The following is a 57,671-nucleotide window of genomic DNA, read 5'->3' on the forward strand; positions in this document are numbered from 1 at the left end:
TTCAGATTGATAAACATTGTAGCAACGAAAACAAGTGCTGCTAAAATGGCTGTAATGACTAAATCAAATGTTTTTGTACGTGATTTTGTATAGGATGTTGGCCTTTGTATATTTTGCATTTGTCTCTTCCTCACTATGATGAATATTTTGATGATTTTTACTTTAACAAAGGACTGACTATTGTAAAAGTGTCAATTTCATAAAAAAGTTAATGGTCAGATTAAGGTTATTTTCGCAACTTTCTAATTGTGATACGATGAGGAGAGTAAAAGCAGGATGAGTTAGGTGGAATGTATGATGAAAAAAGTTGCAGTAATTCAAGATATGTCGTCCTTTGGAAAGTGCTCGTTAACGGCGGCGATGCCTGTACTCTCTGTGATGGGTGTGCAAGCAGTCCCACTACCAACAGCTATTTTAACGGCTCAAACAGGATATTCAAGCTTTTATTGTGAAGATTTAACATCAAAGATGGACTCTTTCATAGATGAGTGGAGTAAGCTTGGAGCTACCTTTGATGGTATTCACACAGGCTTTGTTACAGGTAAGGAGCAAATCGATAATATATTTCGCTTTTTAGACGTGTTTCACTCAAATAAGACGACGTTGCTTGTCGATCCAGTAATGGGTGATCATGGTGAGGTCTATAAAATGTTTACTGGTGAATTGCTTGATCGTATGAAAGCGTTAGTAAAGTGTGCTGATATTATTACGCCAAATGTTACGGAATGTTGCTTGCTTACAGGTTTATCATATGAAAGGCTACTGAGCTATCAAAATGATACAGATTATATTCATGCCCTTAAGGAGGCAGGTCAGCAGCTACAGCAAGCAACTGGAGCAAACGTCATTATTACTGGTTTGAATCCCCCAGCAGGTGATACGGCCAAGCGTTTTGTAGGGAATATGTTTGTCGATTCTGAGCGGTCTTTTCATAGTATCCGCAACTATAATGGTGAGAGCTATTCAGGAACAGGCGACCTCTTCGCATCCATCATAATGGGCGGCATGATGCGCGGACAAGATTTAATGGAATCAATGACACTGGCAGAAACATTTTTAGCCGCTGCAATTGAAGCTACTTCGAAGGAGCAAGTACCTCGTGAGGCAGGCGTGCATTTTGAAAAGTTTTTACGTATGCTGCTTTAGAAACTATAGAGTGACCTAAAATGTTAGCATCATTTTAGGTCACTTTTCTTTTAACAGCAATCTTATAGTGATGTCTCTCATGAATAGCCAACAATTGAATAGCTTGAATGAGATTAGGATAATGCGCAATGGGATCAGGAAAAACAATGTGTCCTGCAACATCCTCGTCTATATTTTGTACTAACTTTTGCAAAGCAAGTGTCTCGTTGATAAGTAAATGCTCGATATCATAACTGTTTAATACAAAGCGTATTTTCTTAGGTGGAACTAAAATACCTGGTGCTCGCATTCCTTGTCCTTTTTTGGATTGATATTCTTCATAAATATCATGTATTTCAGTAGAGAATGGCTTGTTTCTTCGCATTTTAGCGATAGGCGTGAGGAATAAAAAATATTTGGTTGCTGTGTGGAGCATTTTGAGAATCAAATAAAGGTGATAAAAGTGTTCACCAATGGACCATTTTCCCTCACGTGTTACTCGCCATAGTTCTTCCTGTGAAAGGGAATGAATAGCTGGTAGATAGTGTGCTCGTTGTGCCTGTAACGTACGAAAATGTTTTGACATATTAGTAGATTCCATAGATTTTCAGCTCCTTCACTTCCATTTTAAGGATTACTGTTGGAAAAGTACATCAAATGCCAATTGTTATGACCGATAAATAGGAAAAGTATGATAGGAGGAAAAGGCATGGAAATTAGACAATTAACAGCAGCAGATGCTGAGGTATATAGAGATTTAAGATTAGAGGGATTGCAAACAAATCCAGAAGCTTTTGGCGCTAGCTTCGAGGAAGAAAAGGATTTGTCACTTGAGTCGTTTGCAAATAGGCTCGAGGGACAGGGAACATTTACATTTGGGGCATTTGACCAGGAGGATTTACTCGGTGTGGCGACATTGGTGCAAGCAAATAAAATGAAGCTAAAGCATAAAGCGAGTATTTTTGCCGTTTATGTTTCTTCAAAAAAGCGGGGATTGGGCATAGGAAAACAACTAATGGTAGAGATCATCAATCAAGCGAAGTCACTAGTAGACGTCAAGCAAATTAATTTAACAGTTGTTTCTTCCAATGAATCAGCAAAAGGATTATACACATCGTTAGGTTTTCACGTTTTTGGAACAGAACGAAACGCCTTAAAAATAGGACAGCAATATTTTGATGAGGATTATATGGTGCTGTATTTCTAAAAATGCTAAAAAGCCTTTGAAGTATTCATCTTCAAAGGCTTCAATTTATTATGGTGAGTAGCAATGGAACAATGAAAAGAAAGCAAGGAATAAAAGAATCACCGTGATAAAAAGAATAAGTAAAGCACTAACAATGCCCGCTTTCTTTATAAGAAACCATATACTTAGCATGATAATAATGACCGAAAATGTGGATGCGAGCCAAAATCCAAGAATCCCCAAGTATTCAATCATAATGGGGAATGAATCGTGAAAGTAATTATACGGAATATCTAGCCTAAGAAAAGTGGTCAACAGAAGATCCATAATATCCCCCCATCTACATATTTGTTCTTACATATATGGTATGCAGAAGCATCTTTAAGTCACACGGCAGTACTCCTTAAAACTGCCGTCATTTCAAATCAAAGCTCCTTACAATAATTACCTCAGTGCCTGTTGTCATCGTGCATTCTGTGAGTATGGAGAAATGAAAAGATGCCTTTGAAGGAATTACCCTTCAAAGGCATTCTCTATAGGTCCTTTTTCAAGCTACGCTCAATAAAAATATATACATATAAACAGATAGATAAGAGTAACATACCTAAGCTTATAACAAATAAGCCTATTCCTGACCAACTACCAATGATCAACGACAGAAGAACAATGACCCCGAAGAAAATAAGGGTTAGCTTAGATGCTTTTCTATTATCTTTTATAAGAAGTATACTTATTCCAAATACTAACATATTAGCGAAAAAACCTATCCCAATTGGAATTAGAATACCCATCTCCTTATTCAAATCCTTTCAATACAATATGTTTTTGCTAAATACCAAAGATATAAAATATCAACAACTCTAACTATTTATCACTCCCAAAATAGTAATTAGAAGCATAATGAACTAAAAACAAGAAAAATACTCCCCTTAAAAGGCAGATGTTGATGTTTATCTTTTAAGGGGAATGAATAAATTGCCATTGTTACCACAAATTATTTCAACTGAATAAAACCATTTCCTACCTGATTAATGGAGAAACGGTCCAATGAAAGAGCATGAGTTAATAAGTAGTCATATACATACATTGGAATCAAATGGGGTTCACAATGTTTGATTTTTTTTGTAATAAGTGCAGCTGCACCGGCAACAAATGGAGCTGCCATAGAGGTTCCTGTCAATTCTACATAATCACTGTTTAAATGCGTAGATAATATATTTTCACCAGGCCCTACAAAATCTAAATTAACATTCGTATTAGAAAATTTTGAAGGCGTGTCTGTTTCAGAGATAGAGCCGACTTGAATTACTTCCTTGTAAAAACCAGGGTATGATATTTCGATAGTTGCGCTTTCTCCATCGCCTTGATTACCAGCAGCGGCTACTAATACGATACCTTTTGAACGGGCATATTTTATGGCTTTATGCAATTCTTCATTTGGTTCTGGGCTGCCGAGTGACATATTAATAATGTTTACTTTTTCTCCATTAGGTCCAGTCCAAGTAACGGCATACATAATTGCCTTAATCAAACTCTCAAAGCTTCCTCTTCCTTTACGATTTATTACTTTTAATATAAGAAGTTTACTTTTTGGCGCAATACCTGTGATTCCCTTGCCATTATCAACAGCAGCTAGAATTCCAGATACATGTGTACCATGTCCAAGATAATCTTTAAATATTGAAGGATTACCTTCATCATCATCTGTGAAATTATAGCCATCAATAATATTGTCCTTTAAACTCGGGTGGTCAACCTGAACACCACTATCTAATACAGCAATAACAGATCCTGAACCTTGATCTGTTTCTTGCCACAATTCCCTTGCTCGAATCTTATCTAAATTATCAGGAACTGCATTTAAAACTTTAAACAACTTGACCACTTTTACCCGCTCTAAAATGATTTCATATTTCATTTTGTCATCTCCTTTTAAATAATAAAGTGTTAGAAGGAAGATGATAATAAATAAAAAGGAGAAATTCGCTCAATATTAAACAAAAATCTACCCCTGAAATGTTAGTAAAAGTCTAACATTTTCGGAGGTAGATTAAATTTAATATTTCTCTTATAAAATTGAGTATTCTGTTACTATTATTAAGCAATATTAAAGAATAAATCTTTAGCTTTTTGGACCAATTTTCCCACCTTTTACTAACCAATTCCAATACCTTTCGAAAAACTTCGACTTTGTTTGAAATGCATAAGGTAGTCCAATAAACAACCAAAAAAGAGAAGCATACACCAATAAAAATATAAGTAATCCTATCCATATACCTTTTATCTGAAAACTAATAAAAATGCTAGAAAACATAATAAGTAAATGTATTATAATTATTCTCTTATAGGCTAACAAGAATCTCCCCTCCTATTTTAATTATAACATTATTGGTGGGGAGATATTAACTTTATAACTTGTTATTTCTATTTAGCAAAACCCTAATGATTTACAACCTGGTCCACATGTGATCTTATTTTCGCTAAGGCACACTAATCCAAAAACAGCTGCACAAATAAATGGACACGCTACAGTACCGATTGGAGCACAAGCTACCATACAAGCTGCTGTACCAGCTAAGGTACATCCTAAACCTTGGATAGTGTCACAAACAGTAGTACAGATAGTACAATTTGACCACATTAGATTAAGTTCATTATTTTGTGTAGAAGAACGTAATTCATTGACATCATATAATGGGTTTGTGTGCCATTCATAATCGAAATACTCTCCATTAATCTTAATAGTTACAATTGGGAATAAATTTACTCCAACAGATTGTGTAACTTCGATAACACTTGAATGACCATGGAAATGCGAAACAGCTTTAAATTCTGCGTTTTCGACAGTAAAAGTAATTACTGTCTGAAGTTCTTCCATAACTAAAGTAAGAACTTGTACAGGGTAGTTCCTTTAGTAAATTCTCCGCCTAATGATTGTGTTATTAAAGCTCGAAGATCAGTATACTTAGCTTTAATAGCAGGGTAATGATTTAGTGAGTTGTTGATAAGCGTCTGCACACTTTCATTTGCCAATGCTTTTTCAACTAAATTGTTAACCTCATTTTTCGATAACTCTTTAATTCCTGATTTAGTTTGTTTTTCAGTCATTGTTTTCTCTCCCTTTTAAAGTATTTGAAGCAACATTTAGTATGATGTGCTTCATTACTATGTAAAGTGAAATACAACTGGAGATTTAAACTGCATTTTTAAATTTTTTTCAGGAAATATAAATTAAACCTATAAAACGAACTTATATGCTTTTTAGTATAGCTATTCTTTGTAGACTATCATAAAATTCCTATCATTCTGACTTTTAAAGATAAACTTTGCTTCTTTTAAGGTTTATTAAATCCATAAAAAGCCATTAGATAAATCCCGATAAACACTACTAATATAAACGAATTAAGGACAACTAAAATCATACGAGTGGGTCCCTTTATCCCTAAAATAGCAAATATTAGTCCTGAAATTCCTAAAATAAATGGAATTGTTATGCCAATTCCCAGAATATATTGAGGAGCCAATCCAATAAGAAATGTTAAAAACAAGAAAATTATTGATAAATACGTAAAAATTTTTCTTTGCAAATAGCACCGCCCCTTTGTATGTAAATGAAGGTTTGACTTTATTACAATTATACCACACGTGTTATTTACAGTTTTCATCACATCGAATAAACCATTCCTTGCCTGAAATCAACTTTGCCTTTTTTTATTTATAATAGTCAGTACTTAAAGATTATGAAAAAACCTTATTATCGACATTACATAATAATATAAAAGTTGCTCCATAAATGTTGATTTCTTGTTATTCGACTGTATAAAAAGTGGTATGGTATGAGATGCGGTAGTAGAATTACATTTAATTATCCTCAATTCCATTTTGCTAATAATATTTCTAATAGCATTTTTAATAGGGACATTTGGATTTAAAGAAGCTTAAATCACTTATTAATAATTAAAACTCATCAATGGACTTATCTCTGCCAAGTAGACAGCATTAAAAAAGACTAAGCAGCCATCTGGTGTCGATATTGTATCGGTGCCAGATGGTTTGAGTCGTTTTTGGAAACGTTGGTAGTTATAAAAGTAAATATATTCTTCAACTGCTTGTATAATTGCCTCATCTGAATCCGCATGTAAGAGAGATACAAACACTCGCTTTTGAAGTGTGAGAAAAACGATTCAATGCAGGCATTATCATGGCAGTTTCCTTTGCGGGAGTGGCTACCAATCATGCATGTTGCTTAATATGCTACTGGTATTTAGTTGATGTGTACTGGAATCTCTGATCCGAATGAAGGATGCTTCTATACAAGTTTCTTTTGCTCGTTAACTCATCCAACGTATCTAATACAAGCTGTAAATTATTTCGTTTACTGATTTTCCAAGCAACGATTTCGTTGTTGTATAAATCTTGTATGGCGGATTAGTAGAGTTATCCATTTTTCGATGGTAAAAACGTGATATCTGTGACAAATACTTCGTTCGCTACACGATCCGAAAACTGACGGTCCACGACATTATCAAATACATGAGAAACGCGATTTTCATACACGGCGCTTCTTTCGAATAATGGAATGGACGCCTAAAACAACTTGTAATTTAAATTCATTCGAATACGTACGATTTTTTCTTTGCATATAAAAATCCCTTTTAAGTAAAATGTTATCTACAGCGTACTGTAGTTTTTTTTACATTGTCTACTTAAAGGGGATAAAATCACAAATAAAATTAGTAGTTCTTAACCCAAAACTATTTGTTGGATTTATTTTGTTAATAGATCATGTTTCATTAGCATGAATCTGACAATATTCCCACAATAAATTAGAAGAAATACTGGCATTTTGAATAAGATTTATTAGTAAATCGCGTTCTTTTGGGGACAGACGATCACCCGCTAAACAATTTGTATAAAATGATTGAACTTCTCTTGCTTTACAGTAACAGGCCATTAATTTTTCAATTTCCATGTGGATTACCCTCCTTTCTTGTAATTAAGAGATTTTATAACTTCAGATAACTCCATGATGACAGCCTCTAATTTATCTATTTTCCTTTCAAAGCGAATGAACAGGTAGACTGTTATGGCAATAGGGAATCCAAAATTTCCTATTAGGCTAATCCAAATTGGAACATTTTCTGGTGTCATAATGTAAATTACCTCCCTCTTACTCCAAATTAGTAATATAAGGTGATACTCGGATTCGAACCGAGGATCCAGGTTTTGCAGACCCTTGCCTTACCGCTTGGCTATATCACCAAAATTGTAACTGTACTATGTAAAGAGGATTCTTCTGTAATAAAAACAACCTTCCTGTAAAAAATATTATTTTGTCATGGTTTCATTTCTTATGTTTAAATCCTCTTTATAGAAAAAAGGAGGTCTATAAGGTGAAGTATGATATAACGGTATATTCAAGTAATGGTTGTCAATATTGCGTTAGGTTAAAGGAGTGGTTAGAAGAAAATAATATTACTTATATTAATAAGGATATTAATGAAGAGCACGTATTAATGGAGTTTAAGCAATTTAATAGTAGCGCTATCCCATTTACTTTATTAGTCAGTGATAATAAAGTAGAGAGAATTACTGGTTATCAGCCAGAAAAAATAAAAGCTATATTAGATATTTAAATAAGTTGGATTAAATCACCTTTTTTGTATAAAAGGTGATTTTTTTCACCCTTTTTAAGAACGTTTGTTCTTATTTTGGTTTATAATATAGATACAACATTCACTTTATAAAGAAAGAAGGCGGATAATAGGAGGGATTATTAAATGAAGAATGATAAACAAAAAATAGAGGAATTTTTCTATAGAAATAATGAACAGGTTAACAATCCGATTGTTAAAAGCTTTTTGTCAGATCCCCAAAATCTTTATTAAGTGCAAAAAGCGATCTTATATCCAACTGATTTGAATAAGAAGCTCGTTGATGAATCTTTTCAATCTCACTATATAAATGTTAGGAAGATCAAATATGTTAGTAATTTAATTTATTTCTTTAGTTTAGATTTTGATAAAAAAAGAAGAAGACTGCAAAAGCGATCTTTATTAATTTTAGATAAGGGATTATCAGAGGAAGGGGAGACGACCCTAAAAGAGCTAATAGAAGATACACGCAATGAAAATGGTCTAGATCATTTAATTGGTGGAGGTTTATTGGACAATATAGAAGATGTACAGCTCTTAAAGTCCTTGCAAAAACTAACGGTAAAACAGCTTCAAATTTTAGAGATGATTTATGTAAAAGAGCTTTCTATAAAAGAGATAGCTCAAATATTAAAAACAACTCCCCAGAATATATCTAATCATCATAGAAAGGCTTTAAATAAACTCAATCATTCACTCAGAAAAAAGGAGGAATAAATTATGGGAAATTTAGAAAATAAAAATAACGAAGAGACTCTAACAATAATTGAGAATTTCATCCCAAAAATTAAACATTGTTTACACAATACGGACTATCATGAAAGGGAAGACCTAGAACAAGAAATTAAATTAAAAATTTTAGAAAAGCTTGCAACAGTAAAATTTCAAGACGCCCCTAGTTTTTGGGACTTCTTCCTGTGAAAGCTACCAGTCGATTTTTCTATTCTGGTGTTCGAGTCGGAAATCTGATGAACTTCTTTTGTAAAACTGAGCATTTCGAGTAGGCGCCAGATTACATATTGTTAACAGAGCTCGTTCCTACATGCGTGATAGAATAAATTACGAGTCTTATCTAAAGTTCGGATTGTCACTACGAACATTGGGAAAGAAAAAAAGATGCACATAGTAAAAGGTACTATGTACATCTTTTTATATTGATTAGCCTTTTAGGAAGTCTGGTTTTGCGAAGCTTGGGTTTGGATATGTGTAAAAGCCTTCCCCTGTTGCACGGCCAAGTTTACCTTTTTCGATGTACTCTGTTTTTAAGAGGTTAGCTAATTTTTTCATGTTTTCATCGCCAGTGGCAGTTGCTTTCGCTTCCACAATATTATAGGCAGTGTTAATGCCAACGATGTCTAGAATAGCAAATGGTCCAAGTGGAGCGCCTGTACCAATCATCCATGTTTTATCGATTGTTTCTGGATCAGCCACTTCTTTTACAAGTAAAGATTCAGCTGCATCTAAAAACGGAACTAGTAATGAGTTTAAAATATAGCCAGGTTGCTCTTTATGCAATGGTAGTGGTACCATGCCGATAGCGCGCGCAAATTCAACAACTTCATCAAACACTTTCATATCTGTACCAGGGTGTTTCATAATTTCCGCAGTATTGTTTTTCCAGATCGTATTAGCAAAGTGAAGAGCTAAAAATTTCTCAGGACGGCCAGTTGCTTCAGCAAATTGGCTTGGTAGTAAAGTAGACGAGTTTGTTGCAAAAATTGTTTTTGCTGGTGCTACTTTTCCAAGATTCGTGTAAAATTCTGTTTTAATACTCACAACTTCAGGGATTGCTTCTATAACAAGATCAGCATTGGCAACGGCTTGAGCCAGGTCACTGTTAAATGAAAGACGTGCATAGGCTGCATCCACTTCTTCTTGTGTCGCACCTAAATCTTGTTGATACAATGGTTTTAATTTTGTAATACGATCCTGTGCATTTTTTAACGCCTCGTCGTTTATGTCATACACTGTTACATTAAAACCTTTGAAAGCAGATTGATAAGCAATTTGACTCCCTAATACACCACTACCTGCAACTGTAATGTTTTGATAATTCATCGAAATTCCTCCTTTGAAATTGTTACATTAATATAATAGTGTGGATATGTAGATAATCCTTCGTTACAATCCCATACTACTTCTACCTACGAATAAAAATCAAATGAAAGCCTCTGATATTATATAAATATAAAGTTATCTGAAAGAAGTTTCTTTTCAAGTATGTACCCACCCTTACAGAAATATAACAAAGAACAGCCTTTAAGCTGCCCTTATTTTAGAGATAGTTTTCCATGGTAAACATGTCCCCAACATCAGGGGCCTCGTTAGACAATGTTTGACTTTATATCTAATTACATATGTAATTGTGGTAGATGACATTGAGGAATTTGTTCTTCTGTTAAACTAGTTTCAAAATCAAAAGTAAAATAGGAAAATTATAATGTGTTAAAAATAGGTCTTTTATATAATTATTGTATAATTCCCATATTTTTATAGATTTATAAACTGTTGTTTTAGTACACTGAATCTATGAATCGAAGGGGGAAAAACAGTGAAGAAAATAATGTTAGCTGGTGCACTGAGTATTACATGTTTTACAGGAGGGTTTGGTGGACAGGCATATGCACAGGATGTAGTAAATGTGGCAAATATAATTCATCCAAAGCAGAATGTTGCAGCCACTAGTCAGTTACAAGCCATGCCCTATCAAGATATTTATAAATTGCTTTTGTTATCTAAAATAGGCTTTGAAAATAACGAAGTGTCGATTGTTACAACAAAAAATAGTATTACAGTAAAAATTTCATTAGAGGCGATCCTTCAATCATACAAAGATGGTACAAACCTCTATCCAGAGGGAGAAAAAGAGTTTAAGGAAAACTATGAAGAACTGAAGAAGTTATTTGGGCATGCGATTCAAATAAAAATTACACAAACTAGTAATGGCTACAAGAGTGAGGTATATACAGCTGGCAAATGGGAAGCAGTTAGTGCAGAAGATTTAAATGATATGGTACAGGTATTTGCTCGTGCCGACGTTGAGTTAAAAGCAGGTGGATATTTCAAGGATGCTATTGGTCATTGGGCTGAAAGCTATATTCAGTTTTTATATCAAACAGCTATCATTAATGGAACAACGGCTACTACGTTTAATCCAAATGGACAAGTGACGCGAGGAGAACTAGCGGCTATTATTTTCCGTGCATCTGGTTTAAATGTCAATGAAGATTATGAGGGTCCTGCTTCTTATACTGATCTTAATGGTTTCTGGGGGGCTAAGGAAGTAGCGATTCTTGAAGAGTATGGCTTAATCGATATTTTCAATGGTGAAAAATTTGAGCCGAAAAAGCCCGTTACACGAGAGGAAATGGCCTATATCACTGCTAGGTATTTAGAAGGTATGGAAGTGAATGTTGCGCGAGTGAGCAAAAACAATTCATTCACTGATAAAAATCAAATGCGTCAAGAAACAGTAGAGGCAATTGGTCTATTACAACATCTAGGTATTTTAAATGGTACGAATGGTAAGTTTAACCCAAAAGGCAATCTTACTCGGGCAGAGGTTTCAAAAATTTTAACCCTTACCTTAATGCTAGTAAGTGAAGAAGAATAAAAGAGGAAAGGGATGTCTCATGTGCAGAGACATCCCTTTATTATTCAACAAGTATATGGAAAATATAGCTTAGGAAATAACCTAGAAAGAGATACATAAAAAATGCTTTAAATGAGACTTTCTGTAGCTGATGCAAAATGAATTCAGAAATACTAGCTGTAGCAATCAATCCTATCGAAATGCCCATTAAAATCCCTTGTGCTTTATCTGGTAAAGCCCAATACTGACCAAACCAGATGAAAATACTAAAGAAAATGGAGAAGATGAAGAAATAAATGAAAAGTCTCCAAAGCCTTTCACCTTGAGAGATGAGTGCAGTAGATAAAGCAAATCCCTCTGGAACATGGTGAAGAATAATGGAGGCGGTGAGAGAAATACTTAATGCAGCATTTCCAAGTAAATTTCCAACAGTGAGACTAATAGGTATTGTATGGATAATCATAGCTAGTGTTAATAGAGAGACCGAGGGATTTTGTGCATGAGAAGCATGAAATAAGGTATCTAGTAGTTGAAAGATGAAATAACCAACAAAAATACCTAATATAACTCCGAAAGATTGATAGATTTGAAAGGAAGAAGGGATGATATCTAGCACAAGTAAGCCTACTAAAAAACCTCCGCACAATAATGATAATCCCTGTGTCGTATGCTGAAATAGCTTAGAGAAGATCCAGGCAATTGCGCCCCCAATGCTCACACTGAAAAATAGAAAACCGCCAAGTATCATTGCACTCACCTGTAAAATTCCTCCGCCCTATCATCAACTTAATGTCTTTTTCAAACTATATGCTAAGTAGAAATGAATATGCTTGACATTGATTTGCCTGCATAAAAACGATAATGACAAAGATGTGCATACTGCAGGTTAGAGAAGGAAAGAATAGAGTCGAAAATCTATGCTTTTTGTGATGATACTATGCAATGGGAGTGTTGTCGTTGTCGTGAAGGCTGTAACATATCAGGGAATTAAAGATATCCAAGTTAAAATGTAGAGGGTCCAACTATTAAAGAGAAGGACGATATTATTGTGCAAATCACTTCTACTGCTATTTGGAGATCTGATTTGCATATTTACCAAGGCGCTATTCCTTCACAGAAGGATTATGTAATAGGTAAGAACTGATGTGAGGGTGACCGTGTCATCTTGCCTTTTAAAGTATCGTACCATTACACATCAATTGCCATTAGAAGAAGCAAGTAAAGCCTATAAAATATTTAGTGGACGGGAAGATAACTGTATAAAGGTGATTCTAAAACCTTAAACGGAGCATCTAGGCTCCTTTTTTTGTGGAAAAATAGGGAATGGTTTAAATTGACTGAATATTGGTTTAAATCCATACTTTTTAATAGAAAGGCCAGATTCATCGATTTAGCTCATATAGGGAGGAATGGTTGAATGAAATGGGATGCTAGTTATGATGTAGTAGTAGTAGGCTCTGGTGCAGCGGGATTGACAGCAGGTTTAACAGCAAAGTTACAAGGAATGAAATCATTAGTGATTGAAAAAACAGATCGCTATGGTGGTGCTTCTGCTATTTCAGGCGGTGCCTTATGGATTCCTAATAATCATATCATTAAAGGTGCAGGTGTCCCAGATACACATGAACTTGCACGCCAATATCTAGATTCTACAATCGGTGATCGTGTGCCAGAAGGGCTAAAGGAAGCTTATATTACGAGAGGACCTGAAATGTTGCGCTTTTTATACAATAAAACAAAGCATATGCGCTTCCAATATGCAAAAGGCTACTCGGATTATTATCCAGAAAAACCTGGTGGCTTATCACAGGGACGCGCCATTGAACCACTTATTTTCGATTTAACAAAAATGGGCTCTTTGGCAAATTCGATGCGTCGTGCAACTCTATCAACAAAAGGCTTCACGATGAATAGCTACGAGTTTCATAAGGTGAATATGATTACACGGACGCTAAAAGGTAAAACTACAGCACTGAAATTAGGAGCGCGCTTAGTCAAGTCAAAGGTGACTAAGAGCGATCCGGTAGCATTAGGAGAAGCTTTAATCGCACGTTTACGCCTTTCCCTAGCAGAAGCAAATGGTGAGCTTTGGCTATCAACTGCATTTAAAGATTTCATTATGGACAAGGGAAGAGTAATTGGAATAATTGTGGAACGAGATGGGCAAGAGCTTAAAATTGAGGCAAAGAAAGGTGTTGTACTGTCATCAGGTGGCTTCTCACATAATCAAACGCTTCGTGAAAAGTATTTACCAAGCCCTACGAATGCCGCATGGACTTCTTCTCCAGAAGGACAAACAGGTGACATCATTGAACCTGGCTTAAAAATTGGTGCTACGTTGGATTTAATGGATAAAGTGTGGGGAGCACCTTCTGTTATTGATCCAAAAGGACATCCATTCTTCCTTGTGGCAGATCGAGGCGTGCCCAATATGATTGTAGTGGATAGCACAGGGCAACGTTTTGTCAATGAAGCGGCTCCCTATCATGAATTCGTGGATACGATGTATAAGCATCAAGAGACCACAAAGCAGGCGGTTCCTTCCTGGATATTGATTGATGCTTCAGCTAAAAGCCGTTATATTTTTACGGGATTGTTCCCAGGACAGGCCTTCCCGAAAAGTTGGTTTGAGCAGGGAGTCGCAAAAAGTGCGAAAACGATTGAAGAGCTTGCTAGACAAATGGATGTGCCAACGGAGAGCCTAGTCGCGACGGTGAATCGTTTTAATGACTTTGCGCGGAACGGACATGATGATGATTTTTATCGAGGAGATAGTGCCTATGATAATTACTACGGGGATCCGACACTGCCAAATCCAAATTTAGCAGAAATCAAGAAAGCGCCATTCTACGCATTACGTCTTTATCCTGGAGACATCGGCACGAAAGGTGGCCTCGTAGTAGACGAATATGCTCGGGTAATAAAGGAGAATGGTGAACCCATTGAGGGATTGTATGCTTCTGGCAATTGTTCAGCGTCTATCATGGGGGAAACATATCCAGGCCCTGGCGCAACCATTGGACCTGGTATGACATTAAGCTATGTGGCGACAGCACATATGGCCAATGCAGTGACAAAAGATGAGGTATCTCTTGTAAACGTATAAATGAAACATAGCTCTTCCTTTCTAATAAGGAGGGGTTTTTACGTTGTTGTAATGTTCTAATACTTTCTTGCTAGGAATATAGTGGCTACTAAATGTATGGCGATGATCACGGGAAAAGGAGCGATTTAGTTCATTGCTAGCTTATAAACTCATTACGACTATCAAAGAGTTAGAGCCCTATCGGAGCACTTGGTCAGAGATACTTGAAAAAGCGTATAATAATAACCCTTTTATTGAGTACGAATGGATTTCAACTTGGTGGACAACGCTTGGGGTTCATGACAATGTCGAGATTTACATAGTGGAGCATCAAGGTGTAGCAGTGGCTTTTTTTCCGTTAGTGCATTCTGTACGATTTAGTACAATCCATTATTTTAGCTTTTTAGGACAAGGTTTTGCGACCTATATGGAAGTGATCGCTGACAAGGAGTGGCTAGAACCTTCTATCACATTTCTCTTGAAGGAGTTTTCACGAAAATATAAGCGTTATTTAATCGTGTTACATGGATTATTAGAAAGTAAAAATACCTCTCAAGAATTAGAAAAGTATGCGATTGAATATCAGATGCCTCATTCAATTTTTCGAACTGTCACATCCTATATCGATTTTCAAACCATTCCAATGGATACATTTCTACAAAAGCATCGCAAGAAATTCAAAAGCCTTAAACGACGTGAAAACAAATTAAAGTCACTTGGTCATGTCGTCTTTCAGGAAGTAAATCACAATCATCTCCAAGACATGTTTATGTTATTCAAGAGAAGATGGCAAAAGAAAATTGATAAAAGTGGCTTTACAGAAAAGCAAACACGCCTATTTTATGAGCGGCTAGCAAAAACAAACAGCAAGGTGCTTCGGGTAGAAGTCGATAGTTTACAATTTGAAGGTCAATGGATTGCATTTACAATTGACCTATGCTGTAGAGAGCGTAATTTTTGTCAGGCAATGGGCCATGAACCAGATTTTAATCTATTTGGTCCAGGACGCCTCATTGAGAAAGAAAATATGCTAAAAGCACATCAAGCTGGCTATCGTTATTATGACTTAGGAAGTGGCTATGAGCCATATAAGTTTGAATGGTATACACATATTGATTTCACTAGGAAATTTGTGATGAGTACAAAAGGAGTTACAGAGCGTATTATTCGTTTATGGATGGTCTTACGTGACCGACTAAAAGGGCTATTAACGAATAATCATCAGCTAGTAAAATTAAAGCGAGACCGATTAGGAGAACTGCGTTATTTTCTGAAGCATGCAAGCACGAAGGAGTGGCTAAGAGCTGTTACAAAAATATTCCAACGAATGCTAGCAATTCATAGTTTAGACGTTTATATTGCAGAGCAACAACAGGATAACGGAAATGTGAGATTTCAAGAATTATCAATGAAGGACCTCATGACGGTGAAGGAGCAAGCGACAAATGTTGCAGACTTCTATAAGGGCTATCGGCTATTTGCAGAGAGCGATCATGTCATCTATAAGCGACACGATCAAACGGCAGTGGAAGAAACGGTTAACTATTCCTATGAGCTGTCAGACAATATGTCGTTTATAAAAGAATATGACAGCCAGCGACTAGTTGAGATCGTTGCAGATGTGCAACGGGAAGGGAGAACAGTCTGTACAATAGCCCCCTGGTATAAGAGATACAGACGGAGAAAGCTCATGCAGGCTGGCTTTCATAAAGCAGCTAAAATCAATATAATAAAGATTTTCAAATGGCAAAAAATATATCATATCTAAACAACAACACCCTCAGCTTATTTGCTGAGGGTGTTTCATTAAAAATGGATACCGGGTTTATCAATTAGCTTACAGCCTGTACCATACTTGGCTTTTAAGGCCCCTTTGAAAAGAGTGTGCTCCAGCTCTGGGAATGTCTGTTTCCAAAGTTCAAAGACATTATGGCTAGATGCCTTCCCATCCTTTGTTAGTCGCGCAATATGGAACCCATACTCATCATTACAACGAGCCAATGGGCGGTTTTCTCTTACCGTGATAATTCGACCACTTGTCGTCATTTCGTACAATCCTTCATAGCCAGCGATCGCACGGCTTTCTTCTTGACCTTCAACTAAAGGCTTTTCCTCAATTGGTTCGACTTTCTCTTCTATTACTGCTTCCTGTTCAGTAGATTGAGATTCTTCAGCACTGTTTCCAGCTGGTAGTTGTTCAACAATCACAAAATCCTTTTTAGAAGCTTTATCGCTCATTGTCGCCATTACGTTCATAATAGAGCCTACATAGCGTAATGGTTTTTCTCTTCCTTCTTCAAAAACAAAAATATTATACTCGGTTTTATTAATCTTTTTCATAATAATATTGCCTGTTGTAATAGTAAAACCGATGAACTTGTTCTTTTTAAGTGCTTGTATTGCTTCTTGCTTTGTTAAAATCATTTTGAAAATCTCCTAAAGAATTATTTATTCTATTCTACCATAAAAATTATCACATTGTTTTTCGTAAAATAATGGTTGATTTTGTACAATGCAGGGAAATATCCCTATTTTCTCAAATTTATTAATGGTACGATTAAGAATGTTTGAGGAATAAAACTCCTATAAAAAAGGAGTCTTTCATAATATAGATACAATTTTAGCGGGGAGTGTTGATAGGTTGATCAATGTGCTAGGGGGCATCGGTTTATTCTTACTTGGAATGACGATGCTAACGAACGGTTTAAAGGAATTGGCAGGAGATGCCTTGAAAAAATGGCTCAATCGTTTTACAGGTGGGACCATTAGCTCGGTATTATCTGGTACATTTATGACAATGCTTGTACAATCCTCCACGGCCACAACCTTGATTACGATTGGTTTTGTCAGTGCTGGTCTCCTCACATTTGTCCAATCGATAGGAGTCATTATTGGCGCGAATATCGGGAGTACAAGTACTGGCTGGATTATTTCCTTAATTGGCTTCAAGATAAATATGCAGACAATGTCACTGCCTTTTATTGCACTTGGTGTATTTGTCCAATTGCTCGCACCACGTGATTACAAAGCAATTGGAGGACTAGTGACTGGTTTTGGCTTATTATTTTTAGGGATTGATGTTCTTCAGGGAGGAATGGCTGCTGTACAAGATAAAATTCCATTCGACGCATTTAGTGCTAATTCTATTAGTGGAAAACTCATTTTAATTGTTTTGGGTCTTATCATGACGGTTATTATGCAGGCTTCTAGTGCCGCAATAGCAGCCACTTTAACAGCTTTATATGCAGGTGCCATTGATTTTGAACAGGCTGCTTATTTAGTCATTGGTCAAAATATCGGGACAACTGCTACGGCATTATTTGCTGCGATTGGTGCATCAACAGCTGCGAAACGAACAGCTGTGACACATGTGATGTTCAATGTAGTCACTGCTATACTCGTGACATTCGGTGCAAGGTTTATGTTTGCTCTTACAGAGTTCGTCACGAAATCCATCAATGGTAGCTTTGATGAAACACTAGGCATTGCTGTTTTCCATACATTGTTTAGTGTGATTGGCGCGGTACTCTTTGTGCCATTTGTTCGTCCTTTTGCAAAGGCCATTGAAAAAATGATACCTGAAAAAGGAAATTACTTAACTCGTAATTTAGATAATAGTGTTGCCAAATTACCTGGGGTTGCAGTAGAGGTATCCTTTAATACATTACAAGATATTACTAAGGAAATGACGACTGTACTCGTTTCTCTTATTCAAGGAAAAAAACGCACAGCTGAAACAGACAGTAGATTGGCTCAAATGGATGAGGCGATTGAAAAAACACGTTTATTTATGGATGCTATCCAATCTTCCTCTCAAAAAGAACGTTTTAAGCATATTGCCCTTTTGCATGCTTTAGACCACCTCTATCGTTTGTCAAAGGCATTACGCGAGCAACATCCAAATGCCTTTCAATTACAGGAGACATTAACCCAAAAGTGGTTAGAGGTATTGGAAAAAGTACTACTGATCATTGATGAGGATGAACGTCTACCTGAGATTGCAACCTTGCTTGAAGTCACTTCTTCCGAAATGGCTGCGGTGCGACGTGATAAACGAAACGCATATTTTGAGCATACAGTTGAAAATGTGGTAGAGTTAGAGACAGCCGTATCGAAAGTGGAGGCTTTGCTGTGGATTGATCGACTTGTCTATCACTATTGGCGTACAACGGCTCGTCTTGCTGAGTACCAAACTATGACTAAAAAAGGGCGTCATATTGAGACAGAAAAAAATACAGCTACAGTTGAATAAAAGGAATGCTCGTCTTACATTTGTAAGCGGGCATTTTTCTTCGCTTCATAAATAAAGGAGGAGTTAGAATGGTTCAGCATAAATTCACAATGGACTTAACTTGGTCGGAGGGAAGAAACGGTACAGGAAATATCCATGCAAGTAATTTGCAAACACAAATTTCTATTCCTCAGGAAATGAATGGGCCAGGCATTGGTACAAATCCAGATGAAATGCTTTTAGGGGCAGCCGCAACCTGTTATTTGATTACACTAGCTGCTTTATTCGAAAGATCAGAAATAGATGTGCTGGAGTTATCCATGCAGGCACAAGGATTTGTTAGTGTAGAAAATGGCATTTTTACGTATGAAAAAATTGTACATAAACCGACGATTATTGTGCAAGAGCTAACAGAACACCTTGAAAAAAGACTGCTACGCTTAGCATACAAGGCAGAACAAGCATGTATGATTAGTAAAGCGTTAAAAGGTAATGTTGTGATTGAATGTGATGTTCAAATTTTAGAAGCAAGCATATAATAAGACAGCAGGAGTTATTCAGCAAGTGTCGCTGATATAACTCCTTTTTTCATAAAATAAGCACTTTTTCTAAAATAGTTCTAGAAATGTTCAAAATGAATATATAGAGTTAAGTGCTAAAAAAATGCAAAGGATGATGTATTGCACGTTCAGACAGCTCAGAATCTCACATTCTATGGTCAGTACGGCAAAAGAATATTTGATATTATTGGGGCATTATTTTTGCTTTTTATAACGATTCCTCTAATGCTAGCTGTATTCCTCATTTTACTCATCACGACAGGTCGCCCCATATTTTTTAAACAAATCCGAACTGGCCTCGATCATCACCGCTTTGTGATTTGGAAGCTACGAACAATGTGTATTCAGGCCGTTCCAGTTAATATGCCAACTATTTGTGCTGATGGTATCCCTGATGATTATTATTTTAAAACAGAGCAAGATACACGCATCACAAAAGTAGGCGCTATCCTACGAAAGCTCAGTATAGATGAAATCCCACAACTTTTAAATGTGTTAAAGGGTGATATGAGCATTGTAGGTCCACGTCCTGAGGTACCAACGATTACGAATGCATATAATTCCTTACAGGCTCGACGTTTGGAGGTAAAGCCAGGATTAACAGGCCTAGCTCAAATTAACGGTAGGTCGAATATTTCACATGGACAAAAAATATCATATGACATTGAATACGTTGATCATTATTCCTTATGGTTGGATGTCCAAATTTTGTTTAAGACAATTTATGTTGTCGTTGCACGCACAGGTGCTTATTAAAAAATAAGGAGTGGCCATACTGAAGATCGTTCAGCTTATTACACGAATGGATAAAGTCGGAGGTGCACAAAAGCATGTGGAGGCACTTGCTATCCACTTAAAACAGGATGGGCATGATGTCACAGTAGTGACGGGCTCCTATCAACCATCACTGTGGCACTTACAAGCGCATAAAATTCCTGTTATCAGTGTGCCTGCTCTTCAACGGGCTATTCATATAACGAAAGATTTTCAAGCATTTTGGCAATTAAGAGCCGTTTTCAAACACCTACAACCAGACGTAATAGCCACCCATTCATCCAAGGCTGGTGTGATTGGTCGCGTAGTCGGTAGTTTGTTACGAATTCCTACTATTTTTACGGCACACAGCTGGAGCTTTACAGAAGGTGTTCCTCAAAAGAAAAAGCTGTTCTATCATCGGTTGGAAAAATCAATTCAGCCATTCACGACAAAAATTATTACGGTGTCTGAATATGATCGGGAACTAGCACTACTGAAAAAGGTTGCTCCTGCTCATAAATTACTGACGATTCATAATGGCATTGACCCTATAAAGAGAAGTGAGACAACTAAAAAGATATGCATGGAGGAGCAGCCAGTCATTGTCATGGTTGCTCGTTTTGAAGTGCCTAAAAGACAAGATGTCTTGTTAAAGACTTTAGCGGAACTGACGGATATCCCCTGGCACCTTCAATTGATTGGGGATGGTTCTCTGCGTCCAGCTCTAGAACATTTCGTTGAACAAAATGGTTTATCGAATCGTGTAACATTTTTAGGTAATCAATTAGACGTTCATTCTTATCTAGAGAAATGCCACCTGTTTGTTCTGTTATCAGATTGGGAAGGCTTGCCGATTTCGATTATTGAAGCGATGCGTGTAGGTCTTCCTATTATTGCAACAAATGTAGGTGGTGTGAAAGAGCTTATTTTTGATTATGACAACGGGTTTTTAGTGGAACGAGAGAATAACGAATTATTGCAGAAGAGGCTGCGTCAATTATTAATGGATGCTACTTTAAGAAAGCAAATGGGGACGGCAAGTGAACACCGTTATTTACAATATTTCACCTTTAACCCCATGTATCAAAAAACATTGGCTGTTTATCAACAGGCTGTTTCAGAACTAGTGAAGAAAGGGGATTAAATTGCAATTAATTCGCATTAGAACTGATGATGAGCTTATGTGGTACAAGGAAATTTGGGATGCCATTTTAGAAGAAGAGGACAATGATAATCCGTTTATAGAATTTGCTTGGTTTTATAATTGGTGGCAAATTGTAGGTCGGAAAGAGCGTGTAGAGCTTTACGCCATTGAACATGAGGGCACGATTATGGCTTTTTTCCCCTTTACAGTGTCTATTCGCTTAGGGGTAAGGGTGTATGCTTTTGCAGGAGAAAACATCGCCAATTATACAGGGGTTGTGTCTAAAAAGGAATGGTTACAGCAAGCTACAACTTTTGTTTTTGATGAGCTTATTAAAAAGCATCGACATATTCTTTTTTCTTTGCATGGTTTATTAGAAAGTAAGATGTCTACTAAAATCTTAGAGCAATACTTTGTAGAAAGACAATTACGTACAAGTCTTTTCCGAGTTGTGACACCCTATCTTGCCTTTTCAGAAATAGATTTTCAGCACCATTTCAACCAACGTCGAAAAATGCATGGCGTTGATCGACGAGAACGAAAACTAAAAAATTTAGGCTCCTTAGCAAGGCGCGAACCTTCACAGGACGAGCTTTGGCAAATGTTTCGATTATTTGATCGTCGATGGGCAAAAAAACTGGATACAAGTGGCTTTACAAAAGGCAAGAAGAGAGATTTTTTTGAGCGTTTAACGATGCTTAAAGGTGAGGCATTACAGGTAGAGGTCGATGCACTTGTCTTTGAAAACCAGTGGATTGCTTTCACCTATGGGTTATGCTGTCGTGGTCGCTATGTGACATATGCTCTTGCGCATGAGCCAACCTTTAATTTATTTGGCGCTGGTCGGATAATCAATCAGGAAACCATCCAGCGAACGTTTGCTGCTAACTATCGCTTATTTGATATGAGTATAGGCTATGAGCAATATAAATTTGACTGGCGCTCCGACATTGATTTTACAAGACAGATGCTTGCTAGCAGCGGTACGAAACGTACAAATTTACTGGCAGGGTTTTTATCGTTAAAGCAACGACTTAAGGAATATATGAAAGGGAACCATCGAGTCGTAGATTGGAAGCGTAACACACTGGGCCATTTACGTTATTTAGTAAAGTATGGAAAGGTAAAAGATTGGCTAGAATATGGACAACAATTCGTAGAAAAATTTATTCGGTTGAAACAAGTGGAGCTGTATGAGTTATCCCCATCAGAGGACGTATCACCACAGCAACCTGTCGGGAATTTATTTGAAGAAATGTCGATTCAGGAAGCGATGCAGCTTGATCAGGAAGAAGTCATGGCCCTCTTTTATAAGGGCTATACGATCTATAAAGACTCCTTTGCAGAAACGAATAAGACAGCGTTTGCATTACATGCCGCAAATTGGCGAGTGGATTCAATGCAAATTGTAGAAGCCTTACCGAAGCAAACCTATTTTTTAGCCTATGATGTTTTCAAACAAATCGATATTATTACAGCTTTTTTCCGAAAAATAAAACCAGCACAAACATTGTGGGTAACGGTAAGTTTTTGGCAATGGCGCAAGCGCAAGCGTTTAGTACAGCTAGGCTATAAACCTATTTCTCGAATGAAACATTATAAAATTGCTCGTTTTGAGCGACACCATGTAGAAAAATATACAGAGAGTGGGGGCGATGTACATTCTGTCCATTAAAAGTAAGCGATGGAATATCGCAATGCAGCATTTTTATTTTCTCGAAAAGCCAGCCAATTTTCGAAAGTCTATGAAAGTTGTAGGCTATACGCATTCACTAGTACCAAGTCGGAAGCTTGTGAAAAGCGAAACAATTCATATTCATTTACAAGAGCATGAGCTTTCATTGTATTTAGCACTGTCTGAAGGTAATCGTAAAATCTTACGACGTGCCCAAAAAGAATCGTATCAAGTCATTTTGTATAAAGAGCCATCCATAGAAAACTTGAAAGCCTTTCAGCAATTTTATAATCAGTTTGCCAAAAGGAAGAAAATTGAAACAATCGGCAAGTCGCAAATGGAAACCATCCTGCTTCTCAATCAGCAGGGCGCATTATTATTATCGGAGATCCAGAGTTTTTGTGGACAGACATTATGTTATCGATTAGATATTGTGCATGAGAAAAAAGCGATGTCTTATTACGAGGCAACATGTCATGCAACAGCTTTGCCTGCCCAATTAAAACGTCCTTTCCGGTATGCAAATCGGTTTTTGATTTGGCATAACCTGCTACATCTAAAGGAGCAAGGTTTTGTCTTATATGATATGGGGGAATTAACGGACAATCGAAATGTACGAGCCTTTAAATTGAGCTTTGGTGGCCAGGTTGTTCATGTTTACTCAGGCTACATTATCCAATCAAAAATACGTGCACTACTACTAGGTGTGCAAAAATGGAGGAAGTAGCAACATGAATGGAGGGGGTCTCGTTATTTCATTAGATTTTGAGCTAAATTGGGGTGTCCATGACGTATTTCGTTATGGACAATACAATAAAAACCTATATGGTGTACGTAAAGCCTTGCCCAGGATACTAGCGTTATTTGAGCAATATGACATCCATGCAACTTGGGCTACCGTTGGATTATTATTTGCTGAATCAAAGGCAGAAATGGCTCATTATTTACGAGGTATCCCTGTGAAATATGAAAATATGCGCTTTGCAGCACATACACAGCTAGCAAAAGTAGGCGACAATGAACAAGAGGATCTCCTGCATTTTGGTAAATCATTAATTGAGGAAATTAAACGTACACCACATCAGGAAATAGGAAGTCATACCTTTTCTCATTTTTATTGCTTGGAGAAGGGCCAAACGAAAGCTGCCTTTTGTGCGGATTTACATGCAACGAAAACAATCAGTGACGGCTATACTGCGCCTATGAAGTCCATTGTGTTTCCTCGTAATCAAATAAACAAAGACTATTTTACAGCTTGTTTAGAAGCGGGATATGTTTGCTATAGAGGCACCGAAAATCATGTACTATATAACGCACAAAAGTTTACGAAAAAGGGAAGACTTTTAGGTGCTAAGAAGTGGATAGATAGCTATTGGAATATAACTGGCCATCATATAGCCACCTTGGAAGAAATGCAAGAGGAGCAACTGATTAATATTCGATCAAGTGCTTTTTTAAGGCCATACTGTAGTCCATTGCGGATATTCGAAAATTTAAAAGTAAAGCGAATAAAGGAAGGCATGCTCAAGGCTGCACAGGCACAAGCCTTTTATCATTTATGGTGGCACCCTCATAATTTTGGCAAGCATACTGATAAGAATTTGGCGATGCTAGAAGAGCTATTAAGTTATCATCAAGAGCTGCGTAGCCAATATGATTTCCAAAGCTATTCCATGTATGAGGTAGCAGAACTTTGCGAAAGCCATTCGAAACAGCAAAAGTAGTCGAAATGGAGGGGGACTCTGCTTGATAAGAGGGATTTCTCGACGAAGAGTTGACCTAAGTATTGGCAAAAATAAGGGTGGCTATTTGAAGAGTATTTGATAAAAGCAGGTTGAAACCCGCTCACAAAGCAGAGAATTGGCATAACCCTAACTTAAATACATGCAATTTCTGAGCAAACTGATTTCAAGTTTGCTTTTTTTGTTTGATTAAAAGAATATTTTCAATATAAAAGGAAAAAAGAAAATCTTTGACGAAAATCATTGTACGAATGGTACTATTACTATAGAGAAAATATGTTAGGACATTTATAGGAGAGCAACAATTAGTGTAGGTCAATTTAACTTGAGTGGAATAGAGAAGAAGGTGGTAGATGAATATGTTTATACAATCAGAATGCCAATGGAAGCAGGAAAATGGATCAGCTATGCATCAGTGGATAAAGCAGCAAGCAAATCCGAATCCAAATGAGGTAGATATTGTTGTATATGGTGCTCTTTTATCGTATGCCAATGGTGCGTCATCAAAAGCACAGTACCCAACAGCGTTTCGAAAGGCTTGGCCAGGTTTTCAATCGTATAATCTAGATGAGCAGGTGAATTTGCGTGCCCTTTCAGTTGTGGATATCGGGGATGTGGCGATTCTAGAAAAGGATAGAATGCTTTCGGAATCTGCCATTGAGGCTGCTGCAGAAAATTTAAGTATAGCCTTTCAAAGAAGCTTCACTTGTTTAATTGGGGGAGATCATACAATTACCGCGCACTCCATAAAAGGTATAAAAAATGCCTTCCCACAGGATCGGATTGGCATCATTCAGATTGATACGCATTTAGATGCAAGAAACCAAGAGGAAATTGGTTTAGCGCAAGATTCTCCAATTCATCAGTTAATTGCAGCAGGGGTTGTTGAGGGGAGACATGTCTATAATGTCGGTTTGCATGGATTTTTCAATTCACCTGAAATGATACATTATGCTAAAGAACAAGGCATCCATATGATTACGTTAAAGCAAATGCGACGTGATGGTATTCAGCTCACAATACGTGAAATGCTACGTCAGCTTATGTATGAAGTAGATCGTATTTATGTGTCAGTGGATTTAGATGCACTTGATATTGTATTTGCCTGTGATGTTCCTGCAGCCTCGCCAGGTGGTTTAACTGCTTATGAGTTGTTTGATATCCTCAAGCTTATTGGAGAAAATGAGGGTGTTCGTCATATTGACTTTGTTTATGCTGATCCTAAAGAAGACATACTGCGTCCAGAAACTGTTAAAATCGGTGTGACGGCATTTTTGCAATGGTTAACAGGCATTCAGCTAGATCATCGCAATCGTATTTCGAAAAAAGGGAAGGTTATGTTGTAGAGCAAGCGTATTTCCGAGTATTAACAATGCTGATTTTTGAAAGTTTGCTATAATGTTTAAGTAGAAAACAATAAATTAATACAAACTTTGTATTGTAATAGAGAGGAAATTTATTATGACAACAAAACCAAAATTATTGATTGTCGACGGTATGGCACTGTTATTCCGTTCTTTTTTCGCTTCGGCTGCCATGGGGCATTTTATTCGCTTGGCAGATGGAACACCAACGAATGGAGCCCAAGGATTTGTGCGCCATGTTCTAACAGCACAAACTATTATGAAGCCAACACATATGGCGGTTTGCTGGGATATGGGGGCACATACATTCCGCAATGATTTATTTGATGGCTATAAAGCGAATCGCCCAGCACCACCAGAGGAGATGCTACCACAATTTGATATGGCGAAAAATTTATCGCAGCAAATGGGCTGGCAAAATTTCGGCGTGAAGGGTATGGAAGCGGATGATTTAATTGGCTCCATGATTACAAAATGGCAGGACGAGGCAGACATTACGGTCATTAGTGGTGATAAGGATTTACTTCAGCTTTTAAGACCATCTACAGAAATTGCGTTTATGAAAAAGGGCTATACAGAATACGATATTTATACACACGCTCGCTTTAAAGAAGAATATTGTATTGAACCTTCACAGTTTGCACAGGTGAAAGCCTTTATGGGTGATTCAAGTGATGGCTATCCAGGTGTGAAAGGGATTGGCCCTAAACAAGCGTTAACGCTTATTCAAACATATGGCTCGATAGACAAAATACTGGCATCACTTGGTGAATTGAAGCCAGGCCAAAGAACAAAAATCCAGGATAATTTAGAAATGTTGCAGCTATCACATGAGCTTGCAACAATTCAAACCAATGTACCAATTGATGCGGATTTTACGAGTCTTGTGGTACCGACGTATGAACCACATATTTTTAAAGAAATAGAAGAGCGTGGCTACACACTAATTGCCAAGCACGCCCGATCTTTGTATACCCTTATTTAGTTGATCATCGCAGAGTATAGTCATATGCTCTGCTTTTTTTATTGAAATTTTTTGTAACCTTTTTTCACTTTCAAACGAATTATAAGTGACAATACATGGAGGAGGGGAGAGCTTGTTTGATTCGTCTAATTTAGAATCAAAAATAGTAGAAATTTACAATTTGTATTATTTGGATGTATATCGGTTTTTGATTTATTTTATGGGTAATCAAAATGATGCAGAGGATTTAACACAAGAAGTATTTATTCGAGTTTTGAAAAGTTTACCAAAATTTAATAGTAACTATCCTTTAAATACTTGGATATTATCAATAGCAAAACATGTAGCAATCGATCATTATCGAAAAAAGAGATTTACGACCTTATTTAAAGAGGGATTTTTTAAACAGTTAGCATCAAGCGATAAGAAACCAGATGAAGAATTTGAAATAGCAGAAACGAAAAGATTAATCCATGAGGCTATTGCAAAATTAAAGCCCAATTTTCGAGCTGTTGTCATTCTCAGAGGTATTAATGAATTTTCAGTAAGTGAAACTGCAGCCGTTTTACAATGCAGTATGGCGAAAGTTAAAGTGGATTACCATCGAGCTTTGAAGATTCTGAAAAACAAACTAAATATAGATGTAGAGGGGGCTTTGCCAAATGCAAAATGAGCAGGAATTAATGGATGAGCTAAAAGAATTGTACCCTCAGCATCCATCAAAAGAGTTTAAAAGCACAACGGAAAAGATGCTTCGAATGAAGGCGAGGGACTTAGAGAAAAAAAGGAAATTTATAAGATTTACGACGATTATTTCAAGCGGCGTTTTCGTATCTATTTTCGTTTTTTGTTTGCTAATTCTTGAAAGAGATGGGGTCAACCATACATTTGGACAATCTGCACAAACGTTAGCAAAGCCTCTAGTTTACATTTATCACACGCATAATCGGGAATCTTATTTTCCCGAACTTGACGTACAAAAGGAAAAGATGACGGCAGTGAGTGAAACGAAAAATGTTACGCTTGTTGGGAAAAGGTTAAGTAAAGCATTAAATGATATGCAAATTAATGCCATTCATGATCATTCAGATATCTTTGGCGTCTTAGAAAAATATAATAAGCAATACACAGAAGCCTATTTATTTTCTGGTTACTATTTAAAAAAAGCGTTAGAAGACAATGACAGTATTCAGATGGTGTTTGACATTCACCGAGATTCCAGTAGTAGAAGTGATTCAACGATCGAAATAAATGGTAAATCATACGCAAAGATCCAATTTATTGTTTCGAAAATCAGTATTAATTATGAGCAGAATAAACAATTTGCTGTACAGCTTCATGAACAATTGGAGCAACGATACCCTGGGCTATCGAGAGGAGTTATAGAAAAAGGAGAGAGACCAGCCAATACCTATAATCAAGACCTGCATGGAAATTCATTGTTACTAAATATTGGAGGGTCAGAAAATAATCTGGAAGAAACCTATCGAACTGCTGATATTTTTGCAGAGGTAATTAAAGACACCTTAAAAAAGAGCAATTAATAGTCTGTAGTTTGCCCTAGTAAGGTGCTAATTTAACAAAGGATAATACCTTTTCGTTATCTTTATAGAGAGCCTGTCGAATTTGGCTATCACGTTGTGGACCACCATTATCATGGAATATTAGCCATAGTTCATCATTTTTTATCTCATAGCCAATAAGCGGTACCCAATGATAAGCAAAGGTTGATTTTTTATCTCGCCACTGAAGGCTAAAATAGCCATCAAAACGCATAGCAACTGGTCGGCCTGCGTCAATTTCCTGTAGAGCTTCCTTTAATGAACAAGTTCGAATATCCCAGGTTGGAAGCAGTTGACGAAGATTGTGAATCAGTCTCCATTTGAATAAGCCAATTTTTGTACCACCAAGCAGTTTATATAGCTCATTAATGGAAGGAGTTGACTCGTTTAAAAAATTTAAGATGACATGAATCGTAGTAGGTCCACAGGCAGAATTGCGATAGCTTGGCGCAATCGATTCATCGTATTGTGATTTTCCAAGTAGTATTAATTGTTGACGCATAATGGAATCTCCTTTCAAAAAGAGCTGCATTTCAAGAAGAAATGCAGCTCTCTCGCCATTATTGTTGAGCAGATAAAAATTCTGTTACTTGCTGAGGTGTTTTTGCATTTGCACTATGTAAGTGTGCAAGCTTTTCACCATTTTGGAAAATCAATAGACTTGGAATTCCCATAACATCGTACTTATCAGCGATTTCTGGAAGTTCGTCACGGTTTAGCTCATACCAGTCATATTGGTTGTACTCTTCAATGATTGGATCGATAAACATATTCATACGTGTGCAATCAGGGCACCAGCCAGCATAAAATTTCACTAAAACTTTTTGATCGCCAGCGATTAATTCGTTAAATTGTTCTGCAGTAGTAATAGTTTTCATTAAGTATTCACTCTCCTTGCTTTCCATTCTACACATTTTTCTTGCAATCTGAAAGTTTTCTGTTTGGCCGTTTCGATCGCTACTTCTTGTCCTCTTTTAGCTCGTTAAAAACAAAAAAAGATGTATACTGCAAAAATAATTCTTGAAAAAAGATTGCTAAATTAGACAAAATAATCTACACTAAAAACAGAAAAGTAGTTTTATCTTCATTCATTGAGAAGTGTCGTTTTGGAACGAAGATAAACCTTAGTCGTGCTTGGTTGAGTGGAGGGAATCTCATTCAACAAAAGGACAAAAAATTTACTAAGGTACACTTGATATTTTTTTGGCCAAAAAATGAATGGCTATTCATTCAATGGGAGAATAAGGGGGAATTGCTTGTGACTTACAACATTAAAAAAGCAGCTGTTCTAGGTTCTGGGGTGATGGGCTCTGGAATTGCAGCACATTTAGCAAATATCGGTATACCAACATTACTATTGGATATTGCACCAAAGGAACTGACGCAAGAGGAAGAGGCAAAGGGTCTTTCTTTAGAGCATCCAGCTGTAAGAAATCGTATTGTAAACGGAGCTTTGCAAAAGTTATTAAAGCAAAAGCCAGCACCACTTACTTCTAAGAAAAATTTATCACTACTAACGGTTGGCAACTTTGAAGACGATCTAGGGAAACTAAAAGACGTAGATTGGATTATTGAAGTTGTTGTAGAAAATTTATCAATTAAACAAAGTCTTTACGAAAAAATTGATGCTGTTCGTACACCAGGAACAATCATTAGTTCAAATACATCAGGTATTAGCATTAATGCGATGGCAGAGGGGCGTTCAGATGATTTCCAAAAACATTTTCTTGGCACACACTTTTTCAACCCACCTCGCTATTTAAAATTATTAGAAGTGATTCCTGCCAATACAACTGCACCTGAAGTAGTTAGTTTCATGAAAACATTTGGGGAAGATGTGCTTGGTAAAGGAGTTGTACTTGCAAAAGATACACCAAACTTTATTGCCAACCGCATTGGAACATATGGTTTACTTGTCACTTTACAGGAAATGTTAAAAGGTGGTTACTCTGTTGGTGAGGTAGACTCTGTAACAGGGCCGCTTATTGGCCGTCCAAAGTCTGCAACTTTCCGTACGCTAGATGTAGTTGGTTTAGATACATTCATTCATGTAGCGAAAAATGTTTACGATCAAACAACAGGTGACGAGCAGCAAGTATTTGCAGTACCTGAATTTTTACAAAAAATGGTCACGAACGGTTGGCTAGGAGCAAAATCGGGTCAAGGTTTCTTCTTAAAACAAGGAAAAGAGATACATGAGATTGATCCAGCAACCTTAACGTATAGTCCAGCCAAAAAATTAAAAACACCTTCTATTGAAATGGCAAAACAAACTCGTGGATTAGCCAATAAAGTGAAGGCGTTAACCTATGCGAAGGATCGTACAGGTGAGCTATTATGGGGTATTTTTGCACCAACGCTACTTTATTCTGCACAGCTACATGGTGAGATTGCCGATGATATCGTAGCCATTGATAACGCGATGAAATGGGGCTTCGGCTGGCAACAAGGGCCATTTGAAATTTGGGATGCTATAGGCGTAAAAGATTCTGTGGCGAAAATGGAGGCTGAAGGCCGAGAGGTACCTGCATTTGTCAAAGAGATGTTAGCAAATGGGTTTGAGACATTCTATACAGAATTAGACGGTGATTTAGCATACTATGATGGTTCACAGTATGTGAAAGTGCCTGTGAATGAAAAAGAGATTAATTTAAAACGCTATAAGAAAAAGCATGGTGTGATTAAATCAAACACAGGTGCCAGTTTAATAGACTTAGGTGATGGAATTGCATTACTTGAGTTCCATTCGCAATCCAATGCGATCGGTTTAGATATTATCCAAATGATTAACTTTGCGGTAGATGAAGTAGAGGCTAACTTTAAGGGCTTAGTCATCGGTAATCAGGGGAAAAACTTCTGTGTTGGGGCAAATCTAGGAATGATTTTAGTAGAAGCACAGGATGATAATATATTTGAGCTAGATTTCGTCATTAAGGCATTCCAAGATGCTATGCAGAAAATTAAATATTCACGTAAGCCTGTTGTAGCAGCACCGTTTGCTATGACATTAGGTGGGGGAGCAGAGGTTTGCTTACCAGCTGCACATATTCAAGCAACAATGGAAACATATATGGGCTTGGTGGAAGTAGGGGTTGGATTAATCCCAGGTGGTGGCGGAAATAAAGCGCTCTATCAAAAATTCCTAAAGGGCTTACCAAACGGTGTAGAGGTAGACTATCAACATATTGCTAATAAAGTATTTGAAACAATTGCGATGGCGAAGGTTTCAACATCTGGTGAGGAAGCACGTGAAAATAATTTCCTAAACTTTGCTGATGGTATTTCAGTTAATCCAGATCATCAATTGTATGATGCGAAGCAGGCAGCATTAGCGCTTTACGAAGCGGGCTATCAACCACCTGTACCAACGAAAGTACCAGTGGTCGGTGCATCAGGCTATGGTACATTACTCATCGGTGCGCAAGGGATGTTTGAGTCAGGCTTTATTAGCGAACATGATTTAAAAATTGCTAAAAAATTAGCTTATGTTATTGCAGGTGGAAAGGTTCCGTACGGCACATTAGTCGATGAGCAATATTTATTGAACTTAGAGCGTGAGGCATTCCTTAGCCTTGTTGCTGATCCGCTATCACAGCAGAGAATGCAACACATGCTGTTAAAAGGTAAACCACTTCGTAACTAAATTGACGAAATAAACCAATCTTGCACATGAAACAAAGGGGGATTAATACGATGCGTGAAGCCGTTATTGTAGCAGGAGCACGAACTCCAATTGGAAAAGCAAAAAAAGGTTCTTTAGCAACAGTAAGACCAGACGATTTTGGTGCTGTCGTAGTCAAAGAAACACTGAAAAGAGCAGGCTATGAAGGGCCGATTGATGATTTAATTTTAGGCTGTGCGATGCCAGAAGCAGAGCAAGGAATGAATGTAGCACGTAGTATTGGGGCACTTGCTGGATTACCAGATACAACCCCTGCTCTGACGATTAATAGATTTTGCTCATCAGGTTTACAGGCGATTGCCTATGCAGCAGAGCGAATTATGCTAGGACACTCAAAGGCCATTCTTGCTGGTGGTGTAGAATCCATGAGTATGGTGCCGATGGTAGGGAATACACCACGTTTAAATCCGACTTTAGCAGAAACGGCTCCACAATATTATATGGGCATGGGACATACAGCTGAGGAAGTAGCTCGTCAATATAATGTTAGTCGTGAAGATCAAGATGCTTTTGCTGTTCGCTCGCACACGCTTGCTGAAAAGGCAATTAAAGAAGGTAAATTCAATGATGAAATTGTACCAATCGAAGTGGAACAGCATTACGTAGACGATAACAATAAACCACAAGTAAAAAAATTCACATTCAGTATGGATGAAGGTGTACGTCCAGGTACATCAGTTGAAGGTTTAGCAAAATTGCGTCCAGCTTTCCATGTAAAAGGCAGTGTAACGGCGGGGAATGCCTCTCAAACTTCCGATGGTGCAGCAGCTGTACTAGTAATGGATCGTGAAGAAGCTGACAAGCAAGGACTGACACCAATGGCAAAATTCCTAGGCTTTGCAGTAGGCGGTGTACCTCCTGAAGTAATGGGTATCGGGCCTATCGTGGCAGTGCCAAAAGCGTTGGAAATTGCAGGCTTATCCATCGATGATATTGATTTATGGGAAATTAATGAAGCGTTTGCTTCACAGTCATTACAGGTGGTACGTCATTTAGGCATCGACCAAGAGAAAGTCAATGTCAATGGTGGAGCGATTGCATTAGGTCATCCATTAGGCGCAACGGGAGCTATTTTAACTTTAAAGCTAATTCACGAATTGAAGCGTCAAGAGAAGAAATATGGCGTCGTGACAATGTGTATTGGTGGCGGCATGGGTGCTGCTGGCGTATTTGAAATTCTATAAATTTTGCTAGATCAGCTTGAGGTGTACTGTTTACGGTTGCCTCCGAACATTGTATACATCAAGCTTTTCTATATATGATCATTAGGGGAATCAACTAACAAAAAGATATATTGGGAGGAATTAATCATGACTGAAAAAACAACTGATTTCATTAAAGGCGGCGGATTTCTTATTGAAGATGTGGAATTAGATCGTGTATTTACACCGGAAGATTTCACTGACGAGCATAAAATGATTGCTAAAACAACAGAGGAATACGTAGCAAATGAAGTTTTACCAGTAGTTGAAAATTTAGAGCACCATGAATTTGAGCATTCAGTGCGTCTCCTAAAAAGTGCAGGCGAATTAGGCTTACTTGGAGCAGACGTGCCTGAAGAATACGATGGGCTAGGATTAGACAAAGTTTCTTCAGCTTTAATCGCTGAAAAAATGTCTGTTGCAGGTGGTTTCTCTATCACACATGGTGCTCACGTTGGAATTGGGTCATTACCAATTGTTTTATTCGGTAATGAAGATCAAAAGAAAAAATACTTACCTAAGCTTGCTTCAGGTGAATTAATCGCTGCCTATGCATTAACAGAGCCAGGTTCAGGTTCGGATGCTTTAGGTGCAAAAACGACTGCCAAATTAAATGAAGCTGGCACACATTATATTTTAAATGGTGAAAAACAGTGGATTACGAATGCAGGCTTTGCTGATGTATTTGTTGTCTACGCAAAAATTGATGGCGATAAATTTTCTGCCTTTATCGTAGAACGTGCCTACAATGGTGTTTCAGTTGGCCCTGAAGAAAAGAAAATGGGGATTAAATCATCATCAACTCGTACATTAGTATTGGAAGATGCGGAAGTACCTGTAGAAAATCTATTAGGCGAAATTGGTCGTGGTCATATCATTGCGTTCAATATTTTAAACATTGGTCGTTATAAACTAGGCGTGGGCACAATTGGCGGATCGAAACGTGCATTGGAGTTAGCTATTCAGTATACAAACCAACGTCAGCAATTTAAAACAAAGCTTTCTGATTTCAATCTGACAAAAGAGAAATTATCTACAATGGCTTCTCAACTGTATGCATCAGAATCATTAAACTATCGTACGGTTGGTCTATTTGAGGACCGCTTAAGTCAGTTAAGCCCTGAAGAGCAAAAGCAAGGAAAAGTAATTGCAGGCGCGATCGCTGAATATGCCATTGAATGCTCTATTGCCAAAGTATTCGGTTCAGAAACTTTAGACTATATTGCTGATGAAGCTGTCCAACTTCATGGCGGCTATGGCTTTATGGCTGAATACGAGGTTGAGCGTATTTACCGTGATTCTCGTATCAATCGAATTTTTGAAGGTACAAATGAAATTAACCGCATGATTGTACCTGGCACATTTATGAAAAAGGCGCTAAAAGGTGAGCTACCATTATTACAAGTTGCTCAAAATTTACAGCAAGAGCTGCTTATGCTAATGCCAGAGGACATCGGTACAGAGCCGCTAGCACAAGAAAAATATTTAGTGAAAAATGCGAAGAAAATTGCTGTATTAGCTGCAGGCTTAGCAGCACAACGCTTTGGTGCAAAACTTGATCAAGAGCAAGAAGTATTGGTGAACATTGCAAATATCGCAAACCAATTATTTGCAATGGAATCAGCTGTCTTACGTACAGAAAAGGCAATTGCTCGTGATGGTGCTGAAAAAGCACATCAAAAATTGCTCTATACGCAAATCTTCTGTCAGGAAGCATTCGCAGAGATCGAAAAAGAAGCAAAAGACACAATTCTTGCTTCCGCAGATGGCGATGCAGCTCGTATGACATTATCTGCACTGCGTAAGCTAACTCGCAATAATCCATACAATTTAATTGCGAAGAAGCGTGAGGCTTCCGTTAAATTAATTGATGCTGAAAAATATATTGTTTAATAGTGCAAATTTAACCTAGCTATCTGCAAAAGATAGCTAGGTTTTTTATATGAGATGGATAATCGTAAAAGCAATGGATAAATTTGCACAACGGATGGATAAACTTACAAAAAAGAGTGAAGTTCACCATTGAAAACAACTATGATGGTATACTACAGAAAAAGACAGAAGAGGAGCATTGTAATGACGATTCAATTTTTCCATTATCCGAAATGTACAACATGTAAAAAGGCACAGAAGTGGTTAAATGAGCATGAGGTTTCCTATGAAGAGGTACATATCGCAGAGCAACCGCCAACTAAGGAAGAATTAACAGCTATTTGGCAAGCTAGTGGACAACCTTTGAAGAAATTTTTTAATACCTCAGGTATGAAATATCGTGAGCTTGGCTTAAAGGACAAGTTAGCAGAAATGACGGAGGATGAGCAGCTTGAGCTACTAGCTTCAGATGGTATGTTAATTAAACGTCCCATCGTCACAGATGGAAAAAAAGTTACTTTAGGTTTTAAAGAAGTAGATTTTGAGCAAGCTTGGAAATAACCGTATTAAACCTTGTATTTATAGGAGAAGTATGGCACACTGAAAGTGAATATATTACATATTTATGGAGGGGTTTTTTGCATGAGCACACCTAAAGACTTACGATACTCTGAAGAACATGAATGGGTAAAAGTAGAAGATGGAAAAGTACGTATCGGTATTACTCACTTCGCACAATCTGAATTAGGAGATATCGTATTCGTTGAGCTTCCACAAGTTGGCGACGAAATCAAAACAGATGATCCATTCGGTAGCGTAGAATCAGTAAAAACTGTTTCTGAATTATATGCACCCATCTCAGGTACTGTAGTGGAAGTAAATGCAGATTTAGAAGATAGCCCAGAATTCGTTAATGAATCACCATATGAAAAAGCATGGATGATCGTTGTTGAGCCTGCTGATGCATCAGAAGTTGAGAAACTAATGACAGCAGAGCAATACGAAGAAATGATCGCTGAATAAGACAAGCCATAATCGAAAAACGTCGGCAACTACCGGCGTTTTTTGTTATATAATGACTTATAAGTAGGGATCTCTAAATGGAGGTGGCGTAATGTTCGAGGGAAAATGCTTGATAGTAGAAGGGCGCTCAGATAAGCTACAAATTGAGCCTATTTTGAATGAGAATGTTACAATACTATGTACGAATGGTACAATTGGTGTGCATCAATTAGAAGAACTACTGGATCCCTATGAGGGCTGTGAGCTATTTACTTTTTTTGATGCAGATACTTCAGGCGATAAGCTACGTGCATTAATGGACAGACATTATCCAGAAGCTGAACATCTGCGCACAATGCCAACGTACAAGGAAGTAGAAACAACACCAAGAAAAGTGTTAGCGATGATTTTACTGCGTGCACATTTTTCAATCCATAATGAATATATTTTGTAAGGTTGCGTGAGTAAATGGAAGAATGGTCAACAGAGCAGTGGGAAGCGGCTAAACAGTCGGGAGAGAAAACTGCATTTTATTTATATACACCGATGTGTGGAACGTGTGCAGTGGCATCTAAAATGATGTCCATTATTGAACAATTACTGCCACAGCTACAAATAGGTAAAGCAAATATCAACTTTTTGGAACACATTGCCTATGAGCATCAGATTGAAAGTGTTCCATGTCTACTCATCAGTGATGGCGGAAAAGTGACAAAAAAGATTTATGCCTTTCAATCCGTACCATTTTTATATGAATTGTTAAAAAAATCAATTGACTGAACTTTACTAGCGTGGTAAAGTAACAAATATATTACTAAAACATTAAATATATCGAACTCTTATGAAGAGTGGCGGAGGGAAGTGCCCTATGAAGCCCGGCAACCATCACAATGTGAAAAGGTGCCAAATCACCCAAAGATTTTTCTTTGAAAGATGAGAGAACGGTTTAACGTATCATACGTGACCCCTTCTACTTGTCTGTGAGTGAAGGGGTTTTCTATATGAGAAAAGGAGTATTCGCTATGATCCAGCTTCAAAATATTACAAAGAAATACAAAACAACAAATGGCGAATTAACGGCAGTCAAAGACGTCAACCTTACTATTAATAAAGGTGAAATTTTTGGCATTATCGGCTATAGTGGCGCAGGTAAAAGTACCATGATTCGTTTACTAAACGGTTTAGAGAAACCAACAGCAGGAACAGTAACGGTGAACAATCAGGAATTTTCATCGATAAAAGGACAAAAGCTTAGAGCAGCTAGACAAAAGGTAAGTATGATTTTCCAGCATTTCAATTTACTTTGGTCGAGAACAGTTGCCGAAAATATAGCTTTCCCTTTAGAAATCGCAGGCTTTCCAAAGGCTCAACGTGAAGCACGTGTGAAGGAATTAATAGCCCTTGTAGGCTTAGAAGGGCGCGATAAGGCATATCCATCTCAGCTTTCTGGTGGACAAAAGCAGCGTGTAGGGATTGCACGTGCATTGGCGAATAATCCAGAGGTTTTACTATGTGATGAGGCGACATCAGCACTCGATCCTGAAACAACGGATGCCATTCTTGATTTACTCGTTGATATAAATGAACGCTTAGGCTTAACAATCGTCCTGATTACCCACGAAATGCATGTCATCCGCAAAATTTGTCATCGTGTAGCGGTGATGGAGGCAGGCGAAATTGTGGAACGTGGTGAGGTATTACAAGTCTTCCAAGCACCACAAGCAGCCATTACCAAAAAGTTTGTCTCTCAAATTACAGACACTAAGGAAACACAGGATACGGTAGCACAAATTAAAACAAACTATCCAACTGGACAACTTGTCAAATTAATTTTTGTTGGTGAAAAAACAGAACAGCCTGTCATCTCACATCTTGTGAAACAATTTGATGTAGAAGTAAGTATTGTTCACGGAAATATTTCGCAAACAAAAAATGGTGCATATGGTACATTGATTGTGCAAATTGATGGCACTCAGACAAACGTCACTGAAGCCCTTCGTTATTTAAATACAGTCGAAGTACAAACGGAGGTGATTGCAAATGCTAACTAACCTCTTTCCGAATGTAGACTGGGAAAATATGTGGCAAGCTACGTATGAAACTTTATACATGACAGCTATATCAACGGTTGTGACATTTATTCTAGGGTTAGTCATTGGTATCGTTCTATTTTTAACAAGCCCCAATCAGTTATGGGCAAATAAAATCGTTAACTTTTTAACAGGATCACTCGTTAATATTTTCCGTTCCATTCCATTTATCGTATTAATTATTTTATTAATTCCATTTACGAAGTTTTTACTAGGTACAATTCGAGGTGCCAATGCGGCGTTACCTGCTTTAATTATCGGTGCAGCACCGTTTTATGCTCGTATGGTATTAATTGCGTTACGTGAAATAGATAAAGGTGTTATTGAAGCAGCCCGTTCAATGGGGGCGAAAACTTCTACAATTATTTGGAAAGTATTGGTCCCTGAATCATTACCAGCTTTGATTTCTGGTATCACGGTAACGGCTGTTGCTCTTGTAGGTTATACAGCGATGGCAGGAATTATTGGTGCAGGTGGTCTTGGTAACTTAGCTTTCTTAGACGGCTTCCAGCGAAATCGCCAAGATGTGACATTAATGGCAACTATTTTGATCTTAGTAGTCGTATTTATTATTCAATGGATTGGTGATTTAATTACTGAAAAAATTGATAAACGCTAGCACGAAAATGAGGTTATTCCGGTTTTTACCGCTAACATATTTAAAACAAATACAAGGGAGTGTCATAAATGAAAAAGTTATTAGCAGGATTATTTTTATCAATACTTGTACTAGCATTAGCAGCTTGCGGTACAGATAAAAAAGAAGATGAAAAATCAGCATCTGGCGATCAAACAGATAGCAAAGAAAACGTAACATTAAAAGTAGGTGCTTCTAATACACCACACGCAGTTATTTTAGAAAAAGCAAAACCGATCTTAGCTAAAGAAGGCATAGACCTTGAAATTGAAACGTATACAGATTATGTTCTACCAAACCAAGATTTAGAGTCAAAAGATATTGATGCAAACTATTTCCAGCACATTCCTTACTTAGAGCTACAAATTAAAGACAATGGCTATGATTTCGTTAATGCAGGTGGCGTTCATATTGAACCAATCGGTATTTACTCTAAAAAATATAAAACGTTAGAAGACCTGCCTGAAGGCGCAACAATTTTACTTTCTAATTCAGTATCTGACCATGGTCGTATGCTGTCATTGTTAGAGGCTAAAGGCTTAATCAAATTAAAAGAAGGCATTGATAAAACAGCAGCAGAATTAAAGGATATTGAAGAAAATCCTAAAAACTTTAAATTCGATGCAAATACTGCCCCAGAAATGCTTGTACAAATGTACGAAAACGATGAAGGCGATGCAGTACTTATCAATTCTAACTTTGCCATCGATAACGGTTTAAACCCAATTGAAGATGCTATTTCTCTTGAAGATAAAGAATCTCCATATGTTAACATCATCGCTGTACGTGCAGGTGATGAATCAAAACCTGAAATTAAAAAATTATTAGAAGTATTAACATCTAAAGAAATCCAAGACTTCATTTTAGAAGAGTGGAAAGGTGCAGTAGTACCGGTTAAATAAGAATTAAAAATTTTATAAAAGGGTACATAAGTTTAACGACTTATGTACTCTTTTTTATTTGTAGTTAAATTGATGAGAAACTATGTATTTTTTATGACGTCTATTTATTGTTTAGTCACATTTATTACTATAGTAATGTTGTTAATCTACGAAATAAATGATAGAAAGTAATAATAAGAAAAAACTAGATGGAGTGATTCTAATGAATGATATAAAATTCACCCATGACATCATGCAAGAACATGAAGTAGAGCGCTACTTTAAAATATGGCGAGAAAGTGTTATTAGATCACGCCTTACTATAACAGCAGTCTTTTTAAAAACAGCTAATTCTACACAACCAAATGAAACCACGAATGATCAAGTTACCTCATTTTTACAATCGAAAATACGTAAGACAGATTTGCTTTTTCAATTATCCGATGGAAATCATTGGGGTATCTTTTTTTTACAAAGTAGTGATGTAGAAGCTAAAGCATTTTTAAAACGAATATTTGCCATCCTAAAAGCAGAACGGAAGTTTCAACATATTGCATTAAAGGCCTCTATAACAGAAATAAGAAATAATAACGTTATCTTTGAAGAGTTGTTAAATAAAAATAAACAAATGCTATCAGAGGATGAGCAATTAACGTGGAGTATAGCAGAAGTAAAAGATTATAGTGAGCAACCAACGGAATTAGTGAAAGTTAGTATTATTGAACAGAACGCTATTTTTAGACAAGTATTAGAGTCAACGCTAAACCAAATTGATATCCCTCATTTTACTCTGGATGTAAAGGCTTATGAGGATGGTTATAGCTTTTTACAATCGGATGATTATAAATCAGGGCATATGCATCTAATTCTTATGAATGATATTTTACCTCTAAAAAATGGCTTAGAAATATTGCATATCTTACGACATATGCCAAATGAAAAGAAATTTATTATTTATATGATGTCAGAACGCAATTCTGAAGGGGCAGCGCTTAATGCTTATGAAGGCGGTGTTGATGAATATATTGTCAAACCATTTAATTTACGTTTGCTCGAAGCCAAAATTAAAAGAACTTTTGCGAGGTTTTGGCTATGATTAAGCTGACTATTTCTACGCTTTTCGCAATAATTTCCTTCTTACTAGTTGTGCTCTTTATCTTTTTACTGTATTTACTTGTTCAGCGACAGCGTGAAAGCTATTTTGAAAAAGTTCGTGACCGTTATTTACAAAATTATTCTCAACTTTGGTATGATTACTTATTCAATAACGCACTATTTAGTATCGTATTGGTACCTAGAGGAAGGGCGCAAGTTGAAGCTATTGAAAGAATTTTTTCATCCTATTTAAAGAATATAAGGAATGAACAGTTGGAACTAAAAATTAAACAATTCTCCAATCAATATTTAAAAGCATTCTACGAAAAAGATTTATCAAGTAGACGATGGAGTATTCGAATGAATGCCCTCTATCGAATTGCAGACTTACAAATAGATCAATTGCTAACGAAGTGCCAAGAATTCGAAAAAAATAACATTACAGATGAAGAACATTTCCAGTTATTAAAAATATACTCCCTTTTCCAACCAGATTTATTTATGGAGAAAATAAAAAATTCCAATGTAAATTACGCTGAAAGTGAATATAGAAGACTGTTTGTATTATTAGATGATAATGTATTTATTCAATTTTTCCATGATTTTAATAGCTTGCCAGCTAATATGCAATTTGCTGTTATTGATACTGCTGCTGTAAAAAGAAAGATGGAGTATTTGGAGGAGTTAAAAAAATTATTAGACCATAATACGACGGAAATAAACATCAGAGCATTAAAAGGTCTTTATGAAATAGGTATTATTGATGAGATGGATCCCTTTATCCCTTTTGTGACTTCAGAAATGTGGGAAGCAAGGTTAATGGTTGCCAAAATTTTCAAGCATGTACCGCTTACTTACACTTATAGTTATTTAGAGCAACTTCTTCAAGATGAGAATTGGTGGGTACGTTCTCAAGCGGCAAAAACGATTGTAGAAGATCGACATGGTATAGCTAAATTACAGCAATTCATTGAATCCTCAAATGACCAATATGCAATTGAAATGGCCCAGGAAATTGCAGCGAGAAAAGAGGGGAAGTAAATGAAAATAATTGACTATTGCATGATGTTTTTTGGGGGCATTATTTTATATGCTGTTCGTTATCGTTTCATATTGTACAATGTTCATCATTGCTATGCTGGATTTAAGAAAACGCTATCGTCTCGATCTATCAGAGTATGATGATGCACATATAGATGCTTTTTATTCAAAACCCGTGTCGTTACTTGTTCCTGCTTACAATGAAGAAGTAGGGGTTGTAGATACAGTTTATTCATTATTGAATTTACGTTATCCTCAAACTGAAATTATCATTATTAACGACGGGTCTACAGATCAAACCCTTCAAACGGTCATCGAACATTTTCAAATGAAGCCAATCAACAAAATTGTCCGAACTAACATCCCTACAAAAGATATTAAGCAAATATATGAATCTGAAATCTATAAAAATTGTATTTTAGTTGATAAAGAAAATGGTGGTAAGGCTGATGCGCTAAATGTGGGTATTAATGTCTCTCAATATCCGTATTTTTGCTCCATTGATGGGGATTCCATTTTAGATGAAAAATCCTTGCTGCGGGTGATGAAGCCTATCATTTTATCTGATGGTGAGGTCATTGCGGCAGGTGGTAATATTCGTATTGCAAATGGCGCAAAGATGCAGTTTGGCTCTATTTATGAGACTCAATTACCTAGTAATTACTTAGTAATCATGCAAGTAATCGAATACTTGCGGGCATTTTTAATGGGGAGAATAGCCTTAAGTAAATTCAATTTAGTCCTTATTATTTCAGGAGCATTTAGTGTTTTCTCTAAAAAATGGGCTGTTGAAGCAGGTGGATATTCAACCAATATTATTGGCGAAGATATGGAACTTGTAGTGAATATTCATCGACTTATAAAAGAAAAAAAAGAAAATAAACGTATTGAATTTGTACCCGACCCAGTTTGCTGGACGGAAGCACCTCAAACATTAGGGGTACTGCGCAATCAACGAAGAAGGTGGCATCAAGGGTTATTTGAAAGTCTATGGAAGCACAAAAAAATGACCTTGAATCCTAGATATGGCATGATTGGATTTCTTTCGTTCCCGTATTTTTGGCTAGTAGAATGTCTAGGGCCTATTGTGGAGTTAGGTGGATATATTTATATCGTCATAGCCTTTTTCGTAGGGAAAATTTATTATGAAGTTGCGCTCATGCTGCTACTACTATTCGTTATTTATGGTGTTATTTTTTCAATAGCGGCAGTATTGTTTGAATCGTGGAGTATGAATACGTATCCAAAAAAACGAGAGTTGTTACGTATGATTCTTTTAGCGTTTACAGAAATTTTTTGGTATCGCCCACTAACATTATTCTGGCGCTGTGAGGGATTAGTTCGTTTTGTCTTAAGAAAAAGTGACTGGGGTAATATGAAACGTGTCGGCATTGCTGAAAAGGAGAAAAGTGTATGAAACGAATCTATATAGGGGTTATGGTCGTACTAGTCCTTATAATAATCCCTATTGCATGGTGGTACTTGGAAGATGAGAAACAGCTAAATGTAGCCGTTATAGATAAAACGGTTCCGAATGAGTCTTACCGAGAGCACTTAGGGGTGAATTGGTTTTTAAACCATTATAAATATAGATTAAATAATGAACCTTATGACGTAGAACGCGATTACTATGGTACGGTTCCAAATGATGAAACTAAAAGTGTTGTAGAAAAGAATTTGCCAAAGGATTATAGTGACTATGATGTCATTTATTTGGCAGATACGTACGGAGTTTATAAAGATGATTTACAACAAACAAAACGTTTAGGTGAACGTTCTGAAAAAATTGTTGGAGGACTTGAACAGAAAGAATGGCAGGCAATCGTCGAACGCTTAGCCAGCAAAAAGAAGAGCATGTTAATTGCTGAGTATAACACGTTTGCTTCACCAACATCAGAGGAAGTTCGTAAAGAATTACAGGATTATTTAGGAATCACATGGTCTGGCTGGATCGGGCGTTATTTCGATGAGCTTGATTATCATAAAAATTTAGAAATACCGCAATGGGTTATCGATGAACATGGCGATAGTTGGTCATATAAGGGTGGAGGATTTTTACTATTTAATGAAATAACAGAAGAACTACTTGTACTTGAATTGGACAAGCATGTTAAATCTGCAGGTATTCAAGTGCAGTTTACTGAAAATGGTAAAAAATTCTTTCATTCATCTGCAAGGGCGCAATACGATTATTGGTTTGATATTATTACACCTAAATATGCTGAAGATGCTCTTGCAAATTATAAATGGGATTTAACGAAAAAGGGAACAGAGCTGTTAAAGGCTAATGGTATTCCAGAACAATTTGCAGCAATTGTAGGTCAAGATAAGCGCTACACATCTAGTTATTATTTTGCGGGAGATTTTAATGATATCGCAAGGGTACCAAATATTTATAAGATAAAAGGGTTACCAACAATCTATAAATATGCTGAGAAGTATGCAGACAGTTCGTTTTATTGGTCCATTTACATCCCGGTAATGCATAAAATATTTGATTCATTTGAGCACAAAGAGGTTCAGGACACTGTGAATCATGAGAAATTAAACTATAATGCACGGATTCAGGGACAATCTTTTGAAGTGCGAAGAGACGGCAAATGGGAACCAATCGTATTTAAGGGTGTCAATATCGGAATGGGGAAACCTGGTGCCTTTCCTGGAGAAGCAGCAATTACTGAAGAGGAATATTATCGATGGTTTAAACAAATAGCAGACATGAATGCTAATACGATACGAGTCTATACATTACATCCACCCGGCTTTTATAGAGCACTTGCTAAATATAATGAAGAACATCCAAAAAATCCACTATATGTTTTACATGGAGTTTGGATTAATGAAGAGGGCTTATCAAATTCATTGGACGCCTATGATAAAGATACGTTAGAAGATTTTCAATTAGAAATGAAACGAATGGTAGATGTCATTCATGGAAATATCTATGTGGAGCCTCAACCAGGACATGCATCTGGCTTGTATGATGTAGACGTATCAAAATATGTTATAGGATGGGTATTAGGAATTGAATGGTATCCACATATGGTTGTTGGAACGAATGAAAAACATGCAAATATTGGTCAATACAACGGTACTTTTTTTGAAACAAAGGATGCCTCTCCATTTGAGCATTGGCTAGCAGAACAAATGGATGTGGTGTCAGTTTATGAAAAGGAAAAATATAACTGGCTACGTCCAATGAGTTTCACGAACTGGGTCACAACTGACATTCTTGAACATCCGTCAGAGCCATCTGAGGAGGAAGATTTAGTAGGGGTCAATCCAAATGTTATTTTTACGAAAGGAGAAATGACTGCGCCGGGACAATTTGCTTCCTATCATGTGTATCCTTACTACCCTGACTTCTTTAATTTCGATAAAGATTATTTAAATTATGTCGATTTCCGAGGGAACAAAAATAGCTATGCAGGTTATTTAAAAGAGCTCCATGAAGCTCATACTATGCCTGTTCTTATTGCGGAATTTGGTATCCCAGCATCACGTGGTAAAACACATGATAATGTATATGGTTGGAATCAGGGGCAAATGTCAGAACAAGCACAGGGAGAAACACTTCAACATTTATTTGAGGATATTATGCATGAAGGGCTCATGGGAGGACTTGTTTTTACATGGCAAGATGAGTGGTTTAAACGAACATGGAATACGATGGATTATGATGATCCGAATCGTCGACCATTTTGGTCCAATGCCCAAACAAATGAGCAACAGTTTGGATTATTAAGCTTTGATAGACTTAAGGTAAAAGTAGATGGAGAGACAACGGAATGGACGGGTAAACAGCTATATGATACTGCACCAAACAATCCAACAGATTTTGCAGTAGACTATGATGAGCGCTATTTGTACATTAAATTAAAAAGTGAGGAGTTAGCCAATACCTCCCCTCGCATTTTATTAGATGTTGTACCAGGTCAAGGAAATACGTCTGCTACATCTATAAAAAATATGACGTTTTCAAATGGTGTTGATTTTATAGTTGAGCTCAATAAAAATGGTCAATCTAGGGTTGTTATTGATGAATACTACGATTTCTTTGATTATTTATATGGCCACCGTTTAAATTTAGTTGCTCCCCGAATGGCTAATGTCGTGGAAAATAGTGGAAAGTTCGCCCCTATTTACTATGTGTTAAATAAACAACTATTTTTACCTGAGCAAAATAGAACGACTGATTTTAGTATCTACGAAACAGGAAAATTACTTCAAGGAAATGCTAATCCAGAAGCAAAAGATTATGATTCTTTAGTTGATTATACTTGGACCGATGACAATGTTATCGAACTTCGCATCCCTTGGTTATTGATTCAAGCTAAAGATCCGAGTCAGCGTGAGTTTATAGGTAACCTGTATAAAAATGGCGATAAAGCTGCCGTTAAAGTAGACAATATTTATATTGGTGCTTTATTTGTAGATAAAGAGAACAACGTTGTTCAATCTATGCCAGCAGCTACTCATGGTATTTTACCACCACTGTTTGCTTATACATGGGAAACATGGCAAGTTCCAAAATATGAAGAGCGCTTAAAACAATCCTATTATATTTTACAAAAATTATTTAAAGCATATTAAAGGAGCTAAGGGTAGATTGTTCTGCCCTTAGCTCTTTTTTATTGGAATTGAGAAAGACGAGAAAAGAAGTTTTTCACAAAGTCTAAGAAAATGATTTCAGATGGTGCAATTTCGCGATTTACAGGAGAAATAATGCCAACAGTTCTAGGGATCGTAGGTGATTCAATTGGTACCTTTATGGTAAAGCGTGCTGCTGAATCATAAAGAGAGCTTTCTGGTAACAGGCTCACACCAATGCCAGCGGCGACTAAGCCCTTTAGTGCATCTAAGTCTTCCCCCTCTGAAATGACATTTGGTAAAAAGCCTGCAGCTCGACAAGCATCCATCGCTACCTTGTGCAAAATGTAACCATCTGGAAATAATACGAATAGATCATTTCTCAACTCTGCAAGCTGTATGCTTTCTCTTTTAGCTAATGGATGATTGGCTGGTAGGAGTGCAGCAATATTTTCAGTAAACAGAATGGTTGATTGAATGGATTCGTCCTTCGGTGGCAGGGGTCCCAAAAAGGCGAGGTTCAACTCCCGATTTTTGACTGCATCTATTAAAAATCGATAAGATCCTTGACGTAGTTGAAATTGTAAATCAGGATATTCGCGTTTAAAGGCTGAAATAACGGTTGGCAGAACATAGCTAGCTAAACTTGTTGGAAAGCCGATTTTAATTGAGCCCTTTGCAGGATCAAGATATTCTTCTACTTGCTTTGCTGCAAAATCGATGGCTTTTAATGCCGTAATGGTATGCTCAAGAAATGTCTTCCCTATTGGTGTTAATTTGACATTTCGTCCAACTCGCTCAAATAACGGAGTGCCTAACTCATCTTCAAGATTTGCGATTTGCCGACTAATGGCAGATTGGGCTACATGAAGATGCTCAGCAGCCTCTGAAATATGCTCACGTTCAGCAACCTCTACAAAATAGCGTAATTGACGTAACTCCACTAACATTTCACCTCTATTAATCTAAAAATAAGATTGATTATACCTTAATTATATATTATTTAAGATGAAAAATGACTGTTAATGTCAAAATAAAAAGTATCAGCTGTCAGATGTTTTTTTACTAGAAACAAAAGGAGATTTATGGACATTACATCTAAGCTAATGGGAAATTGGCAGAAATGCTAGATACAACCTATGTTTCTGTCTTTTAATATATCTACAATATCATCCTATTGAGGATATAATCCATCCATTATTATAGCAAAATTTCTTTCTTACAATATGAACTTAAATTGATTCCATTTTAATGAAATAGGTTATAGTATAGATATGTTGTTTATGCTAATTTGTCACAAAACCGCTACAATTAGCACTTTTCTCGAGGTTTTCACTATGTAGCTAGATGAAATCGATTCTCAATTATAGAGATTTTATTGAAAATGAAGAAAGTCAATTCTCATTGTTTAGGTGAAGGAGTAATAATCTGAAAATGCTTACAAAGTCTTTATTTTTCAAGATTTTATTTAAGGAATGGGAAAGTAATTGAAATGGTTTGCATAGAGAACGATTTTCAGTTAAGATTAGAATGATGATAATTAAGGAATGGTTGACCCATTCACTGAACACTATGGAGGTATTTTCATGTCAACTTTAGTTATTAAAGATCTTCACGTTGCTATCGACGGGAAAGAGATTTTAAAAGGCGTAAATCTTACAATTAATACAAACGAAATTCACGCAATCATGGGACCAAACGGAACTGGTAAATCAACACTAGCTTCTGCTATTATGGGTCATCCAAAATATGAAGTAACTTCAGGTACTGTTGAGCTTGATGGCGAAGATGTGCTTGAAATGGAAGTGGACGAACGTGCTCAAGCTGGTTTATTCCTAGCTATGCAATATCCATCTGAAATTGCTGGTGTTACAAATGCTGATTTCTTACGTTCAGCAATTAACGCACGTCGTGAAGAAGGCGATGAAATTTCGTTAATGAAATTTATCCGCGAATTAGATAAAAACATGGAATTCCTTGAAATGAATGAAGATATGGCTCAACGTTATTTAAATGAAGGTTTCTCTGGCGGTGAGAAAAAACGTAATGAGATTCTTCAATTAATGATGATCAAACCAACATTTGCAATCTTAGATGAAATTGACTCTGGTCTTGATATCGATGCATTGAAAGTTGTGTCAAAAGGTATCAACGCAATGCGTGGTGAAGGCTTTGGCTGCTTAATGATTACACACTACCAACGCCTATTAAACTACATTACTCCAGACCATGTACACGTAATGATGCAAGGACGTGTTGTAAAATCAGGTGGTGCGGAGCTTGCACAACGCTTAGAAGCAGAAGGCTATGACTGGATTAAAAAAGAATTAGGAATCGAAGAAGAAACAGAAGAACAAGAAGCATAAGAAGGAGGACGAACTAGCATGACAGTGGAACTTAACTTGCCTGTAACAGTACAGGACGTGCGCTCGTTCTCAGAAGCAAATGGTGAACCAACTTGGTTTACAGAACTTCGCGCGGCAGCACTAGACAAAGTAACTGGTTTAGATTTGCCAAAACCAGATAGAACGAATATCACAAAATGGGATTTCATGAACTTCCCAGCGTTGGCAGTTCATAGTGAGGCATTCCCTTCATTGGATGCTCTACCTGAAGAGGCAAAAGGTTTAATTGACCTTGAAGCACAAGAAAACCTATATATTCAACGTAATAATACACCAGCATATATTAAGGCATCACAAGAACTTGCTGATAAAGGTGTTATTTTTACTGATATTTTCACAGCAGTTCGTGAACATGGCGAACTTGTTCAAAAATACTTTATGACTGAAGCAGTTAAAGTAGATGAGCATAAATTAACAGCACTTCATACAGCACTTGTTAATGGTGGTGTGTTTGTATACGTACCAAAAAACGTGATTATTGAACAACCCCTTCAAGTTGTTTTCCTTAATGACAATGCGGAAGCTTCATTATATAACCATGTTTTAGTAGTAGCAGAAGCGAATTCAGCTGTAACATATGTGGAAACATATGTTTCAACAGTAGAAGAGGCAAAAGGGCAAGCAAATATTATTGCGGAAGTCGTTGTTCAAGATAATGCACAGGTAACCTATGGTGCAGTAGATGTCCTTGCAAAAGGATTTACGACATATGTTAATCGTCGTGCACGTTTAGCGCGTGACGCAAAAGTTGACTGGGCTCTTGGTCTAATGAATGATTCTGATACAATCTCTGAAAACATCACGCATTTGATTGGTGACGGTTCTCATGCAGATACAAAAACAGTCGTAGTTGGTCGTGGAGAACAAAAACTTAACTTCACTACTGAGGTTCGTCACTGGGGTAAAAACTCAAACGGGCATATCTTAAAGCATGGTGTAATGAAAGATGCAGCTCAGTCAATCTTTAACGGTATTGGCTATATCGAGCATGGTGCGACAAAAGCCGATGCACAACAAGAATCACGTGTATTAATGCTGTCAGAAAAAGCTCGTGGGGATGCAAACCCAATTTTATTAATTGACGAAGATGATGTAACAGCAGGACACGCAGCATCTGTTGGTCGAGTAGATCCATTACAGCTTTATTATTTAATGAGCCGTGGTATCTCGAAAGCAGAAGCAGAGCGCCTTGTTATCCATGGATTCCTTGCGCCAGTTGTTACGCAATTACCAATTGAAGGCGTTCAAAAGCAACTGACGGAGGTTATTGAAAGGAAAGTTCGCTAATGATGAATAAAGACATTAAAAGCTATTTCCCAATTTTAAATCAGGATGTAAATGGTCATAGACTTGTATATCTTGATAGTGCAGCGACGTCTCAGAAGCCTGTTCAAGTGATTGAAGCGATTAAAGCTTATTATGAATTTGATAATTCCAATGTTCACCGTGGCGTGCATACACTAGGAAACCGTGCAACAGATAAATATGAAGGTGCTCGTGAAAAGGTTCGTAAGTTTATTAATGCGCAATCAACACAGGAAATTATTTTTACGCGTGGTACAACAACCGCTTTAAATACAGTTGCGACAAGTTATGGTCGTGCAAATGTTGTTGAGGGTGATGAAATTGTCATTACTCATATGGAGCATCATTCCAATATTATTCCTTGGCAACAATTAGCCAAAGAAAAAAATGCAACTTTAAAATACATTGAGCTTGAAGCAGACGGTACTCTTAGCCTAGAGAAAGTACGTGCGACAGTCACACCTAAAACAAAAATTGTTTCGGTGTCTATGGCATCAAACGTACTTGGAACAATAAATCCAATTAAAGAAATTGCTCAAATTGCACATGCTAATGGTGCTGTCATGGTAGCCGATGGTGCACAAGCTGCGCCACATATGAAAATTGATGTGCAAGATTTGGATGTAGATTTCTTAGGTTTCTCAGGGCATAAAATGTGCGGACCAACTGGAATAGGTGTATTATATGGTAAAAAGGAACACCTTGAAAAGATGGAGCCAATTGAATTTGGTGGCGAAATGATCGATTTTGTTGGGTTATATGATTCAACGTGGAAGGAATTACCGTGGAAATTTGAAGGTGGAACGCCTATTATTGCAGGTGCAATAGGATTAGGTGCCGCTATTGATTTCTTAACTGATATCGGGTTAGATAACATTCTAGAGCATGAGCATAAGCTTGCAGGCTACGCAATGGATCAACTTGAGACAATTGACGGTTTGAAAATTTTCGGCCCACGTGACCCTATGAAGCGTTGTGGATTAGTAACATTTAATCTAGATGATGTACATCCACATGACGTGGCAACGGTGCTTGACATGAACGGTATTGCTGTTCGTGCAGGACATCATTGTGCACAGCCACTAATGAAATGTCTTCAGCAAGTTGCGACAGCACGTGCAAGCTTCTATCTGTACAATACAGAGGAGGATATTGACCGTTTAGTTGCAGGGTTACGTTCTGCGAAGGAGTATTTTGGCGATGTCTTTTAATAATTTAGATCAACTATATCGTTCAGTCATTATGGATCACTATAAAAATCCTCGTAACAAAGGCTCTTTAGAAGAGGATGCTGTAACGATTGATATGAACAATCCTACATGCGGTGATCGTATTCATTTAACATTAAAAGTTACTGACGGTGTCGTAGAGGATGCGAAATTTGATGGTGAAGGCTGTTCGATTTCTATGTCCTCTGCATCAATGATGACACAGCTCATCAAAGGAAAAAAAGTAGAGGAAGCTATTGAGCTTTCTGATATTTTTTCTAAAATGATGATGGGTGAGGAGTACAGCGATAAATATGACCTTGAGGATGTTGAGGCACTGCAAGGTGTTTCACAATTCCCAGCACGAATTAAGTGTGCAACATTGGCTTGGAAAGCAATGGAAAAAGGTGTGAAATAAATCTTACTTCCTTGTTCTTGAGTGAAAGCTACTATGGCTTCACTCAAAGCAAGGGATGATTACCCAGAAAAATATATCTCAATGAACGGAGGAGAAACGATGGCTAAAAAAATGCCTGATATCGGCGATTACAAATACGGTTTCCATGACAAGGACGTATCAATTTTCCGTTCAAAACGCGGTTTAACTGAAGAAATCGTCCGTGAAATTTCAAATATGAAACAAGAGCCAGAATGGATGCTAGAATACCGTTTAAAAGCTCTTGAAACATTTTATACAAAACCGATGCCACAATGGGGTGGCGATCTTGGAGATTTAGATTTTGATGAAATTACGTACTATGTAAAACCATCAGAAGCTACTCAAAAATCATGGGATGAAGTACCTGATGAAATCAAAGCAACTTTTGATAAATTAGGTATCCCAGAAGCAGAGCAAAAATATCTTGCAGGTGTATCTGCACAATATGAGTCTGAGGTAGTTTATCACAACATGAAAAAAGACCTTGAAGATCTTGGTATTGTGTTCAAAGATACTGACTCTGCTCTACGTGAAAACGAAGATATTTTCAAACAATATTGGGGCAAAGTGATTCCTTACACAGACAATAAATTTGCTGCTTTAAACTCAGCAGTATGGTCAGGTGGATCATTTATTTATGTGCCACCAGGTGTTAAAGTAGAAACACCGTTACAAGCTTACTTCCGTATTAACTCAGAAAATATGGGTCAATTCGAACGTACACTTATTATTGTAGATGAAGGCGCTCACGTACACTATGTTGAAGGTTGTACAGCTCCTGTTTACACAACAAACTCTTTACACTCAGCAGTTGTTGAAATCGTTGTACGTAAAGATGCCTATTGCCGTTATACAACAATTCAAAACTGGGCGAACAATGTTTACAATCTTGTAACGAAACGTACAGTTGTAGAAGAAAACGGTACAATGGAATGGATCGATGGTAACATCGGTTCTAAATTAACAATGAAATACCCAGCATGTATCCTAAAAGGTGAAGGTGCTCGTGGTATGACATTATCGATTGCATTAGCAGGTAAAGGACAACACCAACATGCTGGCGCAAAAATGATCCATATGGCACCAAACACATCTTCAACAATCGTTTCTAAATCGATTGCTAAACAAGGTGGTAAGGTAACGTATATGGGACAAGTTCGTTTCGGTCCTAAAGCAAGTGGTGCACGTGCTAACATCGAATGTGATACGCTGATTATGGATAATCAATCGACTTCTGATACAATTCCTTATAACGAGATCTTTAATGATAATGTATCTTTAGAGCACGAAGCAAAAGTTTCAAAAGTATCTGAAGAACAATTATTCTATTTAATGTCTCGCGGAATTTCCGAAGAAGAAGCGACAGAAATGATCGTAATGGGCTTCATCGAGCCATTCACAAAAGAACTACCAATGGAATACGCAGTAGAAATGAACCGTCTGATTAAATTCGAGATGGAAGGTTCTATCGGTTAATTTATTAGCCACCCCTAGTCACAATATAAATTGTGACTAGGGGTTTTTTTGTGTTTTTATGTTGCGAATAAAAATGGAGAGAAATAGTACTGGATTTTTTTAAGATTACATACTAAAATGATAATGAGAATCAATATCATTTAGAAAGGGGTTGATAAATCTAGAAGATGTTCAGTACTTCAATAAGCCAGATGAGATAGTTAATCATCTTTCAAAGGAGAATATGTAAATGAAAAAGAAGTTTTTATTTATTAGTTTCATAGCAATATTTATGCTCATTCTCGCCGCATGTGGAGAGAAGAAGGCAGTAGAAGAGGAATCTTCCACTGATACACCAAAAGAAGAAGTGACACAAACAAAAGAAGAATCGACAAATGAAAATGGCACGAGAACGATTGAATATCTTGGTGAAAGCTATGAAGTGCCAGAAAAGGTTGAAAGAATTGTTGTAACAGGTGCTATGGAAGCGATGGAGGATATGGTTGTGCTGGATGTTCATCCAGTTGGGGCTATTGCTGTTGGTGGCAAGTTCCCTGAGCTATATGCTTCTGTAACAGACAAAGCAGAATCAATTGGTGAGAAAATTAAACCAAACTTTGAAAAAATATTAGAATTAGATCCTGATGTCATTTTAGGTTCAACAAAGTTCCCAGAAGAGGTACAAAGTAAATTAGAGAAAATTGCTCCTACAATTTTGGTTTCACATATTTCGACGAACTGGGAATCTAATTTGAAGTTATTAGCTGAACTAACTGGTAAGCAAGCAGATGCTGAGAAGATATTATCTACATATAAGGCTGATATAGAAGCTGCTAAAGCTACGTTAAATGAGAAACTACAAGATCAAAAAGTAGCGGCTATTCGTATTCGTGGAGGACAAGCGTATGTTTATCCAAAAGAAGTATTTTTAAATGCTGTCCTTTATGGAGAGCTTGGTTTAGCAGTACCAGATGAAGTTGCTAAAGCTAAATCTCAAGAGGCCATTTCTGTTGAGCAGCTTGCAGATATGAATCCTGATTATTTATTTGTGCAGTTTTCAACAGATGAAAATGCAGACGCGCCGAATGCTTTAGAAGACTTTAAAAAGAATCCAATCATCCAAAATATTAATGCATTTAAAAATGACCAAGTATTTGTTAATGTACTAGATCCATTAATGGAAGGCGGCCCTGCATACAGCAGGATTAAGTTTTTAGAGGCTATTCAGCAAAACCTTGTGAAATAAATGGTAGTCCGTTAAAGTAGCGTGAGTTCAATGGAATATGGACTCATGCTTTTTCTTTTGTATAGTTCCCAAAAGTTAGTGACAGCTTTCTATTTGAATGGACAAAAGAAAGCTATATTTTTTACATGATGTTTATTTGTAGTGACATACTGTGTGCTATGATTATGTACATAGAGGAGGATGTCACATGATTGTAGTAGGATTAACTGGTTGGGGCGATCACCCTTCACTTTATAGTGGAGTGACTCCCTCAAAGGATAAATTATTTGATTACACAGGTCATTTTTTAACGGTAGAAGTAGATACTTCCTTTTATGCCATACCAGCCAAAGAGCATGTTCGGAAATGGTGTGAGGATACACCTGAAAACTTCCGTTTTGTTGTGAAAGCTTACCAAGGCATGACGGGTCATTTACGTGGAGAGATTCCCTTTGAATCAAAAAATGATATGTTCAATGCTTTTATTGAATGTGCCAATGAATTTAAACGTTATGGAAAGCTAGCCATGGTATTAGCACAATTTCCACCATGGTTTGATTGCCAAGGAAAAAATGTGCAATATTTATTGTATATCCGACAACAGCTCAAGGATTTTGAAGTAGCGATTGAGTTTCGAAATCAAACATGGTACGCAGAAAATGTTGTCCAGCAGACGATAGATTTTTTACGAGAACATCAATTTATCCATACGATTTGTGACGAACCACAGGCTGGTGTTGGATCTGTTCCTTTTTATCCGGTAGTGACTGCAAATAAAGCGTTGATTCGTCTCCATGGTCGCAATATACATGGATGGCGCAACACAGGAAATGCAGAAAATTGGCGCAAAGTTCGCTTCTTATATGATTATAATAAAGAGGAATTACAGCAGCTTGGGGATAGCATGAAAAAGCTTGAACCCGAGGTCAATGAACTCTTCGTTTTATTTAATAATAATTCAGGTAATCATGCAGCGAAAAACGCAAAGGAGCTACAAGGTATGTTGAATATTAACGATGTCGGGTTGGCACCTAAACAATTAAACATGTTTGAAGGGGAACTATAATGGAGTTTATTTTATTAGTCATCATTGCATTGCTTGCTGGTCTAATTGGCTCATTAGTTGGGCTAGGTGGTGGTGTAGTATTAGTACCAGCAACATTATACATTGGCTTAAATTTAGGAATGATTCCAGATATTACGCCACAAAAAGTAGTCGGTTTATCAGTGGTGATGATGATTTTCACGGGACTTGCCTCCACGCTAAGCTATATGAAATCTAAAACGGTGGATTATAAAAGTGGTTTTATATTCTTTATTGGAAGTATTCCAGGAACAATCCTTGGCGCATGGGTCAATAAAGGGTTAGATTTACCATCCTTTAATTTATATTTTGGTATTTTACTTATTATTTTATCGATTATTTTGCTTGTGCGGGACAAACTGAAGCCTGTAAAATGGTTTGTAAAAAATGGTATACAGCAAGAATTTACTGACTCTGAGGGAAAAACCTATGTATATGGCTATCCCATTGGGTTTGCTATTACATTAACATTTGGTATTGGCTTTGCTTCTGGTTTATTTGGAATAGGTGGCGGCTCCATGATTGTGCCAGCAATGATTATTTTATTCTTATTCCCACCACATGTCGCGGTGGCAACATCGATGTTTATGGTATTTTTAACGTCCATCGTTAATTCCGCAAGCCATGTTTATTTCGGACATGTACCATGGCTTTATACTATTCCAGTTATTCCTGGAGCTTATGTTGGAGCAAAGCTCGGTGCTGCGTTAAATAAAAGAATTAAATCCGATACACTTGTACTAGCTTTAAGGATTATTCTATTATTATTAGGAATTCGATCTATTATAGAAGGCATATTAGCTTAATTTGAAGTGAGGTGGCTTTAATGCTTGAAAAGATCCATATTTTTCACACAAATGATTTGCATAGTCATTTTAAGTATTGGCCACGAATGCAAAGCTATGTGAAAGAGATAAGAAATAATCTGGCGAATATCGGGGAAACAAGCTATTTGTTTGATGTGGGAGATCATTTAGATCGTTCCAACATTTATACAGAAGCAACCGTTGGGAAAGGCAATGTGCGATTGCTCAATGAAGCGGGTTATGATGTGGTGACTATCGGCAACAATGAAGGTATTACATTATCCCATGAAGAGCTCTTTCACTTGTATGACAATGCTAACTTTGATGTTGTTGTGGCAAATGTATATGCCTCTAATGGGAAGAAGCCAGCATGGATGAAGCCTTATGTAATCTTAACAACAGCAACGGGTACGAAGATTGGCGTCATTGCAGCCACGGCCATGTTTGAAGTATATTATGAAGAATTAAATTGGCATATGGACGACGCTCGAAGTACACTGCTACGTTTAGCGCATCAACTACGTGAAGAAGTAGACATTGTTGTATGCTTATCCCATTTAGGCATTACAGAGGATGAGCTCTTAGCGGATGAGTGTCCAGAAATTGATGTTATATTCGGCTCTCATACTCATCATGTCCTACCAGAGGGCAAAGTGATTAATGGGGTTTTACTGACAGGTGGAGGTAAGTTTGGCCAATATACTGGACATCTTATCATAGAATATGATAAAAAATTGAGGAAAATTGTTGAAAAAAAGGATACTTTAATTCATAATAAGGATTTGCCAATTGTTAAAAATGAACAGAAAGTGGTACAGTTTTTGGAGGATGAAGGAAACAGAATATTGGATACTCCAGTTTTTACAACAAAAAAAGCCTACAACAAGGAATGGTTCCATTATTCACAGCTATCTGATTTATTTGCACATGCAATTTTGGAAAAAAGCGGAGCGGACTGTGCATTATTCAATGCAGGGATATTTTTAGATGGTCTTCCTAAGGGAATAGTGAC

The 57,671-nt window shown here is 37.0% G+C and carries 58 protein-coding genes, 1 tRNA gene, 1 pseudogene and 1 riboswitch (2 of these 61 only partly in view); of the genes and pseudogenes, 43 read left to right on the forward strand and 17 right to left on the reverse strand.

All coding sequences use genetic code 11. The annotated features are described in order from the left end of the window. Positions 1-119, reverse strand: partial view of an ECF transporter S component gene (locus V1L66_RS05205; RefSeq protein WP_048394329.1) — the 5' end (the start) only. The gene continues 436 nt to the left of window position 1, outside the view; 119 of the gene's 555 nt are visible here — the first part of the coding sequence; the start codon lies at positions 117-119; its stop codon lies off the left edge, out of view. A 178-nt stretch (positions 120-297) separates the two neighbouring features. Between V1L66_RS05205 and V1L66_RS05210 the strand changes: the two genes are divergently transcribed. Then, a complete protein-coding gene (locus V1L66_RS05210; RefSeq protein WP_333003634.1) occupies positions 298-1,146 on the forward strand; it encodes a pyridoxamine kinase in 849 nt (282 codons plus the stop codon). A gap of 34 nt (positions 1,147-1,180) precedes the next feature. Here the strand turns inward: V1L66_RS05210 and V1L66_RS05215 are convergent, their stop codons facing one another. Then, positions 1,181-1,726 carry a DinB family protein gene (locus V1L66_RS05215; protein ID WP_333003633.1) on the reverse strand — a complete coding sequence of 182 codons (546 nt, stop codon included), beginning with the start codon at positions 1,724-1,726 and terminating at the stop codon, positions 1,181-1,183. A 108-nt stretch (positions 1,727-1,834) separates the two neighbouring features. On the opposite strand from V1L66_RS05215, the gene V1L66_RS05220 reads away from it, so the two are divergent. Further along, positions 1,835-2,332 carry a GNAT family N-acetyltransferase gene (locus V1L66_RS05220; protein ID WP_333003631.1) on the forward strand — a complete coding sequence of 166 codons (498 nt, stop codon included), beginning with the start codon at positions 1,835-1,837 and terminating at the stop codon, positions 2,330-2,332. A 973-nt stretch (positions 2,333-3,305) separates the two neighbouring features. On the opposite strand, the gene V1L66_RS05225 is transcribed toward V1L66_RS05220, so the two are convergent. The 9 genes from V1L66_RS05225 to V1L66_RS05265 form a co-directional block, all read right to left on the reverse strand. Next, entirely contained in the window at positions 3,306-4,229 is a 924-nt protein-coding gene (locus V1L66_RS05225) for a S8 family peptidase (RefSeq protein ID WP_333003629.1), read from the reverse strand. A gap of 510 nt (positions 4,230-4,739) precedes the next feature. After that, positions 4,740-5,189: a hypothetical protein gene (locus V1L66_RS05230; protein ID WP_054786593.1), complete on the reverse strand. Its 450-nt coding sequence runs from the start codon at positions 5,187-5,189 to the stop codon at positions 4,740-4,742. A gap of 2 nt (positions 5,190-5,191) precedes the next feature. Next, positions 5,192-5,419 (reverse strand): hypothetical protein, encoded by a 228-nt coding sequence (locus V1L66_RS05235; RefSeq protein WP_333003628.1) that lies wholly within the window; start codon positions 5,417-5,419, stop codon positions 5,192-5,194. 227 nt (positions 5,420-5,646) lie between these two features. Next, the gene (locus V1L66_RS05240) at positions 5,647-5,898 is read right to left on the reverse strand and encodes a hypothetical protein (protein WP_016993735.1); all 252 of its coding nucleotides are present in this window, start codon (positions 5,896-5,898) and stop codon (positions 5,647-5,649) included. A 363-nt stretch (positions 5,899-6,261) separates the two neighbouring features. Next, positions 6,262-6,468: an IS3 family transposase gene (locus tag V1L66_RS05245; protein WP_409072213.1), complete on the reverse strand. Its 207-nt coding sequence runs from the start codon at positions 6,466-6,468 to the stop codon at positions 6,262-6,264. A gap of 97 nt (positions 6,469-6,565) precedes the next feature. After that, positions 6,566-6,733, reverse strand: coding sequence for a DDE-type integrase/transposase/recombinase (locus V1L66_RS05250; protein ID WP_409072243.1), 168 nt, complete (start codon positions 6,731-6,733; stop codon positions 6,566-6,568). 361 nt (positions 6,734-7,094) lie between these two features. After that, complete coding sequence (locus V1L66_RS05255) at positions 7,095-7,283, reverse strand: hypothetical protein (RefSeq protein WP_333003626.1); 189 nt, start codon at positions 7,281-7,283, stop codon at positions 7,095-7,097. Positions 7,284-7,288: 5 nt separating this feature from the next. Further along, the gene (locus V1L66_RS05260; protein WP_016993736.1) at positions 7,289-7,462 is read right to left on the reverse strand and encodes a YvrJ family protein; all 174 of its coding nucleotides are present in this window, start codon (positions 7,460-7,462) and stop codon (positions 7,289-7,291) included. Positions 7,463-7,502: 40 nt separating this feature from the next. Next, positions 7,503-7,573, reverse strand: a tRNA-Cys gene (locus V1L66_RS05265). 131 nt (positions 7,574-7,704) lie between these two features. Here V1L66_RS05265 and V1L66_RS05270 point away from each other — a divergent pair. The 3 genes from V1L66_RS05270 (at position 7,705) to V1L66_RS05280 (ending at position 8,886) form a co-directional block, all read left to right on the forward strand. Next, positions 7,705-7,947, forward strand: a complete 243-nt coding sequence (locus tag V1L66_RS05270) for a glutaredoxin family protein (protein WP_333003621.1) — start codon at positions 7,705-7,707, stop codon at positions 7,945-7,947. Between the two features lie 252 nt (positions 7,948-8,199). Beyond that, positions 8,200-8,682 carry a sigma-70 family RNA polymerase sigma factor gene (locus tag V1L66_RS05275; protein ID WP_333003619.1) on the forward strand — a complete coding sequence of 161 codons (483 nt, stop codon included), beginning with the start codon at positions 8,200-8,202 and terminating at the stop codon, positions 8,680-8,682. 3 nt (positions 8,683-8,685) lie between these two features. Continuing rightward, positions 8,686-8,886, forward strand: a complete 201-nt coding sequence (locus V1L66_RS05280; protein WP_333003617.1) for a hypothetical protein — start codon at positions 8,686-8,688, stop codon at positions 8,884-8,886. A 237-nt stretch (positions 8,887-9,123) separates the two neighbouring features. On the opposite strand, the gene V1L66_RS05285 is transcribed toward V1L66_RS05280, so the two are convergent. Then, complete coding sequence (locus V1L66_RS05285) at positions 9,124-10,023, reverse strand: 3-hydroxyacyl-CoA dehydrogenase (protein WP_036078675.1); 900 nt, start codon at positions 10,021-10,023, stop codon at positions 9,124-9,126. Between the two features lie 493 nt (positions 10,024-10,516). On the opposite strand from V1L66_RS05285, the gene V1L66_RS05290 reads away from it, so the two are divergent. Next, positions 10,517-11,578 carry an S-layer homology domain-containing protein gene (locus tag V1L66_RS05290; protein WP_312124111.1) on the forward strand — a complete coding sequence of 354 codons (1,062 nt, stop codon included), beginning with the start codon at positions 10,517-10,519 and terminating at the stop codon, positions 11,576-11,578. Between the two features lie 40 nt (positions 11,579-11,618). Here the strand turns inward: V1L66_RS05290 and V1L66_RS05295 are convergent, their stop codons facing one another. After that, positions 11,619-12,305: a zinc transporter family protein gene (locus tag V1L66_RS05295; protein WP_244905038.1), complete on the reverse strand. Its 687-nt coding sequence runs from the start codon at positions 12,303-12,305 to the stop codon at positions 11,619-11,621. Between the two features lie 214 nt (positions 12,306-12,519). Here V1L66_RS05295 and V1L66_RS05300 point away from each other — a divergent pair. The 3 genes and pseudogenes from V1L66_RS05300 to V1L66_RS05310 form a co-directional block, all read left to right on the forward strand. Further along, positions 12,520-12,692 (forward strand): annotated as a pseudogene (locus tag V1L66_RS05300) (glutathione-dependent formaldehyde dehydrogenase); the annotation flags it as partial. 282 nt (positions 12,693-12,974) lie between these two features. Next, complete coding sequence (locus tag V1L66_RS05305; RefSeq protein WP_036078669.1) at positions 12,975-14,663, forward strand: FAD-dependent oxidoreductase; 1,689 nt, start codon at positions 12,975-12,977, stop codon at positions 14,661-14,663. 133 nt (positions 14,664-14,796) lie between these two features. After that, positions 14,797-16,410 (forward strand): GNAT family N-acetyltransferase, encoded by a 1,614-nt coding sequence (locus V1L66_RS05310; RefSeq protein ID WP_333003614.1) that lies wholly within the window; start codon positions 14,797-14,799, stop codon positions 16,408-16,410. A gap of 38 nt (positions 16,411-16,448) precedes the next feature. On the opposite strand, the gene V1L66_RS05315 is transcribed toward V1L66_RS05310, so the two are convergent. Next, positions 16,449-17,066 (reverse strand): 3-ketosteroid-delta-1-dehydrogenase, encoded by a 618-nt coding sequence (locus tag V1L66_RS05315; protein WP_036078664.1) that lies wholly within the window; start codon positions 17,064-17,066, stop codon positions 16,449-16,451. 226 nt (positions 17,067-17,292) lie between these two features. Here V1L66_RS05315 and V1L66_RS05320 point away from each other — a divergent pair, with 226 nt between their 5' ends. From V1L66_RS05320 to spoIIP, 11 genes are all read left to right on the forward strand, one after another. Beyond that, on the forward strand, positions 17,293-18,894 hold the full coding sequence (locus V1L66_RS05320; RefSeq protein WP_244905037.1) for a Na/Pi cotransporter family protein: 1,602 nt from the start codon (positions 17,293-17,295) through the stop codon (positions 18,892-18,894). Positions 18,895-18,962: 68 nt separating this feature from the next. After that, positions 18,963-19,412, forward strand: a complete 450-nt coding sequence (locus V1L66_RS05325; RefSeq protein ID WP_312124108.1) for an SACOL1771 family peroxiredoxin — start codon at positions 18,963-18,965, stop codon at positions 19,410-19,412. Between the two features lie 141 nt (positions 19,413-19,553). After that, a complete protein-coding gene (locus V1L66_RS05330) occupies positions 19,554-20,189 on the forward strand; it encodes a sugar transferase (protein ID WP_016992335.1) in 636 nt (211 codons plus the stop codon). 10 nt (positions 20,190-20,199) lie between these two features. Next, entirely contained in the window at positions 20,200-21,333 is a 1,134-nt protein-coding gene (locus tag V1L66_RS05335) for a glycosyltransferase family 4 protein (protein ID WP_312124107.1), read from the forward strand. Between the two features lies 1 nt (position 21,334). Next, entirely contained in the window at positions 21,335-23,008 is a 1,674-nt protein-coding gene (locus V1L66_RS05340) for a GNAT family N-acetyltransferase (RefSeq protein WP_312124105.1), read from the forward strand. Continuing rightward, positions 22,989-23,735 (forward strand): hypothetical protein, encoded by a 747-nt coding sequence (locus V1L66_RS05345; RefSeq protein WP_312124104.1) that lies wholly within the window; start codon positions 22,989-22,991, stop codon positions 23,733-23,735. The genes V1L66_RS05340 and V1L66_RS05345 overlap by 20 nt, the downstream gene beginning before the upstream one ends. A gap of 4 nt (positions 23,736-23,739) precedes the next feature. Then, positions 23,740-24,732, forward strand: a complete 993-nt coding sequence (locus tag V1L66_RS05350; RefSeq protein WP_312124103.1) for a polysaccharide deacetylase family protein — start codon at positions 23,740-23,742, stop codon at positions 24,730-24,732. Between the two features lie 377 nt (positions 24,733-25,109). Continuing rightward, entirely contained in the window at positions 25,110-26,096 is a 987-nt protein-coding gene (locus tag V1L66_RS05355; protein ID WP_312124102.1) for an agmatinase family protein, read from the forward strand. Between the two features lie 115 nt (positions 26,097-26,211). After that, the gene (locus tag V1L66_RS05360; protein ID WP_312124101.1) at positions 26,212-27,099 is read left to right on the forward strand and encodes a 5'-3' exonuclease; all 888 of its coding nucleotides are present in this window, start codon (positions 26,212-26,214) and stop codon (positions 27,097-27,099) included. A 112-nt stretch (positions 27,100-27,211) separates the two neighbouring features. Beyond that, complete coding sequence (locus tag V1L66_RS05365; RefSeq protein ID WP_269897714.1) at positions 27,212-27,751, forward strand: RNA polymerase sigma factor; 540 nt, start codon at positions 27,212-27,214, stop codon at positions 27,749-27,751. Further along, on the forward strand, positions 27,741-28,622 hold the full coding sequence (gene spoIIP / locus V1L66_RS05370) for a stage II sporulation protein P (RefSeq protein ID WP_269897713.1): 882 nt from the start codon (positions 27,741-27,743) through the stop codon (positions 28,620-28,622). Before V1L66_RS05365 ends, spoIIP begins: the two co-directional genes overlap by 11 nt. Positions 28,623-28,638: 16 nt before the next feature. Here the strand turns inward: spoIIP and V1L66_RS05375 are convergent, their stop codons facing one another. Next, positions 28,639-29,142 (reverse strand): C39 family peptidase, encoded by a 504-nt coding sequence (locus V1L66_RS05375; protein ID WP_333003606.1) that lies wholly within the window; start codon positions 29,140-29,142, stop codon positions 28,639-28,641. A gap of 58 nt (positions 29,143-29,200) precedes the next feature. Next, entirely contained in the window at positions 29,201-29,545 is a 345-nt protein-coding gene (locus V1L66_RS05380) for a thioredoxin family protein (RefSeq protein WP_081010969.1), read from the reverse strand. A 353-nt stretch (positions 29,546-29,898) separates the two neighbouring features. Between V1L66_RS05380 and V1L66_RS05385 the strand changes: the two genes are divergently transcribed. The 14 genes from V1L66_RS05385 (at position 29,899) to V1L66_RS05450 (ending at position 46,735) form a co-directional block, all read left to right on the forward strand. Beyond that, the gene (locus V1L66_RS05385; RefSeq protein ID WP_258860852.1) at positions 29,899-32,283 is read left to right on the forward strand and encodes a 3-hydroxyacyl-CoA dehydrogenase/enoyl-CoA hydratase family protein; all 2,385 of its coding nucleotides are present in this window, start codon (positions 29,899-29,901) and stop codon (positions 32,281-32,283) included. A 50-nt stretch (positions 32,284-32,333) separates the two neighbouring features. Next, on the forward strand, positions 32,334-33,506 hold the full coding sequence (locus tag V1L66_RS05390; RefSeq protein ID WP_333003601.1) for an acetyl-CoA C-acetyltransferase: 1,173 nt from the start codon (positions 32,334-32,336) through the stop codon (positions 33,504-33,506). A 126-nt stretch (positions 33,507-33,632) separates the two neighbouring features. Then, complete coding sequence (locus V1L66_RS05395; RefSeq protein ID WP_016993952.1) at positions 33,633-35,417, forward strand: acyl-CoA dehydrogenase family protein; 1,785 nt, start codon at positions 33,633-33,635, stop codon at positions 35,415-35,417. Between the two features lie 183 nt (positions 35,418-35,600). After that, positions 35,601-35,957 carry an arsenate reductase family protein gene (locus V1L66_RS05400; RefSeq protein WP_004228225.1) on the forward strand — a complete coding sequence of 119 codons (357 nt, stop codon included), beginning with the start codon at positions 35,601-35,603 and terminating at the stop codon, positions 35,955-35,957. A gap of 81 nt (positions 35,958-36,038) precedes the next feature. Then, the gene (gene gcvH / locus V1L66_RS05405) at positions 36,039-36,419 is read left to right on the forward strand and encodes a glycine cleavage system protein GcvH (RefSeq protein ID WP_004228227.1); all 381 of its coding nucleotides are present in this window, start codon (positions 36,039-36,041) and stop codon (positions 36,417-36,419) included. 91 nt (positions 36,420-36,510) lie between these two features. Beyond that, positions 36,511-36,852, forward strand: a complete 342-nt coding sequence (locus tag V1L66_RS05410; RefSeq protein WP_004228229.1) for a hypothetical protein — start codon at positions 36,511-36,513, stop codon at positions 36,850-36,852. Positions 36,853-36,866: 14 nt separating this feature from the next. Next, positions 36,867-37,178 carry a thioredoxin family protein gene (locus V1L66_RS05415; RefSeq protein WP_333003593.1) on the forward strand — a complete coding sequence of 104 codons (312 nt, stop codon included), beginning with the start codon at positions 36,867-36,869 and terminating at the stop codon, positions 37,176-37,178. 56 nt (positions 37,179-37,234) lie between these two features. After that, a riboswitch (SAM riboswitch) is annotated at positions 37,235-37,338 on the forward strand. Between the two features lie 82 nt (positions 37,339-37,420). Further along, a complete protein-coding gene (locus V1L66_RS05420) occupies positions 37,421-38,449 on the forward strand; it encodes a methionine ABC transporter ATP-binding protein (protein ID WP_333003778.1) in 1,029 nt (342 codons plus the stop codon). Next, positions 38,439-39,107 carry a methionine ABC transporter permease gene (locus tag V1L66_RS05425; protein ID WP_004228234.1) on the forward strand — a complete coding sequence of 223 codons (669 nt, stop codon included), beginning with the start codon at positions 38,439-38,441 and terminating at the stop codon, positions 39,105-39,107. Before V1L66_RS05420 ends, V1L66_RS05425 begins: the two co-directional genes overlap by 11 nt. A gap of 68 nt (positions 39,108-39,175) precedes the next feature. After that, the gene (locus tag V1L66_RS05430) at positions 39,176-40,027 is read left to right on the forward strand and encodes a MetQ/NlpA family ABC transporter substrate-binding protein (RefSeq protein ID WP_281217205.1); all 852 of its coding nucleotides are present in this window, start codon (positions 39,176-39,178) and stop codon (positions 40,025-40,027) included. Positions 40,028-40,229: 202 nt separating this feature from the next. Beyond that, the gene (locus V1L66_RS05435) at positions 40,230-41,102 is read left to right on the forward strand and encodes a response regulator (protein WP_333003588.1); all 873 of its coding nucleotides are present in this window, start codon (positions 40,230-40,232) and stop codon (positions 41,100-41,102) included. Then, complete coding sequence (locus V1L66_RS05440) at positions 41,099-42,142, forward strand: HEAT repeat domain-containing protein (RefSeq protein WP_322611049.1); 1,044 nt, start codon at positions 41,099-41,101, stop codon at positions 42,140-42,142. Before V1L66_RS05435 ends, V1L66_RS05440 begins: the two co-directional genes overlap by 4 nt. Before the next feature lie 49 nt (positions 42,143-42,191). Further along, complete coding sequence (locus V1L66_RS05445; RefSeq protein WP_333003584.1) at positions 42,192-43,559, forward strand: glycosyltransferase; 1,368 nt, start codon at positions 42,192-42,194, stop codon at positions 43,557-43,559. Then, on the forward strand, positions 43,556-46,735 hold the full coding sequence (locus V1L66_RS05450) for a hypothetical protein (protein WP_333003583.1): 3,180 nt from the start codon (positions 43,556-43,558) through the stop codon (positions 46,733-46,735). Before V1L66_RS05445 ends, V1L66_RS05450 begins: the two co-directional genes overlap by 4 nt. A 38-nt stretch (positions 46,736-46,773) precedes the next feature. Here the strand turns inward: V1L66_RS05450 and V1L66_RS05455 are convergent, their stop codons facing one another. Continuing rightward, positions 46,774-47,676 carry a LysR family transcriptional regulator gene (locus V1L66_RS05455; RefSeq protein WP_036078627.1) on the reverse strand — a complete coding sequence of 301 codons (903 nt, stop codon included), beginning with the start codon at positions 47,674-47,676 and terminating at the stop codon, positions 46,774-46,776. Between the two features lie 642 nt (positions 47,677-48,318). Here V1L66_RS05455 and sufC point away from each other — a divergent pair. From sufC to V1L66_RS05500, 9 genes are all read left to right on the forward strand, one after another. Continuing rightward, entirely contained in the window at positions 48,319-49,098 is a 780-nt protein-coding gene (gene sufC, locus V1L66_RS05460) for a Fe-S cluster assembly ATPase SufC (RefSeq protein ID WP_016994918.1), read from the forward strand. An 18-nt stretch (positions 49,099-49,116) separates the two neighbouring features. Next, on the forward strand, positions 49,117-50,424 hold the full coding sequence (gene sufD, locus V1L66_RS05465; protein WP_333003582.1) for a Fe-S cluster assembly protein SufD: 1,308 nt from the start codon (positions 49,117-49,119) through the stop codon (positions 50,422-50,424). Beyond that, a complete protein-coding gene (locus tag V1L66_RS05470; protein ID WP_257962013.1) occupies positions 50,424-51,653 on the forward strand; it encodes a cysteine desulfurase in 1,230 nt (409 codons plus the stop codon). Before sufD ends, V1L66_RS05470 begins: the two co-directional genes overlap by 1 nt. Continuing rightward, the gene (gene sufU / locus V1L66_RS05475) at positions 51,643-52,068 is read left to right on the forward strand and encodes a Fe-S cluster assembly sulfur transfer protein SufU (RefSeq protein WP_036078619.1); all 426 of its coding nucleotides are present in this window, start codon (positions 51,643-51,645) and stop codon (positions 52,066-52,068) included. The genes V1L66_RS05470 and sufU overlap by 11 nt, the downstream gene beginning before the upstream one ends. Positions 52,069-52,167: 99 nt before the next feature. Beyond that, positions 52,168-53,565, forward strand: coding sequence for a Fe-S cluster assembly protein SufB (gene sufB, locus V1L66_RS05480; protein ID WP_016993620.1), 1,398 nt, complete (start codon positions 52,168-52,170; stop codon positions 53,563-53,565). Between the two features lie 229 nt (positions 53,566-53,794). Then, positions 53,795-54,790 (forward strand): ABC transporter substrate-binding protein, encoded by a 996-nt coding sequence (locus V1L66_RS05485; RefSeq protein ID WP_312126194.1) that lies wholly within the window; start codon positions 53,795-53,797, stop codon positions 54,788-54,790. Positions 54,791-54,977: 187 nt separating this feature from the next. Next, positions 54,978-55,835, forward strand: a complete 858-nt coding sequence (locus V1L66_RS05490) for a DUF72 domain-containing protein (RefSeq protein ID WP_036078614.1) — start codon at positions 54,978-54,980, stop codon at positions 55,833-55,835. Beyond that, positions 55,835-56,659, forward strand: coding sequence for a sulfite exporter TauE/SafE family protein (locus tag V1L66_RS05495; RefSeq protein WP_333003575.1), 825 nt, complete (start codon positions 55,835-55,837; stop codon positions 56,657-56,659). Before V1L66_RS05490 ends, V1L66_RS05495 begins: the two co-directional genes overlap by 1 nt. 20 nt (positions 56,660-56,679) lie before the next feature. Next, positions 56,680-57,671, forward strand: the 5' portion of a protein-coding gene (locus V1L66_RS05500; protein ID WP_333003574.1) for a bifunctional UDP-sugar hydrolase/5'-nucleotidase. Its footprint extends 376 nt past the window's final position; 992 of the gene's 1,368 nt are visible here — the first part of the coding sequence; its start codon is at positions 56,680-56,682; its stop codon lies beyond the right edge, outside the window.

It is taken from the genome of Lysinibacillus sp. IITD104, from assembly GCF_036698265.2.
GTDB lineage: Bacteria > Bacillota > Bacilli > Bacillales_A > Planococcaceae > Lysinibacillus > Lysinibacillus boronitolerans.

Coding starts and splice junctions, on each gene's coding strand:
- sufB (WP_016993620.1), top strand. CDS start 52,168: ATGGCTAAAAAAATGCCTGATATCGGCGATTACAAATACGGTTTCCAT.
- V1L66_RS05430 (WP_281217205.1), top strand. CDS start 39,176: ATGAAAAAGTTATTAGCAGGATTATTTTTATCAATACTTGTACTAGCA.
- V1L66_RS05210 (WP_333003634.1), top strand. CDS start 298: ATGAAAAAAGTTGCAGTAATTCAAGATATGTCGTCCTTTGGAAAGTGC.
- V1L66_RS05220 (WP_333003631.1), top strand. CDS start 1,835: ATGGAAATTAGACAATTAACAGCAGCAGATGCTGAGGTATATAGAGAT.
- V1L66_RS05280 (WP_333003617.1), top strand. CDS start 8,686: ATGGGAAATTTAGAAAATAAAAATAACGAAGAGACTCTAACAATAATT.
- V1L66_RS05355 (WP_312124102.1), top strand. CDS start 25,110: ATGTTTATACAATCAGAATGCCAATGGAAGCAGGAAAATGGATCAGCT.
- V1L66_RS05350 (WP_312124103.1), top strand. CDS start 23,740: ATGAATGGAGGGGGTCTCGTTATTTCATTAGATTTTGAGCTAAATTGG.
- V1L66_RS05225 (WP_333003629.1), bottom strand. CDS start 4,229: ATGAAATATGAAATCATTTTAGAGCGGGTAAAAGTGGTCAAGTTGTTT.
- V1L66_RS05235 (WP_333003628.1), bottom strand. CDS start 5,419: ATGACTGAAAAACAAACTAAATCAGGAATTAAAGAGTTATCGAAAAAT.
- sufC (WP_016994918.1), top strand. CDS start 48,319: ATGTCAACTTTAGTTATTAAAGATCTTCACGTTGCTATCGACGGGAAA.
- V1L66_RS05325 (WP_312124108.1), top strand. CDS start 18,963: ATGGTTCAGCATAAATTCACAATGGACTTAACTTGGTCGGAGGGAAGA.
- V1L66_RS05390 (WP_333003601.1), top strand. CDS start 32,334: ATGCGTGAAGCCGTTATTGTAGCAGGAGCACGAACTCCAATTGGAAAA.
- V1L66_RS05445 (WP_333003584.1), top strand. CDS start 42,192: ATGCTGTTCGTTATCGTTTCATATTGTACAATGTTCATCATTGCTATG.
- V1L66_RS05380 (WP_081010969.1), bottom strand. CDS start 29,545: ATGGAAAGCAAGGAGAGTGAATACTTAATGAAAACTATTACTACTGCA.
- V1L66_RS05470 (WP_257962013.1), top strand. CDS start 50,424: ATGATGAATAAAGACATTAAAAGCTATTTCCCAATTTTAAATCAGGAT.
- V1L66_RS05425 (WP_004228234.1), top strand. CDS start 38,439: ATGCTAACTAACCTCTTTCCGAATGTAGACTGGGAAAATATGTGGCAA.
- V1L66_RS05435 (WP_333003588.1), top strand. CDS start 40,230: ATGAATGATATAAAATTCACCCATGACATCATGCAAGAACATGAAGTA.
- V1L66_RS05230 (WP_054786593.1), bottom strand. CDS start 5,189: ATGGAAGAACTTCAGACAGTAATTACTTTTACTGTCGAAAACGCAGAA.
- V1L66_RS05360 (WP_312124101.1), top strand. CDS start 26,212: ATGACAACAAAACCAAAATTATTGATTGTCGACGGTATGGCACTGTTA.
- V1L66_RS05285 (WP_036078675.1), bottom strand. CDS start 10,023: ATGAATTATCAAAACATTACAGTTGCAGGTAGTGGTGTATTAGGGAGT.
- V1L66_RS05415 (WP_333003593.1), top strand. CDS start 36,867: ATGGAAGAATGGTCAACAGAGCAGTGGGAAGCGGCTAAACAGTCGGGA.
- spoIIP (WP_269897713.1), top strand. CDS start 27,741: ATGCAAAATGAGCAGGAATTAATGGATGAGCTAAAAGAATTGTACCCT.
- V1L66_RS05400 (WP_004228225.1), top strand. CDS start 35,601: ATGACGATTCAATTTTTCCATTATCCGAAATGTACAACATGTAAAAAG.
- V1L66_RS05255 (WP_333003626.1), bottom strand. CDS start 7,283: ATGGAAATTGAAAAATTAATGGCCTGTTACTGTAAAGCAAGAGAAGTT.
- V1L66_RS05315 (WP_036078664.1), bottom strand. CDS start 17,066: ATGATTTTAACAAAGCAAGAAGCAATACAAGCACTTAAAAAGAACAAG.
- V1L66_RS05420 (WP_333003778.1), top strand. CDS start 37,421: ATGATCCAGCTTCAAAATATTACAAAGAAATACAAAACAACAAATGGC.
- V1L66_RS05260 (WP_016993736.1), bottom strand. CDS start 7,462: ATGACACCAGAAAATGTTCCAATTTGGATTAGCCTAATAGGAAATTTT.
- V1L66_RS05215 (WP_333003633.1), bottom strand. CDS start 1,726: ATGGAATCTACTAATATGTCAAAACATTTTCGTACGTTACAGGCACAA.
- V1L66_RS05410 (WP_004228229.1), top strand. CDS start 36,511: ATGTTCGAGGGAAAATGCTTGATAGTAGAAGGGCGCTCAGATAAGCTA.
- V1L66_RS05395 (WP_016993952.1), top strand. CDS start 33,633: ATGACTGAAAAAACAACTGATTTCATTAAAGGCGGCGGATTTCTTATT.
- V1L66_RS05440 (WP_322611049.1), top strand. CDS start 41,099: ATGATTAAGCTGACTATTTCTACGCTTTTCGCAATAATTTCCTTCTTA.
- sufD (WP_333003582.1), top strand. CDS start 49,117: ATGACAGTGGAACTTAACTTGCCTGTAACAGTACAGGACGTGCGCTCG.
- V1L66_RS05375 (WP_333003606.1), bottom strand. CDS start 29,142: ATGCGTCAACAATTAATACTACTTGGAAAATCACAATACGATGAATCG.
- V1L66_RS05305 (WP_036078669.1), top strand. CDS start 12,975: ATGAAATGGGATGCTAGTTATGATGTAGTAGTAGTAGGCTCTGGTGCA.
- V1L66_RS05495 (WP_333003575.1), top strand. CDS start 55,835: ATGGAGTTTATTTTATTAGTCATCATTGCATTGCTTGCTGGTCTAATT.
- V1L66_RS05490 (WP_036078614.1), top strand. CDS start 54,978: ATGATTGTAGTAGGATTAACTGGTTGGGGCGATCACCCTTCACTTTAT.
- V1L66_RS05485 (WP_312126194.1), top strand. CDS start 53,795: ATGAAAAAGAAGTTTTTATTTATTAGTTTCATAGCAATATTTATGCTC.
- V1L66_RS05295 (WP_244905038.1), bottom strand. CDS start 12,305: ATGATACTTGGCGGTTTTCTATTTTTCAGTGTGAGCATTGGGGGCGCA.
- sufU (WP_036078619.1), top strand. CDS start 51,643: ATGTCTTTTAATAATTTAGATCAACTATATCGTTCAGTCATTATGGAT.
- gcvH (WP_004228227.1), top strand. CDS start 36,039: ATGAGCACACCTAAAGACTTACGATACTCTGAAGAACATGAATGGGTA.
- V1L66_RS05450 (WP_333003583.1), top strand. CDS start 43,556: ATGAAACGAATCTATATAGGGGTTATGGTCGTACTAGTCCTTATAATA.
- V1L66_RS05345 (WP_312124104.1), top strand. CDS start 22,989: ATGTACATTCTGTCCATTAAAAGTAAGCGATGGAATATCGCAATGCAG.